Origin of the sequence: Citrobacter sp. EC_71 (assembly GCF_019584005.1) — a bacterium.
Lineage (GTDB): Bacteria > Pseudomonadota > Gammaproteobacteria > Enterobacterales > Enterobacteriaceae > Citrobacter > Citrobacter werkmanii.
This window is the reverse complement of the sequence record NZ_VDAY01000019.1, coordinates 1-57671: the sequence shown is the minus strand read 5'-3', so window position 1 is coordinate 57671 and position 57671 is coordinate 1. Positions and strand designations below refer to the sequence as shown.

Annotated in this window: 41 protein-coding genes, 1 other RNA gene and 6 pseudogenes (1 of these 48 running past the window's edge); 32 read left to right on the top strand and 16 right to left on the bottom strand. The window is 46.2% G+C overall.

The features are described from left to right. The 11 genes and pseudogenes from smpB to FHD02_RS18580 form a co-directional block, all read left to right on the top strand. Positions 1 to 124, top strand: the end of a protein-coding gene (gene smpB, locus FHD02_RS18630) for an SsrA-binding protein SmpB (RefSeq protein ID WP_043017973.1). The gene continues 359 nt to the left of window position 1, outside the view; only the last 124 of its 483 coding nucleotides appear in the window; the start codon falls outside the window, past its left edge; the stop codon is at positions 122 to 124. Between the two features lie 568 nt (positions 125 to 692). Further along, positions 693 to 12167 (top strand): BapA/Bap/LapF family large adhesin, encoded by an 11475-nt coding sequence (locus tag FHD02_RS18625; RefSeq protein WP_220394187.1) that lies wholly within the window; start codon positions 693 to 695, stop codon positions 12165 to 12167. Between the two features lie 70 nt (positions 12168 to 12237). Beyond that, positions 12238 to 13647: a TolC family outer membrane protein gene (locus FHD02_RS18620; RefSeq protein WP_220394186.1), complete on the top strand. Its 1410-nt coding sequence runs from the start codon at positions 12238 to 12240 to the stop codon at positions 13645 to 13647. Beyond that, positions 13644 to 15830: a type I secretion system permease/ATPase gene (locus tag FHD02_RS18615; protein WP_220394185.1), complete on the top strand. Its 2187-nt coding sequence runs from the start codon at positions 13644 to 13646 to the stop codon at positions 15828 to 15830. Before FHD02_RS18620 ends, FHD02_RS18615 begins: the two co-directional genes overlap by 4 nt. 7 nt (positions 15831 to 15837) lie before the next feature. Then, the gene (locus tag FHD02_RS18610; RefSeq protein WP_137349546.1) at positions 15838 to 17001 is read left to right on the top strand and encodes an HlyD family efflux transporter periplasmic adaptor subunit; all 1164 of its coding nucleotides are present in this window, start codon (positions 15838 to 15840) and stop codon (positions 16999 to 17001) included. A gap of 72 nt (positions 17002 to 17073) precedes the next feature. Continuing rightward, positions 17074 to 17437, top strand: a transfer-messenger RNA (tmRNA) gene (gene ssrA / locus FHD02_RS18605). Positions 17438 to 17603: 166 nt separating this feature from the next. Continuing rightward, positions 17604 to 18833, top strand: a complete 1230-nt coding sequence (locus tag FHD02_RS18600; protein ID WP_220394184.1) for an integrase domain-containing protein — start codon at positions 17604 to 17606, stop codon at positions 18831 to 18833. A gap of 282 nt (positions 18834 to 19115) precedes the next feature. After that, positions 19116 to 20673, top strand: a pseudogene (locus FHD02_RS18595) (recombinase family protein). Beyond that, complete coding sequence (locus FHD02_RS18590; RefSeq protein ID WP_220394183.1) at positions 20663 to 21559, top strand: ParB/RepB/Spo0J family partition protein; 897 nt, start codon at positions 20663 to 20665, stop codon at positions 21557 to 21559. The pseudogene FHD02_RS18595 and the gene FHD02_RS18590 overlap by 11 nt, the downstream one beginning before the upstream one ends. Then, positions 21556 to 22451: pseudogene (locus FHD02_RS18585) on the top strand (plasmid partitioning protein RepB C-terminal domain-containing protein). Before FHD02_RS18590 ends, FHD02_RS18585 begins: the two are co-directional and overlap by 4 nt. 1146 nt (positions 22452 to 23597) lie before the next feature. Next, positions 23598 to 24836 (top strand): ankyrin repeat domain-containing protein, encoded by a 1239-nt coding sequence (locus FHD02_RS18580; protein WP_220394182.1) that lies wholly within the window; start codon positions 23598 to 23600, stop codon positions 24834 to 24836. Positions 24837 to 25337: 501 nt separating this feature from the next. Here FHD02_RS18580 and manA read toward each other — a convergent pair. The 5 genes from manA to FHD02_RS18555 all read right to left on the bottom strand — a co-directional run bounded on the left by manA (position 25338) and on the right by FHD02_RS18555 (position 33002). Next, entirely contained in the window at positions 25338 to 26507 is a 1170-nt protein-coding gene (gene manA / locus FHD02_RS18575; protein ID WP_220394181.1) for a mannose-6-phosphate isomerase, class I, read from the bottom strand. Beyond that, the gene (locus FHD02_RS18570) at positions 26504 to 27922 is read right to left on the bottom strand and encodes a glycoside hydrolase family 1 protein (protein ID WP_032995203.1); all 1419 of its coding nucleotides are present in this window, start codon (positions 27920 to 27922) and stop codon (positions 26504 to 26506) included. The genes manA and FHD02_RS18570 overlap by 4 nt, the downstream gene beginning before the upstream one ends. Before the next feature lie 53 nt (positions 27923 to 27975). Beyond that, on the bottom strand, positions 27976 to 30171 hold the full coding sequence (locus tag FHD02_RS18565; protein WP_049052376.1) for a CBM35 domain-containing protein: 2196 nt from the start codon (positions 30169 to 30171) through the stop codon (positions 27976 to 27978). An 11-nt stretch (positions 30172 to 30182) separates the two neighbouring features. Next, positions 30183 to 31520, bottom strand: a complete 1338-nt coding sequence (locus tag FHD02_RS18560; protein ID WP_032995201.1) for a carbohydrate porin — start codon at positions 31518 to 31520, stop codon at positions 30183 to 30185. 210 nt (positions 31521 to 31730) lie between these two features. Beyond that, positions 31731 to 33002, bottom strand: a complete 1272-nt coding sequence (locus FHD02_RS18555) for a PTS sugar transporter subunit IIC (protein WP_032995199.1) — start codon at positions 33000 to 33002, stop codon at positions 31731 to 31733. Between the two features lie 169 nt (positions 33003 to 33171). Between FHD02_RS18555 and FHD02_RS18550 the strand changes: the two genes are divergently transcribed. The 12 genes from FHD02_RS18550 to FHD02_RS18495 all read left to right on the top strand — a co-directional run bounded on the left by FHD02_RS18550 (position 33172) and on the right by FHD02_RS18495 (position 42042). Then, a complete protein-coding gene (locus FHD02_RS18550) occupies positions 33172 to 33483 on the top strand; it encodes a PTS sugar transporter subunit IIB (RefSeq protein ID WP_032995197.1) in 312 nt (103 codons plus the stop codon). A gap of 14 nt (positions 33484 to 33497) precedes the next feature. Further along, positions 33498 to 34820, top strand: coding sequence for a PTS sugar transporter subunit IIC (locus FHD02_RS18545; RefSeq protein ID WP_032995196.1), 1323 nt, complete (start codon positions 33498 to 33500; stop codon positions 34818 to 34820). Between the two features lie 22 nt (positions 34821 to 34842). Further along, on the top strand, positions 34843 to 35157 hold the full coding sequence (locus FHD02_RS18540) for a PTS lactose/cellobiose transporter subunit IIA (RefSeq protein WP_008502519.1): 315 nt from the start codon (positions 34843 to 34845) through the stop codon (positions 35155 to 35157). A 46-nt stretch (positions 35158 to 35203) separates the two neighbouring features. After that, positions 35204 to 36109, top strand: coding sequence for an ROK family protein (locus FHD02_RS18535; RefSeq protein WP_220394180.1), 906 nt, complete (start codon positions 35204 to 35206; stop codon positions 36107 to 36109). A gap of 85 nt (positions 36110 to 36194) precedes the next feature. Continuing rightward, positions 36195 to 37154: a LacI family DNA-binding transcriptional regulator gene (locus tag FHD02_RS18530; protein WP_220394191.1), complete on the top strand. Its 960-nt coding sequence runs from the start codon at positions 36195 to 36197 to the stop codon at positions 37152 to 37154. A 712-nt stretch (positions 37155 to 37866) separates the two neighbouring features. Next, positions 37867 to 38307 (top strand): hypothetical protein, encoded by a 441-nt coding sequence (locus FHD02_RS18525; protein WP_220394179.1) that lies wholly within the window; start codon positions 37867 to 37869, stop codon positions 38305 to 38307. Positions 38308 to 38375: 68 nt separating this feature from the next. Beyond that, on the top strand, positions 38376 to 38648 hold the full coding sequence (locus FHD02_RS18520; RefSeq protein WP_220394178.1) for a hypothetical protein: 273 nt from the start codon (positions 38376 to 38378) through the stop codon (positions 38646 to 38648). A 553-nt stretch (positions 38649 to 39201) separates the two neighbouring features. Further along, positions 39202 to 39609, top strand: a complete 408-nt coding sequence (locus tag FHD02_RS18515; protein ID WP_220394177.1) for an ATP-binding protein — start codon at positions 39202 to 39204, stop codon at positions 39607 to 39609. Next, positions 39606 to 40799: a relaxase/mobilization nuclease domain-containing protein gene (locus FHD02_RS18510; protein ID WP_220394176.1), complete on the top strand. Its 1194-nt coding sequence runs from the start codon at positions 39606 to 39608 to the stop codon at positions 40797 to 40799. The genes FHD02_RS18515 and FHD02_RS18510 overlap by 4 nt, the downstream gene beginning before the upstream one ends. A gap of 187 nt (positions 40800 to 40986) precedes the next feature. Then, positions 40987 to 41259, top strand: a complete 273-nt coding sequence (locus FHD02_RS18505) for a hypothetical protein (protein ID WP_099216951.1) — start codon at positions 40987 to 40989, stop codon at positions 41257 to 41259. A gap of 49 nt (positions 41260 to 41308) precedes the next feature. Then, complete coding sequence (locus tag FHD02_RS18500) at positions 41309 to 41695, top strand: hypothetical protein (RefSeq protein ID WP_220394190.1); 387 nt, start codon at positions 41309 to 41311, stop codon at positions 41693 to 41695. 26 nt (positions 41696 to 41721) lie between these two features. Continuing rightward, positions 41722 to 42042 carry a hypothetical protein gene (locus tag FHD02_RS18495; protein WP_060633416.1) on the top strand — a complete coding sequence of 107 codons (321 nt, stop codon included), beginning with the start codon at positions 41722 to 41724 and terminating at the stop codon, positions 42040 to 42042. A 141-nt stretch (positions 42043 to 42183) separates the two neighbouring features. On the opposite strand, the gene FHD02_RS18490 is transcribed toward FHD02_RS18495, so the two are convergent. Next, entirely contained in the window at positions 42184 to 42609 is a 426-nt protein-coding gene (locus FHD02_RS18490; protein WP_220394175.1) for a hypothetical protein, read from the bottom strand. Positions 42610 to 43588: 979 nt separating this feature from the next. On the opposite strand from FHD02_RS18490, the gene FHD02_RS18485 reads away from it, so the two are divergent. Both FHD02_RS18485 and FHD02_RS18480 read left to right on the top strand, forming a co-directional pair. Then, positions 43589 to 44152 (top strand): helix-turn-helix domain-containing protein, encoded by a 564-nt coding sequence (locus FHD02_RS18485; RefSeq protein WP_079777213.1) that lies wholly within the window; start codon positions 43589 to 43591, stop codon positions 44150 to 44152. Between the two features lie 70 nt (positions 44153 to 44222). Next, positions 44223 to 44492: a hypothetical protein gene (locus FHD02_RS18480; RefSeq protein WP_220394174.1), complete on the top strand. Its 270-nt coding sequence runs from the start codon at positions 44223 to 44225 to the stop codon at positions 44490 to 44492. A 160-nt stretch (positions 44493 to 44652) separates the two neighbouring features. Here the strand turns inward: FHD02_RS18480 and FHD02_RS18475 are convergent, their stop codons facing one another. The 3 genes from FHD02_RS18475 to FHD02_RS18465 all read right to left on the bottom strand — a co-directional run bounded on the left by FHD02_RS18475 (position 44653) and on the right by FHD02_RS18465 (position 46373). Next, positions 44653 to 44985: a hypothetical protein gene (locus tag FHD02_RS18475; RefSeq protein ID WP_255597383.1), complete on the bottom strand. Its 333-nt coding sequence runs from the start codon at positions 44983 to 44985 to the stop codon at positions 44653 to 44655. Positions 44986 to 45189: 204 nt separating this feature from the next. After that, positions 45190 to 45396 carry an AlpA family transcriptional regulator gene (locus FHD02_RS18470; RefSeq protein ID WP_058648858.1) on the bottom strand — a complete coding sequence of 69 codons (207 nt, stop codon included), beginning with the start codon at positions 45394 to 45396 and terminating at the stop codon, positions 45190 to 45192. Positions 45397 to 45518: 122 nt separating this feature from the next. Further along, positions 45519 to 46373 carry a DUF6387 family protein gene (locus tag FHD02_RS18465; RefSeq protein WP_220394173.1) on the bottom strand — a complete coding sequence of 285 codons (855 nt, stop codon included), beginning with the start codon at positions 46371 to 46373 and terminating at the stop codon, positions 45519 to 45521. Positions 46374 to 46618: 245 nt separating this feature from the next. On the opposite strand from FHD02_RS18465, the pseudogene FHD02_RS18460 reads away from it, so the two are divergent. Then, positions 46619 to 46748, top strand: a pseudogene (locus FHD02_RS18460) (IS3 family transposase); the annotation flags it as partial. Positions 46749 to 46833: 85 nt separating this feature from the next. Here FHD02_RS18460 and FHD02_RS18455 read toward each other — a convergent pair. Then, positions 46834 to 46974: pseudogene (locus FHD02_RS18455) on the bottom strand (ATP-binding protein); the annotation flags it as partial. 141 nt (positions 46975 to 47115) lie between these two features. Between FHD02_RS18455 and FHD02_RS18450 the strand changes: the two are divergent. Continuing rightward, positions 47116 to 48108, top strand: coding sequence for an ankyrin repeat domain-containing protein (locus FHD02_RS18450; RefSeq protein WP_220394172.1), 993 nt, complete (start codon positions 47116 to 47118; stop codon positions 48106 to 48108). Between the two features lie 360 nt (positions 48109 to 48468). Here FHD02_RS18450 and FHD02_RS18445 read toward each other — a convergent pair whose 3' ends face one another. From FHD02_RS18445 to FHD02_RS18435, 3 genes are read right to left on the bottom strand one after another with little or no spacing between them, the layout of a single operon-like run. Next, a complete protein-coding gene (locus FHD02_RS18445) occupies positions 48469 to 48963 on the bottom strand; it encodes a hypothetical protein (protein WP_220394171.1) in 495 nt (164 codons plus the stop codon). 54 nt (positions 48964 to 49017) lie between these two features. Further along, complete coding sequence (locus FHD02_RS18440) at positions 49018 to 50241, bottom strand: ImmA/IrrE family metallo-endopeptidase (protein WP_220394170.1); 1224 nt, start codon at positions 50239 to 50241, stop codon at positions 49018 to 49020. Beyond that, positions 50238 to 50885 (bottom strand): hypothetical protein, encoded by a 648-nt coding sequence (locus FHD02_RS18435; protein ID WP_058344389.1) that lies wholly within the window; start codon positions 50883 to 50885, stop codon positions 50238 to 50240. The genes FHD02_RS18440 and FHD02_RS18435 overlap by 4 nt, the downstream gene beginning before the upstream one ends. A gap of 342 nt (positions 50886 to 51227) precedes the next feature. On the opposite strand from FHD02_RS18435, the pseudogene FHD02_RS24465 reads away from it, so the two are divergent. The 3 genes and pseudogenes from FHD02_RS24465 to FHD02_RS18425 all read left to right on the top strand — a co-directional run. Next, positions 51228 to 51457: pseudogene (locus FHD02_RS24465) on the top strand (LysE family translocator); the annotation flags it as partial. A 443-nt stretch (positions 51458 to 51900) separates the two neighbouring features. Further along, positions 51901 to 52295: pseudogene (locus FHD02_RS18430) on the top strand (tyrosine-type recombinase/integrase); the annotation flags it as partial. Between the two features lie 44 nt (positions 52296 to 52339). Further along, complete coding sequence (locus FHD02_RS18425) at positions 52340 to 53383, top strand: hypothetical protein (protein WP_220394169.1); 1044 nt, start codon at positions 52340 to 52342, stop codon at positions 53381 to 53383. A 497-nt stretch (positions 53384 to 53880) separates the two neighbouring features. Here FHD02_RS18425 and FHD02_RS18420 read toward each other — a convergent pair whose 3' ends face one another. After that, a complete protein-coding gene (locus FHD02_RS18420) occupies positions 53881 to 54675 on the bottom strand; it encodes a nucleotidyltransferase domain-containing protein (RefSeq protein WP_220394168.1) in 795 nt (264 codons plus the stop codon). A 396-nt stretch (positions 54676 to 55071) separates the two neighbouring features. On the opposite strand from FHD02_RS18420, the gene FHD02_RS18415 reads away from it, so the two are divergent. Beyond that, positions 55072 to 55620, top strand: coding sequence for an AAA family ATPase (locus FHD02_RS18415; protein ID WP_220394167.1), 549 nt, complete (start codon positions 55072 to 55074; stop codon positions 55618 to 55620). Between the two features lie 151 nt (positions 55621 to 55771). Next, complete coding sequence (locus FHD02_RS18410; RefSeq protein ID WP_137371511.1) at positions 55772 to 56230, top strand: NUDIX hydrolase; 459 nt, start codon at positions 55772 to 55774, stop codon at positions 56228 to 56230. A gap of 165 nt (positions 56231 to 56395) precedes the next feature. Here FHD02_RS18410 and FHD02_RS18405 read toward each other — a convergent pair whose 3' ends face one another. Continuing rightward, positions 56396 to 57433, bottom strand: coding sequence for a hypothetical protein (locus FHD02_RS18405; RefSeq protein WP_137361164.1), 1038 nt, complete (start codon positions 57431 to 57433; stop codon positions 56396 to 56398). A gap of 147 nt (positions 57434 to 57580) precedes the next feature. Next, positions 57581 to 57671, bottom strand: a 91-nt coding sequence (locus FHD02_RS24460) for a hypothetical protein (protein WP_039391442.1), incomplete at its 5' end; no start/stop codon positions are given.

The following is a 57671-nucleotide window of genomic DNA, read 5'->3' as shown; positions in this document are numbered from 1 at the left end:
CGCCTGGTGTAAAGTGAAAATCGGCGTCGCAAAAGGTAAGAAACAACACGACAAGCGCTCCGATGTGAAAGAACGTGAATGGCAGGTGGATAAAGCACGTATTATGAAAAATGCCGGGCGATAACCTTCTTTTCTCTGTGGCCAGTCTATCACCATGATGACTGGCCTTTATTTTTTAGTTATTGAAAGTCGTATTATACATTCATAGGAATTATAGATTCCATTGCTGAATCGTTCAGCTAAAAATACAACCTCCAATCTGCAGGCAAGGAGTAGTCTAATAGAATAAAACTTCAAGTACTTGCACCCTATATTTTCCACCCTGCGAAATAGCATTATTATTACTGTTGTTTATTATTAACAATAAATAATAAAAACAATAATTACAGCAACTTATAAATAAAACCCATTTGTCGAAACGTTTAACTCATTTCGATGAAAAATGTCATCATATATTTTTAATATCTGGACATTGCAGAAAAGTTTCTTTCTGACTATATCATCTAATACGAAAGAACTATTTTTGGTGCTCAGACTACGACTTTATTTGTTCAGAAACTGATATCTGTAAATCTCATCCATGAAATTACATGTGCAAGTTCATCATTATGATGAACGAGGCACCTGTCTGCTCATTTTCCCGGCACGCCGTTGCGGATTAATACTCCCGACCTGCCATCAGGAGTGAACATATGCGTCTACTCGCCGTTGTATCGAAGTTGACTGGTGTTTCTACCAATGTTGAAGCCTCTGAAATTACGCTCAACTCACCTTCTATTGTGAAACTGTCCGTTTCGCGTGAGGAGGTCAGCCAGTTGACTCGCGTTAATCAGGATCTGGTTGTCACACTCCGTTCAGGTGAAACCATCACCATTAAAAATTTTTACGTCGGAAAAGGTGATGCGCAAAACCAGCTGGTTCTGGAAGACAGCAATGGCGCGCTGTGGTGGGTTCAGGATACGGATGGCGCTTTCCATTTTCAGCACCTGGACGATCTCACGCCGCTGATGACGGCCGAAGGCAGTCATGACGGTGGCGCAGTCTGGCCCTGGGTTCTCGGCGGGGTCGTTGCCGCAGGTGGGATTGCAGCTATAGCCTCTTCTGGCGGCGGTGGAGGACATCACAATAACGACAACGGCTCAGGCAATGGTAATCCCGGTGGTAGTACGGATCCTGGCGTTGGAACAAATCCAGATGGTGGCACTAATCCAGGCGGTAATAATAGCGGAGATACCACTCCACCAACATCCCCAACTGCACTGGTGGTCTCCCCTGATGGCAAGTCGTTGACCGGGCAGGCAGAACCGGGCAGTACAGTCATCATTAAAGATGCGCAGGGCAACATTGTTGGTCAGGGTAAAGCAGACAGTGACGGCAAATTTGCGATCGATCTTAATCCCCCTAAACTCAGCGGAGAACACCTGACCGTTACCGCAACCGATACGGCAGGTAATACCAGCCCCGCCGCGAGCGTTAACGCGCCCGATATTCCTCTGCCTGCCACACCGGTAATTTCTGCTGCTATAGACGATCAGGCTCCGGAAACCGGGACTGTCGCTAACAAGCAATTTACCAATGACAATACCCCAACGCTACAGGGAACCGGCACCCCCGGCTCAACTATCCATATTTATGTTGATGGTAAAGAGACAGGTACCGCCGTGGTGGGATCGAATGGAAAATGGAGCTTTGCTATTGCCACACCGCTGGCAGATGGTGAACACAGCTTTACAGCCATTGCTACCAACCTTAAAGGCAGCAGCGGAGAATCTACCCAATTCACGCTCAACATTGATACTCACACCCCAGAAGCCCCTGTACTTGAAGCCCTAACGGATAAAACAGGGTACATTACTGGTCTACTCATCAATAACGCACACACTGATGAAGCAAAACCAACCCTATCCGGTAAAGGTGAAGCAGGAAATACCATTACCATCCGTGAAGGGAACATCATTCTGGGGACGACTGTCGTTGATGCCAGCGGCCAGTGGAGCTTCACCCCGACAACAGCGTTAAGCGACGGCGCACATACGTTCACGATCCAACAGACGGATAAAGCAGGAAACGTCAGCGAAATAACGACAACCCCAACGATTATTGTTGATACGACTCCCCCACCTGCTGCGGTGGTTGACTCAGTCTCCGTGGATGGCACCACCGTAACAGGTCATGCTGAAATCGGCAGTACCGTCTCCATCTATGATGCCGATAACAATCTCCTCGGTTCAGCTGTAGTAGGCCAGGATGGCTTATTCAGTATTACGCTGAATCCAGCGAAAACGCATGGTGAAACGCTGGAAACACGTATCCGGGACGAGGTAGGTAATGACGGACCGGCAGGCCAATTTACTGCATCAAACTCTCAATATCCTTCTCAACCGATCATCATCACCGTGTCTGATGACATTGGGAGCGTGACCGGTGCTCTGAAAAACGGCGATGCTACAGATGACAATCGCCCGACCATCAGCGGCACTGCTGAACCGGGAAGTGTTATCACAATTAATGACAATGGCGTGCCAATGCCAACAATCCCGCCGGTGATTGCTGACAACGATGGGAAGTGGAGCTTTACGCCCTCTCAACCACTTCCTGATGGTGATCATCTTTTTACCGCAACGGCAACAAATAACTTCGGCACCAGCGGACAGTCCATCAGCTTTGCGGTTGATATCGACACCCAACCTCCGGTGCTGGAAGATTTGGAAGTCATTAATCAGGGAACCACGCTGACAGGCTCCACCGAAGCAGGCAGCACGGTGGTGATTAAAGACAGTCAGGGAAATGTTTTGGGAAGCGGTAAGGCAGGTAATGATGGCTCATTCTCAATAGGCATTAATCCCGCAAAAACCAATGGTGAAACGCTGACCATTTCGGTCACTGATAGAGCCTCAAATACGGGTCCTGTAGAGAGCCTGAAAGTACCGGATATTTCGCCGCCAGCCTCCCCTTCCGGACTAACTGTCGCTGCCGACGGTGAATCCGTTAGTGGTCAGGCGGAACCCGGTTCTACGGTTATCATCAAAGACGTCGCGGGTAACGTACTGGGTACCGGGATCGCCAACGGCAGCGGGCAATTCATCGCCCCGCTAAATTCACCACAAACCAATGGCGAAGCGTTAACGGCAACAGCCAAAGACGCTGCACAAAATGAGAGTCTACCGTCTACCGTGCTTGCACCGGATACGACCGCACCACTCGCACCAGAAGATGTGAAGGTGAGCCCGGAAGGCACCAGTGTAACGGGGACGGCTGAACCAGGCAGTACAATAACCATTACCGCACCGGACGGCAGCACCATCGGTACGGGAAAAACAGGAAGCGATGGCAACTTTAGCGTACCGCTTTCACCTGCGCAGACGAATGGCGAAACCGTCAGCGTCACCGCCACTGACAGCGCTAAAAATGAAAGCCCGACGCAAACGGCGGTAGCGCCGGATATTACCGCCCCCGATAAGCCCATTATTTTGCAGGTATTTGATGATGTCGCAGACGATACCGGGCCACTCACCAGTGGACAAACAACCAACGACAACCGTCCGACGCTGAGCGGCACAGCAGAAGCTGGCTCAACGGTAGAGATATTTGATAACGGGGCATCTCTAGGTGTGGCCGTAATGCAGCCTGACGGTAGCTGGAGCTTCACCCCTCAGACCGACCTCGGTGAAGGGAAACACCAGCTTACGGCTGTCGCTACAGATACCAAAGGCAACGCCAGCCCGGCGACCGCGTTTGAACTGATTGTTGATACGCAGTCACCGCAAATGCCTGCCATTACCCATGTAACGGATGACAAACCGGGCATTGTCGGTTCCATCGCCAATAACGGTCTGACCAACGATAACACGCCAACCATCAACGGAACCGGCGAACCCGGCTCAATAGTTCATCTGATGCGTGACGGGCAACTGATTGCAGATATTACCGTCGATACTAGTGGGATATGGAGCTACACCCCGCCGCAAACGTTGCCCGATAATAAATATGAATTTACGGTGACAGCCAGCGACAACAATGGAAACACGACACCTCTCTCCGCAGGGTTCACCATTACCATTGACAGCACGGCACCTCTCGCCCCGGGATTTTCTGCGATCCTTGATCCTGATAAAAATCCTATCGATACCAGTCAACCGACCAACTCTTCTCAGCCACAGTTAACCGGTAGTGGCACCGCTGGCGACACCATCACCATTTATGACAATGGCAAGCCGATTGGTGAAACAAAGGTTAGCACGGATGGAAACTGGCAATTCACGCCGCCAGTGGTACTGGGTGACGGCACACATGTTCTGACGGCAACCGCCAGCGATCCGGCGGGCAATGAAGGCCCGAAATCCACCAGCTTCACGCTACAGGTCGATACAAATGCGCCAAATGCACCACAAATACTGTCAGCAACCATTGTTGTGGGTACCGAAAATGTCGTCCTGGCTAATGGCAGCACAACGAATCAGGAAACCCCGCTTCTGAGCGGTACCGGCGAGCCAGGCGCCACGATCACGCTCTATAATAATGGCACTGAGGTGGACACGGTAAAGGTCAATGCACAAGGGAAATGGACCTACCAGCCAACCGCCAATTTATCTGAAGGGTTAAACGTCATTACCGCGACGGCTACCGATGCGGCAGGCAACGTCAGCCCGGTATCCGGCGTCTACTCGATCACAATTGATACCATTCCACCTGCGAAACCTGACGTACCGCTAATCACCGATAACGTTCTACCCGTTGCCGGAAACGTTGCCAGTGGTGGCACAACCAATGACACCACGCCCACCTTCAGCGGGAAGGGAGAGCCGGGTAGCACTATCACTATCTACAATAACGGCAGCGAAATTGGTCAAACAACGGTAGGTGATAACGGGAGCTGGACCTTTACCCCGAGCCCATTAGACCCAGACACGACTTACGTCATCACCACAACTGAAACCGACATTGCGGGCAATACCAGCGATCCGTCGGATCCCATCACCCTAACCATTGACACAACGGTCCCAACCACTCCCACTATTGAATTTGCGACGGATGATGACGGCGTACCTGACTCAAACTTTAACAACAACGCCACCACCGATGACAATACGCCGGTTATTCATGGTACGGGTGAAGCTGGCAGCATTATTACTGTATTCAATGGCACTACCGTTCTGGGCGTGGCCACTGTCGACAGTTTTGGCAACTGGGAATTCCCCATTACCAGCGCCCTGCTCGATGGAACCTATACCCTAACCGCCAGCGCAAAAGACGCCGCCGGTAATCCCAGCGGGACATCGAACAGCTTTACCTTTACCGTTGATACCATTCCTCTGCAGGCACCGGTAGTGACGGAAATCCTTGATAACGTCAACCCGGTCACTGGCACTCTGAGCGATGGCTCCTTCACTAACGACCAGACGTTAACCATCAACGGCACCGGCGAGACAGGCAGCATAATAACAATTTATGACAATGGCACAGCTATAGGGACCGCAAACGTCATTGATGGAAAATGGACCTTCACCACGCCTGCACTTTCAGAAGATCCAGATCCTCACGCGCTGACCTTCACTGCAGATGACGGAGCCGGAAACACGACGCTTCAAACGCCGGCCATTAATATCACCGTAGATATTACACCGCCGCCAGCCCCGACGATCCAGACTGTCTCACCGGATGGCACCCGGGTTGCTGGTCTGGCAGATCCTTTCGCCACGGTTGAAATTCGCGATGCTTCCGGCACGCTAATCGGTACCGCAACCGCAAATAATACCGGCGAATTCGCCGTAACCTTAAGCCCGGCGCAGACCAACGGCGGTGAACTCACGGCGAAAGCAATTGATCGCGCGGGTAACGAAAGCCCCAACGCGACCTTTCCCGCCTCTGACAGCGGCCTGCCTGATGTGCCGTTCATTATCGCGATTGACGACGATGTCGGTAGCGTACAGGGAAATATTCTCACTGCTGGCGGTAGAACAGACGACACCACCCCCACGCTTCGTGGCACAACGGAAGTGGGGTCGACGGTCGAAGTCTTTATTAACGGCACAAGCGCTGGCCAGGCCATCGTTGATACCAGCGGCAATTGGACATTTGCGGTTCCCACCCTGCCGGGCGAAGGGAACTACAATTTTACCGTTCAGGCCACCAACGGTAACGGCAAGGGCGGTCTGTCCGCCCCCGTTGCAGTAACGGTAGATTTAACCGCACCGCTCCAGCCGGTGATTGTTAACGCGACGGATGACGTTCCCGGCTACACCGGCTCACTGGCTAACGCCGCGCTAACAAACGATGCGCGCCCCACGCTCAACGGTACCGGCGAAGCAGGTGCCACTATAACCATCTTTGATAATGGCAATGCGATCGGCACTACCACCGTAGCTCAAAACGGTAGCTGGAGCTTCACGCCGGGAAGTAATCTCAGTAACAGCCAGCATGTGTTCACCGCCCGCGCAACGGATAGTGCGGGTAATACCGGGGCTATTTCGGGCGATTTCACCCTGACCATTGACACACAAGCGCCCACCGTCCCGACAATTACATCGGTGATTGACGATAACAACCTACCGAACGTTTCCGTTTTACCAGGCCAGGCAACCGACGATCGCCAGCCCGTGCTGAACGGTACGGGCGAAACCGGTGCGACAATTAATATCTTTGATAACGGCGTACTCCTTGGTACGACCGTAGTAGGTACAGGAGGAACCTGGTCCTGGACGGTTGACAGCGCGCTAACGGAAGGCAGCCACACCCTGACCGTCAGCGCCACCGACCCGGCAGGTAACACCAGCGCAGCCTCCTCTGGGTGGAATATCGTCGTGGATGTGACGCCCCCCGCCGTACCAACGCTCACTTCCGTGGTAGACGATCAGCCCGGTTTAACCGGCAATCTGGTCAGCGGTCAACTCACCAACGACGCGACTCCGACGCTCAACGGTCGCGGAGAAATCGGAGCTACAATTAATATCTGGCTGGATGGCGGAACAACACCGATTGGCACAGCCATTGTTGATGGAACCGGGTCGTGGAGCTTCACGCCTGGAACGCCACTCACTAATGGTAACCATACCTTTACCCTCAGCGCGACTGACCCAGCCGGCAACACCAGCGCCCTGTCCGGTGGATTTACGCTGAATGTTGACGCCACTCCACCTGTAGCGCCAGTCATTACCAACATCGCGGATAATACGGCCCCCGTGATAGGCGTCGTACCGAATGGTGGAAGCACCAACGAGACAAGGCCGACAATTACCGGAACCGGTGAAGCAGGCTCGACAATCTCTATTTATAACGGCGCTTCTCTCGTGGGCACAGCCCTTGTCCAGGCCAACGGCAACTGGAGCTTTACACCAACAAATGCGCTTACTGCAGGCACATGGAATCTTACCGCGAAGGCAACTGATACCGCGGGTAATACCGGGCCGGCATCGGATGTTCGCTCATTCACTATTGATACCACCGCCCCCGTTGCACCTGTCATAACCACCGTCTTTGACGATCAAGGGCCACTCACCGGCAATCTCAGCAATGGACAAATTACTGATGATGCCCGCCCGACATTCAGCGGTACCAGCGAACCCAACGCCATAATCCGTATCTTTGACAACGGCTCTTTGTTAACGGAGATAACCGCTAACAGCAGCGGTAACTGGAGCTATACGCCTACGCAACCAACAGCGCCTGCAATGGCCACGGGAAACCATGTCATCACCGTAACGGCCATCGATGCGGCGGGTAATGTGAGTCCTGCATCGGACAGCTTCACATTCGTGGTGGATACCACCGCGCCATTACTACCGGTTATTACCCTGGTGACCGATGATATGCCCCCTGGCACCGGGGCGATTACTAACGGACAAAGTACCAACGATCCAACGCCGACGTTTAGCGGAACAGCGGAGGCCGGAGCCACAATCACCCTGTATGAGAATAATACCGTCCTGGGAACCACCACCGTGTTAGCCAACGGTACCTGGAGCGTCACCACCTCCACGTTGGGAAGCGGTACACATACCATTACCGCTGTCGCTACAGATGCAGCAGGCAACGCCAGCCAACCAACAGGCGGTTTTACGCTGACTGTCGACACATCGGCCCCCGCTACGCCAACCCTGACTACCGTCGTGGATGACGTTGCTGGCGGTGTATTCGGCAACCTGAATAACGGTCAGATCAGTAATGACAGCCGGCCAACACTGAACGGGACTGCTGAGGTGGGAAGTACGGTAAGTGTTTATGACGGCAACACCTTGTTGGGAACAACCACGGCTGGAGCAGGTGGCGTCTGGAGCTTCACGCCGGGAACCCCGCTCAGCGAAGGCTCGCACACGCTAACCGTCACCGCCACCGATGCGGCGGGTAATAACAGCCCGGCGACCAACAGTTTTGTGATAGTCGTTGATACCACCGCGCCAGGCGTGCCAGTTATTGTCAGCATTATTGATGATGTGCATAACATCACTGGTGCAGTGGGTAATGGTCAGTCCACCAATGATACCCTCCCCACGCTCAACGGCACGGCGGAAGCCAACAGCACGGTCAATATCTTTGACAACGGCGCGCTGGTGGCCTCCGTAACGGCGAACGCCAGCGGAAACTGGACCTGGACTCCCACCTCAGCGTTGGGCCAGGGCACGCATGCTTATACGGTGAATGCCACTGATACGGCGGGTAACGTGAGCCCCACCTCCCCTGGCTCGTCGATTGTAGTGGATACCCTTGCGCCCGGCGCGCCGACAGGCCTTACTATCAATGCAACCGGCAACCGTGTCAGCGGTACAGCTGAAGCAGGGAGCACCGTGACCATTACATCCAGTACAGGAACCGTACTGGGAATCGCCACTGCGGATGGTGCTGGCAGCTTTGTGGTGGCGCTTTCCCCGGCACAAACCAGCGGCCAGGCGCTGCTGGCATTTGCTCAGGATAAAGCGGGTAATACCGGTGTTTCTGCCGGGTTCACTGCCCCGGATACCCGCGTACCCGATGCCCCAACCATCGTCAGTGTTGTAGATGATTTCGGCATTTATACCGGGATTATCGCTAATGGTCAGGTAACCAACGATGCCTTACCTACGCTAAACGGAACGGCACAGGCCAATGCCGTCATCAATATTTACAACAACGGGGCGCTGCTTGGCTCCACAACGGCAAACGCCAGCGGCGTCTGGTCCTTCACGCCTGACAGCAATTTGACCGAGGGCTCGCACGCCTTTACCGCGACCGCAACCAACGCGAACGGCACAGGAGCCGCATCAGGTCCCGCCACAGTGGTGGTCGATACACTGGCTCCCAATACGCCAACCGGCATACTGAGTGCGGATGGCGGTTCGCTAACAGGCCTGGCAGAAGCAAACAGCACGGTGACGGTGACAATCCCTGGCGCGGGTACCTACACCACGACGGCAGGAAGCAACGGTGCCTGGTCATTGACCTTGCCGACCAAACAAATTGAAGGGCAGAAGCTGGGCATAACCGCAACCGATGCGGCGGGCAATACGTCGGGGTCGCTCTCCATTACCGCCCCAATCCTCCCACTCTCGGCTAACGATAACGTCACCAGCCTCGCTCTGACGACCACCGCAACCACCAGCTCACAAAGCTACTCTGACTACGGTCTGCTGTTGGTAGGTGCTTTGGGGAATGTCGCCTCCGTTCTGGGTAATGACACCGCACAGGTACAGTTCACCATTGCCGCCGGTGGCTCCGGCAATGTCACGATCGATGCGGCAGCGACAGGCATTGTTCTGTCATTGCTCAGTACCCAGGAGATTGTGGTGCAGCGCTTTGATGCCACTCTCGGCACCTGGAGCACCTTCATCAACACTGCAAATGGCGACTTCGCAAACCTACTGACGTTAACTGGTAGCGGCGTCACCCTGAATCTGACCGGCCTGGCCGGCGGGCAGTATCGCGTGCTGACGTATAACACCAGCCTGCTGGCGACAGGTTCATATACCAGCCTGGACGTAGACGTACATCAGACCAGCGCAGGCGTTGTCAGCGGGCCGACCGTCAATACTGGCAACGTGATGGCAGACGACGTTACGCCAACCGGGACAACACTAACATCAGTCACTGATGCCAGCGGGAAAACCACCGTCGTTGGCGCGGGTGGAGTCGATATCACAGGTCAGTACGGCACCCTGCACATCAACCAGGACGGCAGCTATACCTACACATTAACTAACACCAGCGCCGCGGTTTACGGTCAAAAAGAGAGCTTCACCTATACCATCACACAGGGTAGCAACAGCAGCTCGGCACATCTGGTGATCAACCTGGGGCCAGCCCCGGCGGCCACCACCGTTATTGCGGCCGACAACAATGCTGCCATGGTCTTTGATACCAGCGTCAGCTATGTCAACAATGGGCCATCAGTACAAAGCGGTCTGACGGTATTAAGCGTCGGAGTTGGTACCGTACTTAACGCCAACCTGCTTGATGACATGAGCAATCCGATTATCTTTGATGTAGAGGATGGCTCAACCCGTACGATGACCATTCAAGGGACCGTTGGCGGCGTAACGCTGGCCTCAACGTTCGATCTTTATATCTACCGCTTCAATGATGCGATCCAGCAGTTTGAACAATACCGGGTGCAAAAAGGCTGGATCAACACCCTGCTGCTGAATGGCAATTCACAGCCGTTGACGGTAACGCTGCCAGGCGGTGAATACCTGTTTGTACTGAATACCGCCAGCGGGATCAGCGTCCTCACCGGTTACACGCTCAATATCTCGCAGGATCATACCTATGCCGTAGATAGCACTACCGCCAATACCACCGGCAATGTGTTAACTAACGATATTGTGCCGCCAGATGCGGTGATCACTGAAGTCAACGGCGTGGCTGTCCCGGCATCGGGAAGCACCACCATAAACGGCCTCTACGGTACGTTATCCATTGATGCAAAAGGAAATTACACCTATACCCTGAAAAACGGCGTTGGTGCGGACAGCATCAAATCCCCGGACAGCTTCGTCTATACCGTTCGCGCGCAGAATGGTGATACGGATACCGCCTCACTGAACATCACGCCAACCCCGCAGGCGTTGAATGCCGTCGATGACGTCAGCAGCATCATGGCGGTAAATACCGTTCAGGACTCGGCTGCATATGGCAGCGGCGCGCTGGGAACAGCGACAATTCCGACCCTGGGGAGCAAGGCAACCGCGACAGGTTCGTTTGACATCGCGACAAATGACGTCCTGAAAAACGCCACGCTTAACTTCGATATCAACACGCTAATCACCGTCGGTACGCTCGGTGTGAGCTGGACGATAACCGGCCCTGGCGGATACACACTTTCAGGTACGGTACCTGCCAGCGCCATCAGTCTGTTAGGCAGTTCAATCGCGGTCTCGCTGGGGAATGCCGAACTGACCGCAGGTCATTACAGCGTCAGCTTCACAGGAACGATGGGAGGGCTGGCCGTGGGCGACGTCAGCATTACGCCGAATGTCACCGGCACCACCTGGCACCTTAATACCTTTGACGTCAACACCACCACGGTAAATGGCAATATTTTTGATGGTAGTGATGCGGCAGGCGCCCACGATCAGCTGTCAACCGTCCATACCCTGCTTACCGTCAATGGCTATAACGGCAGTACCGCCACGCTCAATCCGACCAGCAGTACCAGTAGCGCCACCGTTCAGGGCCATTATGGTTCACTGACCATGAATCTGGATGGCTCCTACACCTACACGCTGAAGCCGGGTACGACCGTGGCATCGATGACCACCAAAGAGACCTTCACCTATACGCTTAATGACCAAAACGGACATACGGACACCGCCACGCTGACCATCAATATGAATCCGCAGCTGGCAAGCTCCTCACAACATGATGTGATCACCGGGTCGGTCTACGGCGATACGCTTATCTATCATCTACTTAATGCCAACAACGCAACCGGAGGGAACAACAGCGACAACTGGACCAATTTCTCTATGGCCCAGGGCGACAAGATCGATATCCACGAACTGCTGAGCGGATGGAACCATCAGGCCTCAACGCTTGGGAACTACGTGCAGGTCACCACCAACGGATCCAACACCGTGCTCGCCATCGACCGCGATGGTACGGGTGGAACTTATCAATCCACCAACCTCATCACCCTGGAGAACGTCAACACCACGCTGAATGAACTGCTACAGAACAACCATCTCATCACGGGTGGTTAATACATAAAGCTCCGGGCGCCACGACGCCCGGAGCAACTGCCGTAACGGTTGTATTTGAAAGGGATGAGATATGGGAAAAGTCATGCCCGTGGCATTACTGCTGGCATTAACGCTGTGTTCCATGCAGGTGAATGCCGAGGATGAACCGCAAATTATTACGCCGGAAGGGTTGGCAAACAGCCAGATGCTTCCAAACCTTGACGGCTCCGTTGCCGATCTGCCGCTAAGCTCCGCCGCCCCCGGTACTCTGACGCTGAACGATGCCGTGAGTCGTGCCGTGAGCTGGCACCCATCCATTCGTGAATCTATCGGCAAATTACTCACACAGAATGAGCAGATAGACGTGGCGAAATCGAAATATTACCCGCAGGTAACTGCCGGAATGAACAACGGCTACAGCAATACTTACACCGACCACGGCTTTAGCCCGGCCCTGGTTATTTCGGTGTCACAAATGCTGTATGACTTCGGCAAAGTGGCCAGCCAGGTCCGCGCTGAAACCGCAGGTTCCGCGCAGCAGCAGGCTAATGTGTTACTCAGTATTGATACCATCGCGCACGCAACCGCCAACGCGATAGTCCAGGTGCAGACGTGGCAGCAAATGGTGGATGCCGCCGAGGAGCAACTCGCCGCCCTCAACGGCATTGGCCGATTGACCCGGCAACGCAATGATGAAGGCGCAACCTCGCTATCGGACGTGGTGCAAACCGATGCGCGTATAGAGTCTGCGCGTTCGCAACTGGCGCAGTACCAGGCCAATCTCGACAGCAGCAAGGCAACGCTGATGAGTTTTCTCGGCTGGAACTCGCTCAACGGCATCAGCAATGAATTCCCCGGCAAACTGGACAGCAGCTGCGATGTGGTCAAACCGGAAGATAAACTGGTTCCCGCGGTACTGGCGGCCTGGGCACAAGCGAATGTGGCACAGGCAAATCTCGATTACGCCAACGCGCAGATGACGCCCACCATATCTTTGGAACCGTCGGTTCAGCACTATCTCAACGACAAATACCCCAGCCATGAGGTGCTCGACAAAACCCAGTACTCCGCATGGGTAAAAGTTGAAATGCCGCTGTATCAGGGGGGTGGACTTACCGCCAGACGCAACGCCGCCAGTCATGCGGTTGAGTCAGCCCAGTATTCTATTCAACGAACCCGGCTTGAGGTACGGCAGAAATTACTGGAATCCCGCAGCCAGGCGATGAGTCTCGCCACCGCCCTGCAAATTCTGCGACGCCAGCAGCGACTGAGTGAACAAACGCGCGAGCTGTATCAACAGCAGTATCTGGATCTTGGCTCTCGCCCGTTGCTCGATGTGCTTAACGCCGAGCAGGAGGTGTATCAGGCGCGCTTTGCTGAACTCCAGACCCAAAACCAGCTGCGCCAGTTACAGCTTAACTGCCTCTACAATACCGGATCGCTACGCCAGGCGTTCGCCTTAAATAACCGCAGCATTCAATCGGTGGAGATACAGCTATGAGCGACGTCGATTCACATGCTGAAGAGGCCATTGGCGAACAGGCTCTGAGCCAGTGGGCGCAGGCGATGACGTATATTGCCAGCCACTATCGCGTTGCCTGCTCCCCCGGCGCAATCCAGGCCAACGCCCCGTGGTTTGCAGGGAAAAACCGCACCCTCGCGCTGACACAACTGGCGCGCCAGGCGGGCCTGTCATTTCACGCGCTGGACACCACAAAGCAGGCATTCAGCCAGTGGCGTTTACCGGTAGTAGCGGAACTGCGCGACGGCCAAATCATGGTGATAGAGCATTTCAACGGTGACGATGCACTGGATGTTTTTATCATCGCCGAAGAGGGGCAACGTAACCGGGTGACGGTCGCAGAGCTTGTGCCAGAGATCGTAAGCATTACCGCGCTGCGTCCGCTTTCGGCGCTAAAAGACAGTCGGGTAGACCGCTATATTTCTCGCTTTAAACCCGACTGGATGCGCGAACTGGTTTTACAGGATATCCGCCCTTACCTGCCAGTGATGGTTGCCGCTTTTCTGATTAACGTTCTGTCGCTCTCCGGGATTATCTTTTCGATGCAGGTCTACGATCGGGTGATTCCGGCGCAGTCATATCCGACGCTGTATGTTCTCTCAACCGGCGTTCTGGTGGCGGTCCTGTTTGGCTTTCTGCTGCGCGAAGCACGTACCCACATAATGGATCTGCTGGGTAAACGCGCCGATATGCGCATTTCCGATCGGGTATTCAGCCATGCCCTGCGGCTGCGTAATAGCGCCGTACCTCGCTCGACGGGGAGCTTTATTTCTCAACTCCGCGAGCTGGAGCAGGTTCGCGAGATGATCACCTCCTCGACCATGTCGACTATTGTCGATCTGCCTTTTTTCTTTCTGTTTATCGTGGTGCTGGCCTGCATTGCCCCGCCGCTGGCATGGATAGCGCCCGTCGCCGCCCTGCTGATGATCCTGCCAGGTTTACTGTTACAGAAGAAGCTGGCGGTGCTCGCCAACCAGGCCGCACATGAATCCACCCTGCGTAATGCGGTACTGGTTGAAAGCGTTCAGGGGCTGGAGGACATCAAGCTGATGCAGGCGGAAAACCGCTTTTTACAGCAGTGGAACAGCTACATCCGCATTACCGGAGAGTCCGGGCTGCGCACGCGCAAGCTGACTCAGGGGCTGATTGGCTGGGGCATGTCGGTACAGAGTCTGGTCTACGCCGCCATTATTATGTTCGGCGCGCCGATGGTCATTGAAGGCACGATGACCACCGGGGCCGTGGTGGCCGCCTCCATGCTCGGTTCCAGAATGATTGCCCCAATGGCTAACCTGTGCGGCGTGCTGGCCCGCTGGCAGCAGGTCAAAGCAGCGAAGATGGGGTTGGACAGCATCATGCAGCTCCCCACCGAAACGCAATACGATGAAGATCGGGTACATCAGGAGATTCTTCACGGCCATTATCTCTTTGAAAACGCGCACTTTCGCTACCACAGCGACGATCAGCGCGTGCCGCTGCGTATCTCCCGTCTGGAGATCATGCCCGGGGAACGAATAGCGATCCTCGGTCGTAACGGCGCGGGGAAATCAACGCTGCTGCAGGCCATGGCGGGCGGCGTGGAGATTATTCAGGGCGAGGTCCGACTCGATAACCTGAGCCTGGCGCAAATCGATATGGCCGATTTACGCCGCAACATCGGTTTTCTCAGCCAGAATGCGCGCCTGTTTTTCGGCACTCTGCGTGAGAACCTGACTCTCGGCGCGCCGCATGCCAGCGACGCGCAGATATTCGAAGCGCTGGAGGTCAGCGGCGCAGCGGCTTTTGTTAAACAACTCGCCAAAGGGCTGGCGCATCCAATTATGGAGGGCGGCAACGGTCTGTCCGGTGGACAGCGGCAGTCGATTTTGCTGGCAAGAATGCTGCTGCGCTCGCCCAATATCGTACTACTCGACGAACCCAGTGCTTCACTGGATGAACATACCGAGCGGGAGTTTATTCAGCGGCTGAACCTGTGGCTGGGCAACCGCACATTGATTGTCGCCACCCATCGCGTGCCGGTTCTGGAGCTGGTCGAGCGCGTGGTGGTGTTGAAAGAAGGTCAACTGGTGATGGATGCCCCGAAAGCGCAGGCGTTGAATGCGAGTCGGGCACCTGTACCTACTCACGGTCGGGAGTGGAAAAATGAAAACCAATCCGCATGACGCCGCCATGGACGATCTCGATATCCGCCGCGAACACCGTTTTTCCGGGGCCAGCCGCATTATTCTGCTCAGCACGCTGTTATTTGCTGTGCTGGGTATCTGGGCGTATTTCGGTAAACTGGATGAAGTCTCGACCGGCAGCGGGAAAGTGATCCCCAGCTCACGTGAGCAGGTATTGCAGTCGCTGGATGGCGGGATCCTCGCCGAGCTGACGGTACGCGAGGGCGATAAGGTGCAGGCCAATCAAATCGTGGCACGCCTCGATCCTACCCGGTCTGAGTCCAACGTTGGGGAAAGCGCCGCCCGCTATCGCGCCTCGCTGGCTTCCAGCGCGCGGCTTAATGCTGAAGTTAACGATCTGCCGCTGACCTTTCCCGATTCACTGCGCGCCTGGCCTGATCTCATCGCCTCCGAAACGCGTCTGTATAAAAGCCGCCGCGCGCAGCTTGCTGATTCTATGGCGGAACTGCAGGACGCGCTGGTCTCAGTTAACAAAGAGCTGGCCATTACCCAGCGCCTGGAGAAAAGCGGCGCCGCCAGCCATGTAGAAGTGCTGCGCCTGCAACGACAAAAAAGCGACCTGGGATTAAAAATTACCGACCTGCGTTCCCAATACTTCGTGCAGGCGCGTGAAGCGCTGTCTAAAGCCAACGCCGAAGTGGATATGCTGGCGGCCATTTTGAAAGGACGTGAGGATTCCGTCACCCGGTTGACCGTGCGCGCGCCCATGCGCGGTATTGTGAAAAATATCCAGGTCACCACCATTGGCGGGGTTATCCCACCCAATGGCGAAATGATGGAAATCGTGCCAATAGACGATCATCTACTCATTGAAACCCGTCTGTCGCCACGTGATATCGCATTTATTCACCCAGGCCAGCGAGCGCTGGTCAAGATAACCGCTTATGACTACGCCATTTATGGCGGTCTGGAAGGCGTAGTCGAAACCATCTCTCCGGACACCATCCAGGATAAAGCGAAACCGGAAATCTTCTACTACCGCGTGTTTATCCGTACCCATCAGGACTACCTGGAGAACAAACTGGGACGCCATTTCTCCATCGTACCGGGCATGATTGCCACAGTGGATATAAAAACAGGTGAAAAAACCATCGCCGACTATTTAATCAAACCATTTAATCGGGCTAAAGAAGCGCTGCGCGAGCGGTAAATCCTTGAGGATAAGGGGTTGCGGGGGCTGGTCACGCGTGTCACAAGTCTGTTATACTTGCTCTAACACATTGGGGCTGATTCTGGATTCGACGGGATTCGCGAAACCCAAGGTGCATGCCGAGGGGCGGTTGGCCTCGTAAAAAGCCGCAAAAAAATAGTCGCAAACGACGAAAACTACGCTTTAGCAGCTTAATAACCTGCTCTGAGCCCTCTCTCCCTAGCTTCCGCTCTTAAGACGGGGATCAAAGAGAGGTCAAACCCAAAAGAGATCGCGTGGATGCCCTGCCTGGGGTTGAAGCGTTAAAACTAATCAGGCTAGTCTGGTAGTGGCGTGTCCGTCCGCAGGTGCCAGGCGAATGTAAAGACGAACTAAGCATGTAGTACCGAGGATGTAGGAATTTCGGACGCGGGTTCAACTCCCGCCAGCTCCACCAATTTTTGATATATTGAAGTTCAGTGAAGTCTATCAAGCCCGCATGGAACCAGCCTTGCGGGCTTTTTTACGTTTATAGTAGTCTACCGAGAATTGCTAGAATCTACTCGTTATGGCACCCTTTTTGGGACCCAACACAAAGGGTCCAAAACATGAGGGTCCCAAACATGGCAAAAATCGCTAAGAAGCTCACTGACACTGAAATCAAAAGCACCAAACCAGCCGAGAAAGAGGTTAACCTTTTTGACGGCGATGGTTTGCTCCTGCGAATCGCCCCCCTGGCGAAGGGAGGAAAGAAAAATTGGTATTTCAGATATGCAGTGCCTGTGACCAAAAAGCGAACTAAGGTGAGCTTAGGAACCTATCCTCACCTTACACTTGCGAAGGCACGAGCTTTACGTGATGAGTACTTGTCGTTGCTTGCAAATGGTATAGACCCACAAGTTCATAACACCCACAAAGCCAATGCCCTTAAGGATGCCACGGAACATACATTTCAAGCAGTAGCCAAGAAGTGGCTTGATGAGAAAGTCAAAACGTCAGGCATCTCCCAGGATCATGCTAACGACATCTGGCGAAGCCTAGAGAGAAATATCTTTCCAACGTTGGGTGATACCCCCATTAAGGAGATTCGTCCTAAAATGCTTAAACAGCATTTAGAACCCATAGAAAAACGAGGTGTCCTTGAAACACTTCGCCGCATCATATCCCGCCTGAATGAAATTTTCCGCTATGCAGCAACAGAAGAACTCATAGAATTCAATCCGGCTGACAACCTGGGGCAACGGTTCAGCAAGCCAAAAAAACAGAATATGCCAGCATTACCCCCTTCCGAACTCCCCCGCTTCCTGGTTGCTTTAAACAATGCTTCTGTCCGTTTAGAAACAAGGCTACTGATTGAGTGGCAACTTCTCACATGGGTTCGCCCTGGTGAAGCTGTTCGCACAAGATGGTCAGATATTGATATAGAAACCGGCATGTGGAACATCCCGGCGGAGTTTATGAAAATGAAGAAACCTCACAAAGTTCCACTGAGCAAAGAAGCTTTGCGAGTCTTGGATTCAATGAAAGCCATCAGCGGGCATCGAGAGTGGGTATTTCCCAGTATCAAAGCGCCACTCAATCACATGCATGAACAAACAGCTAATGCGGCTATAATCCGTATGGGCTTCGGAGGTGAGCTTGTAGCTCATGGTATGCGATCAATCGCCAGAACGGCTGCTGAGGAGTGTGGCAAGTTTAGAACTGATGTCTTAGAAGCCGCCCTTGCCCACTCGAAAAAAGATGAAATAATTGCAGCCTACAATCGTGCAGAGTATCTCACAGAACGTGTGGTTCTCATGCAATGGTGGAGTGACTATGTTTCGTCTCAAAAAGACAAAGTTATTGCCGCATAACTCTTCCATGATGGGTTAACTATCTTGATTTATTTGAAGAATTAATGATCACACCATTAACCTATGTGGACTAAGCATAGCCATTTACGAATGGGTACCTTGAGGCCAAATAACGAAAGCTGTCGGTCATATCAGCTAAATAATTCACATCTTTTCTCGATTATCATACACCTCGAAGATCTACCAAATTCGCACTAATCAATGATAAAACAGTTGAATTCGGTTAAAATTTGATCAATTTTATCTTCTACATTGTATTGAATCATCCATGAGGTTTCGTGCATGGCTAGCGAAAATGACAAAAATCATAGAGTTAGGGTCGCACAGTACTTGAGGATGTCTACCGACCATCAGCAATATTCTTTACATAATCAGTCCGAATATATCAAAGATTATGCTGAAAAGAACAATATGGAAATCGCTTATACCTACGATGATGCAGGTAAGAGCGGAGTCAGTATCGTAGGCAGGCATTCTTTGCAGCAGTTACTTAGCGATGTAGAACAAAAGAAAATAGATATACAGGCTGTATTATTTTATGATGTGAGCCGTTTTGGTCGTTTTCAAAATAGTGATGAAGCGGCATATTATTCCATTTCTATTTGAGAGAAATGGCGTAGATCTTATATATTGTTCCGAACCTATACCCACTAAAGATTTCCCTTTAGAGTCCTCTGTTATACTGAATATAAAAAGATCTAGTGCTGCATATCACAGCAGGAATTTATCTGAAAAGGTATTTATAGGGCAAGTAAATTTAATAAAGCTTGGTTATCATCAAGGCGGTATGGCTGGTTATGGGCTGAGACGTCTTTTAGTAGACGAAAATGGCATAGCTAAAGAAATATTGAGTTTCCGCAAAAGAAAGAGTATTCAAACAGATAGAGTAATATTAATTCCGGGACCAAAAAATGAAATAAAAATTGTAAATAGGATCTATGATCTCTTTATAGATAATAACGTCCCAGAATTCATTATTGCTGAGAGATTAAATGAACAGAACATACCTGCAGAAAATGGAACATTATGGACTCGTGCAAAAATACATCAAATTTTGACAAATGAAAAATATATTGGTAACAACATATATAACAAAACCTCATCTAAACTAAAAAGTCGGCTTGTAAAAAACCCCAAACATGAATGGGTTAGATGTGACAAGGCATATAAACCTATTATTTCAATGAAAAAATACAATAAAGCTCAAGAAATAATTCAGCTCCGCTCCATTCATTTGACTAATGAAGATCTATTAGAAAAACTAAAACAAAAATTAGAATCTAATGGAAAACTATCAGGCTTTATCATTGATGAAGATGATACAGGCCCTTCATCTTCTGTTTATAGAACCCGATTTGGTGGTCTTTTAAGAGCATATACTTTAATTGGTTATAAGCCAGAACATGATTACAGCTATCTCAAAATAAATGAAGCACTAAGATCATTTTACTCAGAGATAATTGAGGATTTTAAGGGTGAAATTTTAAAAAGTAACTGTCATATAGACGAGTATAAATATACCCCAATGCTTTACATCAATGATGAGTTTTTAATTTCCGTCCTTGTTACTAAATGCATACATATGAAATCAGGTAAACTTAGATGGAAAGTCCGGTTTGATAACTCACAGAAAGCAGACATAACAATTGTTATACGAATGAATTCACAAAATATTTCACCTCTTGATTTTTATATCATACCAAAAATTGAAAACGAATATAGTAAAATGTGCATGACGGAAACAAACAACATTCGATTAGATCTCTATAGATTTGATAATCTTGATAAACTTCTACAAATTATTACTCGCATGAAAGTGAGGGAACTATATGCTGCCTGAAAAAAATGAATTCCCAATAACTCAAATTGAGATTGCAAAAATAAAATTTCTTAACCCACGAACAAGAAATAAGGTAGTGCATGAAGAAATAAAGGAAAGCATAAAAAAAAGAGGATTAAGCAAGCCTATAAGCGTAAGAGCTATTGATGAAGACGATTTCAAATATGCTTTAATTTGTGGTCAAGGGAGAATAGAGGCTCTCGTTGCATTAGGTGAAACTATTATTCCAGCAATTATAAGAGATGTATCAGAAGAAGATGCTTACGTTATGAGTTTAGTTGAAAACATTGCAAGGAGAAGACCACGTTCTAATGAGTTATTACAGGTGATTAACGACATGAAAATCAGAGGACTTTCAGACTCCGAAATAAGTGAGATTACTGGATATTCATCGAACTGGGTGAGCAGTATTAATATGCTACTTGATAAGGGAGAGCATAAACTTCTCTCAGCAGTCGAACGGGGTAATTTGCCTCTGTATCTCGCAGTGCAATTTGCAAGATGTGAAACTGAGGAAGCACAAGATATTCTTACCGAAGCATATGATAAAAAATTAATAAAAAGTCGGGACATTATAAAGATAAAACACATTCTAAATCAAAGAACAGTTGGGAATAAAGGTGCAAAAGCAGCCGGCTTTTATTATCACAAACCATCAAAAAGGATGACTGCAGAGGAGTTGATTGAGCTTTATGAAAATAGTATCGCTGAACATAAATCTGTTTATAACAACTCAAAATTCATAAAAACCAACCTACTAATAGTAAATGAGATTTTTAACATCATAATGATGAATAAAAGCTTTCAACATATACTTGAACAAGAGAATCTTTCAGAACTACCATCTCAGATATTAACCCCAGTAAACAAAGAGGTATCAAAATGATTCAGATACGTTTTGGCGATAATTTTATTTACCTGGAAACTAATAAGTTAATTCCATCTAAGGAATTATTAGAAAACGTAAAGCGAAGCCATAAATATCATCAAATAGTTACCTCTATCGAAAGCTTAGATATTATTGAACCAATAATAGTGTTCTATGACAAAGATAAAGATGTCACTAAGATACTTGATGGCCATTTAAGGGTTGAGGCTTTAAAAGACTTAGGTATAGAAAAAGCTCCATGTATACTTTCGAGCATAGATGATGCTTTCACTCCTAACAAACAAGTGAATCATATAAATGTAGTTGAAGAACATAGAATGATAATTAAGTCTCTGGCAAAAGTATCAATTGAAAAACTTAGCGCTGCTTTGGGCATGTCTGTTGATGCCATAAAAGATAAAGCTAATGTGATGAACGGCATAGATCCAAGTGTAATTGCGAAACTTTCTGATAAACCTATACCTAAGGCTACATTTGACGTTTTGAGGAAAATGAAGCCAATTCGCCAAATTGAAGCAGTCGGTACAATGATTAATTTTGATAATTATAGTAAAAAATTTGCAATGAGCATCTTGGATGCAACACCGGCATCGATGATAGTAAATAAAGGGAAAACACTCCCTATAAAAAGGACATAAAAAAAACCATACTTCGTCTGGAACAAGAAATGGCAACAACTTCGGAAGAAACGAAAAAGCTTCAAACCGAGTATGGTTCAGATATGTTGAAATTCGTTATAATCCAGTCATATATTAATAAATTACTTGGCAACTCTAAAGTTCTTCATTGGTTCTTAGAAAACGAGGTTGATTATCTTGATGAGTTAAAAAGAATTTCTAGAATAAATTCTTTGGATGATAAGACTCTTACTGAAAACAGCAAGTCATAGTCATGGTTTTATATAGCCTAAATAAACCAAGAAGTATACTTACACAACGACCTTAACGCCGAAGAAACTGTCAGATACGCCAGCAACCAAAGCATTACGTTTAGGTGTCAGTCATTGATACGAAGGGATAACTGCGTATCAGCGGCCGGACATTGAGTCGAATGAAGGCTGGTAGAGAGGGATAGTTCTGTGTCACCGGGAGATTAGTCAGAAACATCAGCGGTAGAACAGATGAACCAGCAATTGGTAGTGCACAGAAAACTCTCCAGTATTTAATTATTCAACTTAACACTAAAAAAATCACATAGTTAATATCATAATTTTTCTTTAGTCTGCGTATGCGAGAGATATTGTGGCTTTAACCGGGTATTAGGAGTCGTCTCAGATAAAAGATGTTCTTCGATTCGAATGGACTTGGTAATAGCAATAAGTAATCGTTAATACTGAAGGACGAAAGGCTACTTCAAAACAAAGTAACCTTTCCAATCTCCCCATATATGGGACAAGTGGTACATTAACTGCACATAGTGCAGGATACATATGACATAAAAATTTTTATTTATGGCATACATTATAAATAACTTGTATTTTATGAATGTCAATAGGTTTTTGTTTAATACTTTTAAAATAATTAATTGATTGTTTTTATTATAGCTTCGCTTGTACAAGCGAAGATCCTATTGTTCTTGAATGAATAATGCCAATTATAAGAGAAGCAAGGGCTAACCCTACGAAGCCGCTGCGCTTGCTTCTCCGGATTGCCCTTGCTTTTCTTCCCTTCGGTCAGAAAAGAAAATCATGCCGGAGCTACCTATCTGCAATGCTGCTCATACTACTGATACGTTTATACTGTGCACGTTCTTCTGCATGCTGTGTAAACTCACCATATAAGTTTCCCCGACATTATTGCGAACTTCAAACTAATATCTGAGACGCATGCCAAATCACAATCGATTAGAATATCAACCTGTGGTCGATTTAAACATTTTTTTATTTCTATTATTATATTCTAAAACTCGATAATTAACTCTTATATTCATAGAGAATGGCATTGCATTAGTCATATTAAAAAAATTAAAAATAAATTTGAAAAACAAAAATCCATCGATTATTGTTATTTTACATTATAAAAAAAGGAGAAATAACATGAACCAAAAATCACAAAATAATAATACCCTTAACCTTTTCAAAATAAAATCCCCTGCAGAGCTCAAAAAACTATTAAAGACAGGGATAGATATAAATACGCTCAATTCCTCGAACCAGAATGCTTTGTTCGGCTGCAGATACCCGGAACTTATGAAAGCAATGATTAGCTCCGGAATAAATATCAACCAGACTGACATACTGAATAAAAACGCACTTTTCTATACGCCCTCTCCTGAAACCCTGAGCGTGCTGGCTGAACATGAGATTGATATCAATCATACGGATAGCTTGGGCAGAAATGCGCTTTTCTACACCAGTGACGCTGAATCAGTTCAATTACTGGTAAAAAATGGTATCAGCATAAACCACTCTGAACTTGAAGATAAAAATGCGCTTTTCTTTGCAATCAACGAAAGCTCAGCCAGAGAACTCATCGACAGTGGTATTGATATTAACCACACTGACAGCTATGGAAGAAATGCCCTTTTCTACGTCTGTGAGGCTGACGTTAAGCGTCTGCTGATTAAGAAAGGTATCAATGTTAACCAAAGGGATATATATGGTCATAATTCCATTAACATTATCGGCATAGATGCTGACTTACTGGATGTTTATTTCGCTGCGGGCCTTGATCCTGACATACAGGATCGAAATGGGAACAGCTTAATTTTTCACCCTTATAAAAAACCAATCACGGACATTTTAATCAAAAATGGCTGTGATATAAACCAAGTTAATAACAATGGGGAAACCGTCTTTGAATACATACAGACCATGATATTCAGCAACTCTCAACTTGATCAGTGTCTCAGCGTGCTTACGCCTTTCATTAACCTGATTAAATCCAGACCATTAACTTTTAATCGTCTTACTTTTGGCTGCCTTGAGTTTATTAAAATATTGCAAAGTCAGAATATTGATTACAAAATTAATGAGCGGTGCGTAGTAAAATACCCTAACAAAGACATTAAAAAAATCATTACTGAAGCACAGAAAATCATTGATATCCGCCATGTCACTCTGTGTTCATGGTATGACACCCCGCTTGTCAGTTTAAAAAACAAGGAAATTATTAAATGGTTTATAAGAAACAATGTTAAGGTAAACATTAATGATATTGAAGAACAGGACATACGTACTGAAATCCTTGCCTATCTTGCACTGAGGGAAAATAAAGAACTCAAAACCGTTATTAATCCGAATATAAAACATGCTGCCAGTAAAAAAAGACTGTGATAATTACTTTCTCATAAACAGGTTTGATCCACTCGCGCTACTTACACAACGATATTATCTGCCTGGCAATCAGTAGGAGCGCTGTACAATGTGATAAAGCTGTCAGCGTCCCACTACACGACTACCTCATAATAAAGGTTGTGTGAAAGACAAGCCTTGAGCGCTGACAGAAATAAACAATACCGTAGTTGATGGCGTTAAATAAAAACGTCCGCCCGGAATAAATGAACTTTAGTTATGATTTAACAAGCCACTTGAGTCATGAGGAGCATGTCACTGCTCGCCAAGTGCTTCAACTGAGGCACGAGGATGAACATCTTATAAGGTGGAACCCCAAATTATTCTTAGTTGAAATAGAAAACTGGCTCAACTCATTTTCTTGGTAATCTTTGGTTATCGCGTGATATGGAAATACCAAGCAAGCCCGCCTGGTGTGCATACACCAGGCGGGCTTTATATATATTACCTCAGATTAAGGTGTGCCAATCAAGTTGCACATGGTCAGCACTGTACCAAGCAAGAAAATTCGTTTTGAATAATAGAATAGGAAGCAGTAAGTGCCGGTATAAATACCGACTGACCTGCGAAAAGCGTTATTTCATCACCGTTCGTATCACGTAGCGTTGTGATGCCGCTGAGTACAAGCAGAATTTGTGCGCTGTCGACGTCAACACGTTTTTGCTGGCAGTTTCCAATAACTGAAAAACAAAAATCCTCTACCGGTACAGAATAATGCTGTTCAGTTCCGGTATCATCTGGCAATAGTCTAAGTTCCTGTTCTTGTGTTTCCCTAAAAACAGTACATTTCACCAGTTCAGGAAGATTGATTTTCTTAGGCGTTAACCCTGCTCGTAGTACATTATCGGAGCAGGCCATCACTTCGACAGCAGTTCCATGCACATATGCGTGTAACGTTCCGGCACGTAAAAACATGGCTTCGCCTGGCGCAAGCGTAATGCAGTGCAGGAACAGCGGAGCCAGAATGCCGATATCGCCAGGGTAGTCGCGCATGAGACGAGTTATAAAACTCTGCAAATAGGTAAACCCGCCACTGTCGAGGCACGCCTGTAGCTGTGTCAGGACGTTCTCTTTTTCACGCTGAGTAAGTTGCATCAGGCTTACAAAGAAGTGTTTAAATCCTTCACCTGTCAGGTTTCCACGAAATTCAGCCAATGCGGGCATCAGTTCGGGCGCATTAAGACGAAGAAAATGATTCACGATTTCCTGAAAGGGACGAAAACCATTCATTGCCATAAAAGGTGTGATGGCATAAACCAGCTCAGGTTTGTGATTCGCATCGTTATAATCCTCTCCGACCCGGTTCCCTTGCTGTGCGTACCCTTCTTCTGCCTGACGTTTATCCGGATGAACCTGAATGGAAAGCGCGGTTTCAGCAGCCAGTATTTTTAGTAAATACGGTAGTTGGCCAAATCTATCCATCGCTCGCGCTCCCAAAACAGACTCAGGAGATTGCGCGATCGCGTCCAACAACGAAACAGAATCTGACCCGGTTTCTATTTCCGAACACCCTGCCGGATGCGCGCCCATCCACATCTCAGCCTGCGGTTGTTCATCAGGATTAGGTACCCCAAACAGCGTGTTTAGAGCCGTCCGACTACCCCAGGCATAATTTTTAATGCCGTTTCTCAGACGATAAAAAGAAGGTTTCATTTAACGCCCCTTCCAAATGTACCGGGGGTAAATCCGTTGCTTGCAGCCAGTTCAGCAAACCAGATGGCATTGCGTTTTATTTGCCGTTCTCCGGTTTCCAAATCCAGGCGCCAGAACCCGTATCGACGTTTAAAGCTATTTATCCATGACCAGTTATCGATAAACGTCCACTGATGTACACCAAAACAGTTTGCACCGTCGATAATGGCGTGATGGAGTTGTTCAAGGTGTTCTTCCATCAACTCGATGCGGAACATATCATCAATAACACCATCGGCCTGAACCGGGCCTTCCGACTGCACATCCATGGCGATGCCTATTTCAGCCAGATACCACTTAATATTTCCGTAATTATCGCGAATATTGCTGGCAATATCATAAATCGCCTGTGGAAAGATTTCGTTATTATCGCGATAAGGATTGAAGCGACCCTCAGGGTCAATATAGTTCTCGAAATAATATTCTGGCGTAAAGTAATCGAGCTCATACGGACATTCCCGTGCTTTAACTCGTCGCGGAACGTAATAATTAACGCCGAGGAAATCAACCTGCGAATCGGTAATCAAGTCTACATCTGCTTTTTTTATTTCAGGCAGACAATCGTGCATAGCCAGAATTTCACACAACTCCTTTGGGAACTCATGCTTAACCAGCGGATCAAGGAAACTGCGATTAAAAAGCAGATCAGCGTACCACGCAGCTTTTTTATCCTCCTCGCTGTCATTTCGGGTATACGAGGGTGTCAGGTTCAGGACGACGCCAATTTCCCCCGGCAGTTCCTGTTCACGATACACCTGCACCGCTTTCGCGTGGGCCAGCATAATATTGAACGCAACCTGTGCCGCAAGCTTACCGTCTTTTTTGCACGGGTAATGGAAGTCATAGAGATAACCGCCTTCAACCGGCACAATCGGCTCATTAAAGGTTATCCAGTATTTCACCTTATGGCCAAACAGTTCAAACGCTGTTCGAGCAAAGCGGGAAAAGAGTTCTGCTACGTATGACGACTCAAAACCCCCGTACTGTTTTTGTAACGCCTCCGGCATATCGAAATGGTAAAGATTAATCATCGGCTCGATACCGTTGGCGATCATCTCATCGAAGTAATCATGATAAAACTGGACGGCCTCTGCGTTCGGCGCACCCGTTTCAAAATCATCAATCAGCCGCGACCACTGAATTGAGGTACGAAACGAGTTGAACCCTGTTTGCTTCATCCGTTTCACGTCATCTTTGAATTTACTGTAGGTCTCGCAAACGCTCTGTGGACCAATTTGCTGATAGAACCGCTCCGGCTGCTCAGCAAACCAGCTGTCCCAGATGGAACGGTGTGCCTTACACGCAGATCCTTCGGTTTGCGGTCCAGATGCCGCAGCCCCCCAGAAAAAACCTTCGGGAAATTGATACCGGGTCATAACGCCTCCTTTGAGAAAAAAAGGGCTGCACCCAAGGGGCGCAGCCAAAACAACTACTCTGCAGTCACTTCAATGGATTTAATAAACATATAGCCCCAGTCACCGGACAACTTCCCGAACGTGATGGTGTTTTCCCCAGCGTTGAGAACGACCGGCACAATCATATCCTGTCCTTTCTCATCGGTTTGCGGGAATTCAATGCCAATCGGCGTGCCTTTATTCACCATGAATGAGTTTTTCTTACCGCCCCATTTGGCGTTGAACTTCACATGCAGGGCAAATTTCCCGGCCCATGGTGCATTCACTTGCCAGCTCACACTGTCGCCTTCATTAGCGAATGGGCCAAGGAAACCGTCATCACCGATAGCAAGCTGATTTTCATTGCTTTTCACTACATTCAGTTTTCCCTGTTTTACATCCATCGTCCCACCGCCAAAGTTGCAGTAATCCGCAGGGATTTTGCCCGCCGCTTCTTTAACAGAAACGTTCAGCGTTTTACTACTTTTCAGCAATCCATCGTCTGCGGTAAAGGTCAGTACATAGTCTCCAGGTGCCGAGAACCAGGCACGGGTATCGTCTTTTTCCGCGTCGCAGAAATGAACGTTCTTATCTCCCCCGTTACTCCAGCCAGTTTTCACCTGCCGGTCCGGCAGATTGTCATCCGTCCAGGCTCCGTGAAGCTGTACACCTTTATCCACTGTGGTGGTCAGCGCCTCACTCAGCGTGATTTGCGGCGCGAGATTTTTCTGCGTGTGCTTAATGCTAATGACGTTTGACGGGGAAGAGGCTCCACTTTCGTTCTTCGCGATCACGCGGTAGTAATAGGTTTTGCCGAGTTGCAGACTGCGGTAGTCGTCACGGAAGAGATCCATTTTGGCCGGATCCCATTCATTCACCCCGTCAGAGACATCGTGGCCAACAATGGTCCATGGCCCTTTTGCACTGGTTGCCCGCTCAATATCGTAAGTACGGCCTACCGGCGCACCCATCCAGTTGATGGCAAACGGAGAATCAGATGCCCGCAGCTTCGGGGCTTCCGGCACAGGCAGTGCAGGCGCTTTTTCAAGGCCCGCCATTTGCGCAGACGCATTACGGACCAGATCCACTACTTCCATTTCCTGATTTGCTTTCCCCTCGACAGGGAAGCCCGGCAGGTGATAGCTGTAATGACCGGTATACTCTTTGTGCCAGTAGAATCCGCCGTCATGGCGATGGCCGCGGAAGCCCCAGATAAAGCCGCCTGCCGCCTGCGCACCGTTCACCTCGGTATGCACGATAGACTGCATAATGCTATTAAGATCTTTATGGTCCAGCAGGCCAAACTCACCGACCAGATACACTTTTTTACCGCCAATCGCTTCCAGATCTTTACGCACCTGTTCAGGATGGTTGTTGTCAGCATTGGTGTAGTAGTGGTTGCTGATGATATCGACGTTCGGATCGCTCAGAGAGAAGTCGTTAATCTTCTTGTACGTCCCGTCAACAATAAGCTGATGCGGTGCCCATTTGCGGATCCACGCCGCCGTTTCTGTCAGAAATTCCGCGTTGGTATCTTCTAGTTCGTTGCCAGTTTCCCAAGCCATTATGGCTTTTTCATCATAGTAATGACGCCCAGTTACGGAGTTTGTGCGTGTAATAACCTGGCGAATCACATCCTGGTAAGCTTTGTAGGTCTTACTGTCGGTACGATAAAAATCTTCCGGCTTTTCACCATAAAACGCGGCGAGTTGTTCGCGGCCCCCCCACCACCACCAGTGGTCAATGAATGGCAGGATCAAGCGCAGCCCCTGCTTGTCTGCTTCGGCAATCATGTTGTCGTAGACTTTCATCGCCGTTTCATTCAGCCGTGGCATACCGTCTGGCGTGGCGGGTGCAAGAATATGAGTTTCACGGGCGCAGTCAGAATCATTCTCCTGCTGAACGGAAAGTACATATACGCGCTGGGCTTTCGCACCAGTTTTCACCATCGCCTTGATCCAGTTCTCCTGTTCTTCAGCGGTTGGCCATTTGAAATATTGCCCCCAACCGCGAGGATCTGCTTTACAAGTTCCGCGCGCGTCATCTTCAATTCGGTGCAATTCTGGCGCGTGGATCCCTGCAAAGCGGAAAACCTGATCGCCATCTTTTAGCTGAGCGCCGTCGCGGGTAATAAAATGTTCAAAATGGGATTGCTCCGCCGCCATTGCTCCAGCGCTGCCCAGCGCCGACAGCAGAGAAATCAGAAGCATTTTTTTCATCGGGATATGCATTGTTCTTCTCCTTAGAACCAGACTTCAGCCTGTACGCCAAAATTGAGCGTGTCGGTTTCACCACTACGGGAATAGCCACCCGCACTGATTGTGCCGGTACCCCAGTCGTAGCTACCATCGAGTGCATCAGAAACGCCTTTATCCCATTTCGCATAGGTCGCGAAGAAACGCAGTTGAGGGCGGCTCCAGAAACCCGAATCAAACGTCAGCGTTGGCGCTACGGTAATTTTCGTCAAACCGCCTTTTCCTTTACCGTTCGCTCCCATGTAGTTTTTATCATCGAGATATTCGTAACCCAGCTCATACTGCATGGCGAAGTTTTTGGTGATCTGATGGTAAGGGCGGATCCCGGCAACCCACATTGAGCGTCCCCAGCCGTCGTCATCGCTGGTCCACCAGCGGTAGTTTTTGTCTTTCTGGTAGAACGCGAAAGTCGACACTTCCAGATCGCCCATGCTGGCTAAGTTATCCAGCACGATACGCCAGGACTGCGTATCCTCCAGATTCGCCCATCCCCAGCCGTTTTTACCCAGTGAATCAGCGGCTGCCAGCCCTTTGCCATATTGCAGGGCAATACGCGAATAACCGCCGGTCAGGCCGTAAAAACCGTCGAAGTTATAAACCGCCGTGGCGCCGTAACCTTTCTGCGCCGCCGTAGGATGGTTTTCATTGCGGTTCATGCGATGGCCAATCAACTCCAGATCCAGCCCGGTTCCACCGATTTTCTTGAACCACAGGTTAAGGGAATAGTCATCCGGATACCCCTGATCGCCGCGATCAACCGGATAGGCTTTGGTTTCATCAGTTGGAGAGAAGGCATATATCCCGGCATCGAATTGCGCGAAGCCGAGATCCATCTTGTCGAAACCGCCGCCAGTCCCGTTGTACTGAATGTACTCCCAGTCAAACTGGTGGCTTGAGGTGTTGGAGCTGCTGTAGCGTTTACCGGCCCAGAACGTCATACCAGGGGCAAAATCGAGGTTGCTCAGTTCGGCAAAACCTTCGCGGAACTGCGTTTCTTTGCCGTCATCGTCAGTACAGTTCCAGTCGGCCGTACACTTGGTCTGATGCGTCAGGTTGGCCTGAATCCGCGCCACCGCCCCCGAATCCGACTTCAGCGTTACCGTCGGGATCAGTTCAATTTTCGTGTCTTCCTCGTTACCCAGTCGCCACTTGCCATCAGGCATCAGCCCTACGGAATTCACGCGGTTGCCGTCGGTATTTGCCAGGATCCCGGAACGCATGTAACCGTGCAGGGCAAAGTCATATTTCTCATCTGCGCTGGCATAGTCACTGATTACCGCAAGGGCGATTAAGGACAGAGGTATTGATTTAATTAACTTTTTCATAGGTTCCCTTAGATTTTTTTATTTTCACTGCTTTACGTCGCAGAGGAAATGTAAGGATCCCTGACGGAAATGTACATCCATAAATGGAAAGCGCTTTCCATTTTTACCGGATCAAATCACACTTCTGAGTTCAGATAGAATAAATTCGTGAAAGGAGTCACAAAAAAAGCAGCTTATCCATATTTCACAGATAAGCCGCTCGAAGGAGGGTTATTTTTCCAGGGCCATAAGCTGGCGTTCGTGAACTTTAAAGAAGGGGCGGTAGAGCATCCAGGCGTTGAAAATGGCAAACAGACACATGCACATATTTTTCCAGCTACCATTTGCCGACCACGCGGCCCCCAGCGGAGAAGGCATCGACCATGGGAGCATAGCCACCGCCCGATCAAGTACACCAAGTTGCGTGAGATACCAAGCAATACAGGCATTTATCAAGGGAACAAAGATAAATGGCAGCAAAAATACTGGGTTCATAATGATGGGAAAGCCGAACAATATCGGCTCGTTGATATTAAAAAGCGACGGCAACAGCCCTATTTTCCCAACACTTTTAAGCTGCCGCGACCGGCTGCGCATCGCCATAAATACCAGAGGCAGCGTGGAACCAATACCGCCAATCAGGAGATAAAAATCCCAGAAGCCTTGTAGATAAATATGTGGCAGTACAGCTTCGCCCATGGCAAGTGCCCGCTGGTTTTCAAACAGATAGGTTAACCAGAACGGGTTCATAATACCGGTGACAATCAATGCGCCGTGGATGCCAACGAACCACAAAAGGTTACAGATAAACAATGAGATAAGTACCGCGGTCAGAGTATCCGAGGCAACAATCAATGGCTGGAGGGCTTCGCTTATCAGCTGCGGGAGGATCCGCCCTGTAGCCTGTAGCATTAGCGCGTTCATCACGCTGATGGATAACATGATCACCAGTAGCGGAATTAATATCTGGAAGCCGTTTCGCGTCATCACAGGGACTTCTTCCGGCAGGCGGACACACCAGCCTCTATTATAGAAAAAACGAATAATTTCAATTGAGTAAGCACTTGAAATCAGTGCGGTAAACAGCCCCATTCCTCCCAGAAAAATGTTGGTTGCCCCATTATCGCGAAAACCAATAAACAGCAAAAACGAGAGGCATCCGGTCAACCCGCAGAGCCGTTCCGGGAGTTGGTACTGTTTGGCGAGACTGGCGCTGGCACCAAAGGCCACAATCAGAGCCACCAGTCCGAGCGTCAGTTCGAAAGTTGGCAACAACATTGGACGCAGTTGCAGGTAGAGTTGTCCAAAGAACGACGAACTGGAAATGGCTACTGGCGGAAACAGGAGCGGCACCATCAGACTACCGACAATTACAAAAGGCATCGCCAGGGAAAAACCGTCGCGCATCGCGGTAATATGCTGATTTCGCGTAATTATATTCGCGATGGGTGTTAAACGTTGCTCTATTAAATCCACAACAACATTCATCAAATGAATGTTCATAATTCAACCTTAGTCATTCATGAATAGCCGCGATGATCGCGCACATCACGACAAAGTGAAAGTCTCTCTCTGGTGATCATGGTCACAATTAGCTAATCCATTTATGGAAAGCGCTTTCCGTTTTGTTCCGTGATGATTATATTCCAGCCATCAGTTAACAGGAGTCGTTATGAAAAAAATCATGTTGTGTTGCTCTGCCGGGATGTCCACCAGTCTGCTGGTAAAAAAAATGGTTGAGGAAGCTCAAAAGCGTGGAATAGAAGCGGAAATCAAGGCCTTTGGCGTGGCCGAATTTGCCGAACAGGTTGGCCACTACCAGGTGGTGTTACTTGGCCCACAGGTCAAGTACATGCAGAGTGATCTGCAAAAACAAGCCGACAAATATGGGATCCGAGTCGAGCCGATCAACATGATGGACTACGGCATGCAAAAAGGCGGCGCCGTGCTCGATTTCGCACTCACCCTGATAGATAACAAATAATTAAGGGAAATCCCATGAGCTCTCTGTACTCAAAACTCATCAGCGTCATTGAACAAAAAATCACACCGATGGCAGGTGCTGTCGGTCAACAAAAGTATGTGACCTCAATCCGTGATGGTTTCATTACTGCTCTGCCCTTTATGATCGTGGGTTCGTTCATGCTGGTGTTTATTTTCCCACCGTTTTCGCCTGATACCACCTGGGGGTTTGCCCAAGCGTGGCTGAAATTCTCGCTGGATCACCGCGATGCGCTGATGCTGCCGTTTAACTTCAGCATGGGCATCATGACGCTCTTTATTTCGGTTGGGATCGCCGCAAGTCTGGCAAAACACCATGAGCTGGATCCGCTGACCGCCGGAATGCTGTCACTGATGGCCTTTTTGCTGGTCGCCGCACCGCTGAAAGACGGGCAGATCTCCACGGCCTATTTTTCCGGCCAGGGGATCTTCACTGCCATTCTGGTCGCCATCTATTCCACCGAACTGTATGCCTTCCTGAAACGGAAAAACATTACAATTCGCCTCCCGCCAGAAGTACCGACAGGCGTGGCACGCTCGTTTGAAATTCTGGTACCGGTTCTGGCCGTCGTCGTTACCCTGCACCCACTCAATCTTTTTATCGAATCACAACTGGGTATGATTATCCCGGAAGCGATTATGTCGCTGGTGAAACCACTGGTTGCCGCCTCTGATACCCTGCCTGCAGTGCTGCTCTCTGTGTTGGTGTGCCAAGTTCTCTGGTTCGCCGGGATCCACGGTGCACTAATCGTCACCGGCATAATGAACCCCTTCTGGATGGCAAACCTGTCAGTTAACCAGGCAGCAATGGCGGCGGGCTCAGCGATCCCTCACATCTACGTTCAGGGGTTCTGGGATCATTATCTGTTGATCGGCGGCGTCGGCTCCACACTGCCGCTCGCCTTCCTTTTACTGCGCAGCAAAGCCATCCATTTACGCACCATTGGCCGCATGGGCGTGGTACCGGGACTCTTTAACATTAATGAACCCATTTTATTCGGCGCGCCGATCATCATGAACCCGCTGTTTTTCCTGCCATTCGTATTAGTGCCGATGGTTAATGCCACGCTTGCCTGGTTTGCGCTGGATCTCGATTTAGTCAGCCGCGTGGTCTCAATGACGCCGTGGACTACACCAGCTCCTATCGGCGCGTCATGGGCCGCCAACTGGAGTTTCAGTCCGGTCATTTTGTGTCTGATGTGCATGGTGACATCCGCTGCGATGTACCTTCCGTTCCTGAAAGCCTACGAAAAACAGCTTCTGGAGCAAGAGAATGAAAACGCGGTTGAACACGCGCAAGATGCGGCGCAGTCCGCCTGACAGATGTAATCAGAGGTAATACATGGAATTAGAAGAACAAGTTATGGGCATCATCATCAATGCGGGCCAGTCGCGCAGCCTGTGTTATGAGGCGCTAGGTTGCGCCAAACGTGGTGACTTTGAAGCCGCAGATGAACGAATGAAAGAGGCGACGCACTATGCTCGCGAGGCGCATCTGGTGCAAACGCAGCTCATTGAAGCCGATGAAGGCGAAGGAAAAACCAAAATGACGCTGGTAATGGTTCACGCCCAGGATCACCTGATGACGTCCATTCTGGCCAAAGAGTTGGTGACTGAACTCATCGACATCTACCGCACCCGCCCGCAACAGGCATAACGATAACCAGGAGAGGCTTTGGCCTCTCTTTTTGACAGAGGGTTGTATGCACCATCTCGGACTGGATATTGGCGGCACAAAAATGGAAGCTGTGCTGCTCTCGCCGCAAGGGGATTGTCTCTGGCGTCAACGGCGCCCTACACAGAAGGAGAGCTATAATACATTTATGCTGCATCTTGTTGGCATGATTGAGGAAGCACGCTCAATCAGCCCAGTGCCATTCAGCGTAGGGATCGGGTTGCCGGGTGCCATCGACCCGCAAAGCGGGCTAATCAAAAACTGTAATTGTCTGGTGCTCAACGGCCACGATCTTAAAACCGATGTAGCTGCTCATATCCAGCAACCAGTGTGGATTGCCAATGACGCCGATTGTTTCACCCTCTCAGAAGCAGTGGACGGTGCGGGTGCAAAGGCGGATACCGTTTTTGGTGTGATTATAGGAACCGGCTGCGGCGGTGGGGTTGCCGTACACAAGCGCTTATTACAAGGCCCGAATGCCATTGCCGGTGAATGGGGGCACAACCCACTTCCAGGCTATACACCAGCGTATGACGGGCCTGAGCAGCCTTGTTATTGCGGTAATATTAACTGTATTGAAACCTTCATTTCCGGCACCGGGTTTGCCCGTCGTTTCCCGGCTGAATTGACATCACAGGAGATTATCGAAGCCGCCGAACAGGGAAACCCGCAAGCTCGTGCACACTGGCAGCATTTCATTGACGCGTTCGCCCGGAGCCTCGCGTCAGTCATCAATATTCTGGATCCTCAAGTAATTGTGCTAGGAGGCGGACTATCAAACATCAGCAGAATTTATCAGGAACTTCCGGACGCATTAGTGCCGTATATCTTTTCCAATTCCTGCCACACGCGCGTTGTTCCAGCCCGATTTGGCGATGCCAGTGGCGTACGCGGCGCGGCCTGGCTTCCTGGTCTTAATGCGTGGGAAACATGACGTTGACGACAGGCGAAGTGGCGATGTGGCGATTCTTCGGGAGGGTTATGTTAAGATGATGAAAACTCACCACGCAGAAAACACTATGCCAACGATGGATGATGTATCACGATTAGCCAATGTTTCCAGAGCAACGGTTTCCCGCGTGCTAACAGGCACGCGAGGCGTACGCGAAGAAAGCCGTGAAGCGGTTTTACGGGCGGTAGAAGAGCTGAATTACCGTCCAAGCTTTGCCGCGCAAAACCTGGCGAGTCAGTCATCAAGCTATATCGGTGTGGTACTTTCCTCACGTGATGAGAACAGTGGTGCTCGTTTACTTCCCGCACTGGCACGCGCCTTGAAATTGCTCAACAAAACGCTGATCGTCCAGTATGTAGATAACGCCATCGAACATGCTTCTTCGGTGGATGAACTACAGCGACAATGCGCTGCCGTTGTGGTGTTTGGCCCTATTACACCGGGAAGTGCCGATAACGTTATCTCATTTGATCGGCCAGTCGTAGACGCGAAAAGTCAGGGTTACGATTTCGCTTTTGCTGCTGAGAGCGCCTGCCGCTATATGATCGGTAAAGGCCACCGCAATATCGCGCTGGTTATTGATAATGATACGGACGACACCAGCAAGCGGATGATCGAAGGTTATCGAAACGTACTGCAAAATTACTCATTTCCGTTTAATCGCCAACTGGTGTTAACAGCCAATGAGGACGTTGAACGCGCACTGCTGACGTTGATAAACAGTCTGAGTAAGTTCTCCGCAATCGTAGTAAAACGCGATGCATACGCAGCAGAAGCAATGCGATTGTTCCGTGAATTCAATATATCCGTGCCGCAGGAAGTGTCACTGCTCAGCCTTGAAGACTCTCCGCTGGCCACACAGTTATACCCACAACTGACATGCATTTCCTGGCCGATGGAGCCCCTGCTGAACCAATGTGTACAGCGCATTAAGAGTCTGGTTGAAGGCCGTCCACTTCGCGAAACGGAACTACCACCGATCATTGGCAAACTCACCCCACGCCAGTCGGTGATGGAAGTGAGTTAACCATATTCTACATGGGAGTAATGTCATGAATGCAGTCCGACCGTTAAGTATCCTTACGCTGTTCTTCATTGTTTCCAACCCCGTTGTGGCGCAAGAGGCGAGCCTGCCTTTGAAAGAACAAGTCCATACAGATGAAGGTACGATTTGTGTTTATGAACTTGCGGAGCATCGCGAAAAGATTGTGCTTCCTACTGGGCAAGACTGTCCGCGAACTATACAAAATACCCATTGATTGCGGATAACAGTTTGTTCACTATGAATCGCCAAGGGTTTAACAGACATCTCAGAGCCATTTTAGCTCGCTTAAAGAACAGATGATTAATCCTGTGAGATATATGCGCTCTACAAATATAAATGAAGTTTTAAGCAGTCTATAAAATGGGAAAGGGGCGCAAGGCTCTTTCCCATTAAAATTACAATCTAAAACCTGATAGTTACCGGTTATTTTTTCATAAAACAAATCATCTTCGATAGCGCCCCTAATAAATAACTCTTTAAATGCCCCCTCCTCAACAATCGCAAAAAACAAAGAACTCATTTAAATACAAATAGCACTTTTTGCTAAACTTTCTTTTTCTTATACAAAACATCAAATTAAGTTAATTAAATAAAAAGAAAACGCTTGCGTGTTTTTATAATAATAAAAATAAAATTGATTTATATTTATTTAATAATATATATTCATTTCACCAAAAAATAAAGGAGAATAAAAATGAAAAAACAAAATTACCCAACACTGACAAACTACCTTGCCAAAACCAGAAAGAATGCAGATCTCTATAGATTATATAACCCACAATTTTCTGTATTCGGAAAACCAGTAAGTGAAGAGCAGGATTTTTACTTTTGCTACTTCTCCAGACATATGATTACTCATAGGAATATCTTAACTCTCTTTTCTATCCATACTTTTCTCTCTTACAACAGGAGCAAGAAAGAGACAATTAAATCATTTGTGCATTTTCTCAGAAACGCAAACCATGACACCTTCAACAATGCTTTCCAGTTTCGCGGGTGCAATATCATTTATCAAAATAAGAAAAGAGAAGTTAAAGAGATCTCATGGTTTTCACTCTCACGGATCTATGACGATATCGTAAAAATCAAAGAGTATGGTGCTAACAATGAAACTTATAACAAACTTGCAGGCTAAAAAGGAGATAACCATGACCAAACAAATGATAAACATATCAATCCAAAGTGAGACAAAAAAAGGAAATTATGAATTACATAAACTCAGGGATAAATATTGATACTTTTGATTACTGTGGTAGAAATGCCATTTTTTATTGCAACCAAGTAGACGCTGTAAAAGCAATGATTGCAGCAGGCATTGAATTAAACAGCATAGATAACAATGGTAAGTCGGTACTCGATTTGTCTGCGACCAATGGGGTACGGCCATATGATGTCATCGCCAATGCTCTTATGCGGTATGTTGATAAAATAGACGGCAACACTGTTTTAATCATACATGTATCATATCACTTTTAAGCCTGATTAATTTACTTCACCAGAGAGAGTTTAATGTCTTGATCGCTGAGCACTGTATACTCAGTTTATATGTAAAAGGCATGAAACCATTCTTTACTGAACTTAAGAAACTTGTCTGTATCAGGCATACTCAGTTTTATAATTTTTTTGTAATGAACACATTGGTATCTACACCGGCATTGAGAGAGTAAAATGGTTTATTCGAAATGGTATCCGAATGGACGACGAAATACTCAGACAGCGTTCCGACTCCGATAAGATTTTTTCTTATATCGCAGGAAGAGAGAAAAAAGACCTGCTAAAAGAAATGAAGCCAGAGATCCCCCGCGCACCTGTGCGAAAATGACTCTAAAACTCTGGAGTAAACAACCCTTTTCTTAGTCTGAAAGGTTTCAGTGAATGACCATTAATCTGATATGTCCTCGTGGGTATACTATTTGTCAAATGGTATACCTATTTCAACCCTGCTAATTAAATTATTTACCCTGTAACAACTTGACTTATTCACCTCATCGGTTATCTGTAGTAATAAACATGTAATAAAAGGATAACTATGAACAGTGACATGAGTAATGATGATGATATTACCAGAGTATCAAAACGCGGTAAATTCCATACTGACAAACTTCCTGAGAAGGAAATACGACATCACTGCATCAGTGTCAGATTAAATGAAGAAGAGTTAATTATTCTCGACAGTAAAAGAGGTCAGTATAAAAAAGGAGAATGGCTCAGGATGGCTTCCCTGAATAAGCTCCCGCCGGTTCTGCCAGAAATCAATCGTGAAGCATGGATTAAACTCGGCAGCCTTTCACAGGATTTAAACCGCCTGCTGAATCACCTCGACAGCAAAAGCCCTGACAGCGAACTGACCCGTACAGAACTCTTTGCCCTGCGCAGACAAATCAAAACTCTTCGGGATCACCTTATTCCCTCAACATTTCTGGAGCCAGACCGATGAAAGGCATGCAGAAAATAAAAAGGGGTAAACAGTTTGCAGGCGTGGTGCTTTACAGCCTCAAATCCGGCCCACACCACAACGTTATGCCTTATGTCATCGGTGGTAATATGACCGGAAGTTCGGTGGCTGAGCTTATCAGTGAGTTTGAAAGTTCTAAACAATTGCGTCCCGATGTCACCAAGCCCGTCTGGCATAATTCACTTCGCCTGCCAAAGGGAGAAACACTGTCAGCCAGACAGTGGGCGGCATTCGCTGACGATTATATGACCCGGATGGGGTTCACTGAAACTCACCTTCGCTGTTATATCCTTCACGACGATGCCGACGGGCAGCATATCCATATCATTGCAAGTCGCATTAACATGGTCGGTGGAAAGCTGTACCTGGGGAAAAATGAAAATCTTATCAGCACCCGCATTATCAGCGAGCTGGAGCGAATACACGGACTCACTGAAACAACACCTGCAACCAGTAGTCGCCCTCAGGCTAAAAGAAAACCCTCACGCAATGAGCTGATGATGGCAGAACGAACAGCAACTCCCTGCCCTAAGTCTCAGTTGCAGACCCTGATTGATAATGTCTTAACGCATCGTCCCGATTTACTGACTTTTATCGACATGCTGGAACGGAAAGGTGTGACCTGTAAACCCAATATCGCGTCGACCGGAAAAATGAATGGATTTTCATTTCAGTACCAGGGCATTGCCTTTAAAGCATCTCAGCTTGGAAAAAAGTATGGCTGGTCTTCTCTGCAAACGCAGATTGATTTTACACCAGAGCGACTGGCGTTACTGAAAAAAGAGCAACAGCAGTCTGCGCCAGTGCCAGTGCCATCATGCGAGCCTGAAGCACAGGTTGCAAACCGGGAAACGGTTCTGGAGAAAATCCTTCAACTTGAAGAAAAAATTCGCCTGGAAAGACATCAGGAAACAGTGAGAGTCATTCAACTCAGGAGCAAACTGCACAATACAGCTCGTCAGATACCCCGCCAGCGTCGGCTGTATTCGTGGCTTGCATTGCTTGGCCATATTGTGGCACTTCTCAGGCGCAGGGGTATATCACTGTTACATGCCACTGCACATCCTTTCCACCAAATCCTGCACCTGCATCTTCTGACACCCTGTCATTCCATGACAACAAATCCCATTAAAGAACAATTAGTTAATAATAAATCCCATCCTGCACTATAAGTGCATAGTCCATACTTTAGTGATAGTCAACAGAATATTGATCGTTTATATGGATCGATAATTTGGTTATGATAGCCACAACCTATCAACAGAGATCCATCGATCGGTACAAGCAATTTTACTAAAGCGGAGCATTCATCGAAAATGTTCAAAAATACATCACCTTAAATCAGGCCACGGAGTCATGATGGAAAATAAAACGATTAGCTGCCCCTTCTGCTTTACACAAAGCCCGCACGGCGTGCGGATTTGCAAAGGCTGCCATGCAAAAGTCGCCTACGGTGAGAGTCCGGTTAGTGTGGCATTCCTGTTTCAATTCGTAGCATTAGCTCTCGCCTGGTTAGTATTTTCATTGACTGGCAGCACTCCTGTCTCAGTCATTACGTTTTTTGCCAGCGCCATTATTCTTATCTGCATTATTAAAAAGAAATATGCAGACAGAGTTGTTTTTATACGGTGATATTAATTTCATACCACCGCAAACATAAAAAATTAATATGAGAGAACTTATAAACAGATTCATGATTTCTGTGTTTTTCATTTCTTCTTTACTTATTTCTGGCTGTTCAACATCAGGCAACCAGCATCTAAAAAAAGAAACATCACAAAGTCTGCAGTCGAAAATCATCAAAAATAAAACAACGAAATCAGAAATCATTACCGCATTCGGTCAGCCCGAAACCAAAACTACACTTGATAGTGGCAATGAAGAATGGACTTACTCGATGGACAACGATCAGTTTGATGCCACCACATTCATTCCCGTAATTGGACTGCTGACAGGGGGTTCACAGACGCAGGCCAAAACGCTGGAAATCGAATTTAAAGGTGAAACGGTCAGCAAGTGGACGTTCTCTGAAAACAGCAGCAAGATGAAAACCGGTCTTATTCAATAACGTACTCTACAGTCTGGGATTATTTTATGAAAACATATGCATTTACCACACTTATCGCGTCCATTTTTTTGCTGAGCGGCTGTACCGGTGAACCGTCTGAGCAGGATATTTACACTGCGATGAATAAGGTCGTGGAGCAGACGAATGCAATCGTTAAATCCATAGCGAGAAACGATATCACGCCTGACATGCTGCGGACGTTAAAATCAGTCAAAAAACACGACTGCGAAAAACTATCGGATAAAAGTTATAAATGCAATGTAACAGCTGTTGTCGATAACGAAAAACGCACAGCGGCTGTCACGCTGGTCAAAACGGATGATGGCTGGCAGGTCGTTGATAAGTAAGACCACAGTAAAACAGTCCCGCCAAGCAGGACACCAAGTCGGTGGCTCCTGCCTTTATAATGCCCGGTAATGTCTTGCGGGAAACGACTGCTTTTATGTCACTCTGCCATACTCTACCTTGTCCAGCGCATTACCTCTGCCTCACAGCCTTTTCCTGACCACGGTTCCTGGTGGTGTATAAGCCAGAGAACGTGCAATGCGTTTCTTTTCATACTGTGCCAGTAAATCAGCATAAATGTGCTCTGCTTCATCCAGATTGTCTGAAATATAATTCACGAGCGAATTCAGGCAATGCAGCAATGTGTCACTGTTTGCGAGTTGCCTGAGCAAAGGGGTCTTCAGGGTAGAAACGACACCCATAAACATCTGCATGATATTATCAACGTGATAACACGAATTGCGATATTGCGCCCGTGAATAAAAATACTTCAGATGGTATCCAGCGAAAAGCGCATAAAGTTTTCTGTAAAAATTATTGTTATTAACACTGTCGCGATAGTGTGTTATATATTTATCAACAACAAATATAAACTTTTCTTCTTGAGATGAAACACAAATATTACTCATAACCCTCTCCTTTTTTGTTTTTATAATTAAGTACTATCAGCTTTAAAATTTAAATCAATAAAAAATTGAAAATTATTTATTTTAAAATGACAACTATTTATTCTGTTAATACTGGAAACAGCTTTCGCTGCTGCAATGTTGAGTCCGGTCGATTGCATTACCGCTTCTTTCAAAAACCGGGTTGTTTCCAGATTTCAGATACCCCCCCTCAGGAATTTTTTTGAGAGAGTGCTACGCACTGGCTCACGCCCCCGACGACAGATATATGTTGATTATTTTTACCCGTCAGATGAAAACCCAACGTTTAATCCCTCTTGCAGCGCCGCTGAGTGCCCACAGCACTCACTCGCTGAAGCGGAAATGATTTTTCCGAAAGGGTCCCGGCGTGAGCCGTATTAAGTTAACGGGTAAATCATGTAGTCGGGTCCGCTCTTCCGCTAAACTCAGCTTTTTGACATTTTGCGCGAAGATTATTCATACTGACGGCTATCTGCCATGCTACGCGAAGCGTATTTCTACTGACAGTTAAACACTATAGAATGTTCTGAAGCCCAGTGGCGCAACACACAGGTGCGCAGGCTTCACTTAAGGAATAATACTACGAAGGAAAATCAGCAATGGCAGTGTTTATCAAACTGTGTACAAAGGAATTTTGTGTCAGTCTAAAGTAAAAATTTCGGTTTCTTGTTTCTTTATCACTCTTTTATCTTGCAAATCCACAACGAAAATTAATCAATTATATCAAAAAGTTAAGATGGCATCTGGTTATATCTTTCACAACCAAAAAATATTAATAATATAACAGGTGATGGTGAAATTTAGCACCCTTCGTAATAACTCTGACAACCATCAATATTCCACCCCAAAAAAAAACACAGAGTAATAAATATAATTTTTTTTGAATTTTTATTACTAACAATATTGACAAACAAATTTAATATGCCATATCTGTTATCACAATAATAAAAAAGGAGCCATTATGTCAAACACAAGTGTTATGTTAACTAAAGAACAAAAAGCAATTATTGCAGAAGCATTAAATGTTATGCCCGAAGATCTGGAAGAAATAAAAGTTAAAGCAAGTGCCTGTAAAAAGACATCCTTTCGTGACGATTTTTCGATGGTCTTTAAAGATAATACAGCCACACTCGCCAGAATGGTTCTGACACCGACGGCATTCAGAATTGTTATTTATCTCTTCTCAGTCATTGATTATGGGAATATTATCCCTGATTTTTCACAGTCACGTACTGCCAGAGAGTTAGGACTGAATAAATCTAATGTTTCACGTGCATTCAGAGAATTATTTGAGAGGAAAATACTGATCCGTAACGCTGAAGATGGTCAGGTTTACCTGAATTCTAATTTATGTGTAAAAGGCATTCCTCATCGTTTCAATGAAGATCTGATGGATAAATTCAGTAAATCCAGACTTGAGACTGAAGATTTTGCCACTTCATTCAACTTTTATCGCGCAGGGCGCAAAACAAAGCCTGTAAAAAAATCCAGAAACAGATATCCAACTGACGGTATTCCCTTTTAAAAGACATAACAGCGCTGGTGATTTTATGCCCCACGCCAGCGAAAAATTTAACAAAATAAAGGATATCTTTATGAAGAAAAGACTCCCTGCTTACCTTTACCAGTATAAATTATCAGATGAACAACGCAATCTGAACAATACTGCTCACAATGCATTTTGGCTTCTCACATTAATCGCATCATACACACCAGATAAAAGCACTGTTTACCTGATTTTTCACCGTGCAACATCCATCGCACAACAGGAAGAGATACATATCACACCAGCCCGATTTTATCAGGCCATCGATAAACTGATTAATACAAATATTATTATGCGTACTGAATTTAAATACCAGTAGCGTTTAAACCCTGAATTTTTCAGTTTTCATAAATAAAACAATTAGGAAAACATTAAAACTATCTTTCTCAAAGATACTTTCTATAGCAAAACCCGCATATCCATTATAAATTACTATCAAAAGTATATCCATTCATTTTTACATCCCATTACCAGTAGAGTTAAAATAAAAAGGTATAGACATATACTGTCTGTACCCATGATAATTCGTTGCAAATTTCACGAATTATTACATCTATTATTTTTTTCTGATAATTTTTTTCATTAATAATGTGCTCAATACATTTCTGCACTTCGTCATTAATGGAAACCTCAGCACCACCTACTTCAAGTATAGCATACAGCATAAAGATAAGGACACGATGAAACTCTATCTCTCCGACTGGATCCACATAATTACGATAACTTTCAATAGCCTCATAAAAACTATCCGGTGAGGTTACAAACGCAGATACAAAATCTTTATCTTCCGACACTCTGATTGAATTATTCATTTAAACTCTCCTGTACTTATTAATCTTGAATGTCATGGTAAAAAAGTCACCATGATTCTTACTACTAACTATTGCTAATACTGTCTAATACTAAAATTTGACCTGCTAATACTTATTAAGTATCAGGGGGGACTCTGCCCATTGCTGAATAGCACCATTTATTTTTAAACCCTGAATTTAACATTTTCATTATTAACTCCGTAATCAGGCTGCATTTTTACGTGAACGTTCAATTGCAGAAGCGATCCATTCATCAACTTCGCTTTCGACAAATGCAATTGCACGCGTGCCAATTTTTATCGGTTTTGGAAATAAGCCTTCACTAATCAAGCGATAAATCCATGCTTTGCCATAGCCGGTTCTGTTCATAACTTCTGGCAAGCGAATTAGGCGGGTATTTTGATTGTTCATTTTATTTTCCCTTTGTCGTTGTGATGGGATCACTATACGAACAGTTGGGAAAGGAAAGGAGCGAGCTTCCTAACTGCAGGGTTACGATCTGCCCTGCAGTAGTAGACTTCGGGAATTCGGGATCAGTTAGAATCAGAGAGTTTCATCACATCTGAAACTCTCATATTTTTAAGGTGGGGATTTCGGTTCATGAAAAAATTGAACTGCCTAATGAAGTCTATCGTTGCAGCTTTCATCGCAAGCGGTCGATCCGAGTCTTTAATGTGATATCCTAAACGGGTAGTTGTTTCTTCATCTTCATCAGTATAAAGAAGCCGGGAGAGGCGATCATCTGAGATTCTTAATCCTTTCCTTTTTGCCCAAAGTAAAATGTCCAGCATCGCAACCAACCTGTAATTTATGATTTTTTTAATGGTTCCATAGCCGAAACGAACGATACCGGTTTCATTAACTTCCACTCCTTTTACCGATCTCCATTGTGGCAGGGCCGCTTTTATCGATTCGGCTATTTCATCGTCAGTACCACTACCAAGATCGATTTCAAGCAACACCGTTTTCTCACATAAGGGGGACAAGAGTTGGGACACATAAGCTTCGTGATGAGGCGCATTAACACAATATTCATCGTTTCCTTCCTCCCAAGTGAAAAGATTCACACTAAGCGCCATCACACTAAGTTCAGCAAGCCTGGTGATATCCGTGATAAAAATGTGTGGAGGACTGTAGAGAGTATCGTTTACTGTTGGATAATCGAGTTGCTTCCCTTTGAAAAGATGGGGGTTCCCACTGAAAATTTCAGTCATGTACACCCATAGCCCTTTCTTTTCTTCGTCAGTAGGCCCTGGCTTGTACAGAAGTGCTCTTGCCCAAAGTTCGTGATACAAGGCATTTAAACTGATGTATTCGAGCTTGCGATAGTTATCTATGTCAAGCCAAGCTTTGATTTCTTTAGTATGCTCTGGTGACCAGTTATTCAAAATTCAAACCTCCCGCCTTCTTAAAGATTTAAGTCATACGAATTCAGTTCAGTTAGTTTGAAAAAACTACAGTATTCACTAATCGATGAAAAGCAGTTCCTGCCTGCAAGTTCACCTGTCAGAAGGAAGTTGAACGGAAAAATTTGTTATCTTTTAATGCACCTCGCCAGAGTGCACGCCCGGTTCTGAGGGAAGAGGCCGGGAAATAGTCCGACTACACTCTGCCTCTTACTCTGCTCTGGGCGCGAAAACACTGGGCGTATCTGCCGTTGTTCTCGACCTGTTCGTCAGAAAACCGGTGGGGGAGCAATGTCATTCTCACCTGACAGCAAACTCACCATCAAAGCACTGGAAATGGCCAGAAAGCGCCGGGGATCAACAACAGGAAACCTACTGCCTCCACCAACGACCTAATATTGATCCTGCTTGTTAACTCAGCAATAACACCGGATTTCCGTTTTTATTTCAGTCGATAGCTTTCTCCTTTTATTTGTACGACGTGTCAGTGATGTAAGGTCCGGTCCAACATTGCTGATGTAAGAACAGCATCTCCTGTGAAGGTTTGGTCCCATTGTCCGAATGGCAGGTTGCAGGCGTAAATTTACTGCATGTGTTTCTGATGTATCCAAGAGTGGTTTGTTAAAATTTTACTCCCTTAAATCAGAAACGCCTGTCCCCGCTGTTGCATTTCACAGAATTTCTGATATCTAATAAATTAAAACATTTTTTCATGGGGGTGTTTATGGACTTATTAAAGTACTTATCAGAAAAGGGATTAACCGAAAGGGCTCTCGACTTCGTCACATCACAATTATTCTTCAATGCAGAGTCGCCTGATAACCTAAAGTACGCTTTAAAAGCGGGTTATGATATTAATACTGTTGATAGTAGCGGCAACAATGCTATTTTTGGCTGCAGGACACTGGAAGCACTGGATTTTCTACTTAGCAATGAAGTCAATATACACCATATCAACAAGGAGGGACAAAATACGCTCTTTCATCAAAAAAATCCAGAAATTCTGAAGAAACTGATTGAACTGGGTTTAGACACCTCGCATACAGATACTAAGGGCTGTACCTGCATTTTTTCACATTACAGGGACCCTGAAGGACTACAAGTATTACTTAATGCAGGTTGTGATATAAATCACGTCGATAACAAAGAAATAAATATTCTCTTCCTGCCCCTCTCCCCGGAAGTTTTATCCATAGCAATAGATTCCGGATGTAATGTCAATCATATTAATCATGCAGGAAAAGGTTTTATTGAAGAGGAATATGACGATGAGTTGCACAATATTATTCTCCGCCATATTAATAAATTTGAAAGAAGAACGTTGCATGTAGATTTTTGCAATACCAACTCAGTATTATTTTTATATAAACTCTCTGAATTTGGATTCAAAATAGAGCTCAATAAAGACCGTTTCGTAATTAACAGTTACATTAGCGATTACAAAGATATTTTAAGCACTCTTGATTGTATCAGTGACATTCAAAATGTTAATTTCTATAATTATGACGATATTCCTCTTTACAAAGATATAGATAAGCGAATTGTAAAGTGGATGATAAGAAATAATTTCCTCATTGATCTTACAAAAATTTCTGATGATAAAAATCATGAACATATATTAAAATACAAAACCAGTTACGAGCAAAAAGAAATATCCAAGAATTTAAAACATGCTGCAAATAAAATTGCAAAAGTCAAAAACGGTGGAAGGCTGTGATATTTATTCGCAGAGTGTTGTCTGAACCACCGAATTGAAGGCGTTGAGGGTATCCAGATCCGTTGTTAAGTCTTTATACGTGTGGTCATACCTTTACCATTGATGGTGAAATATACAATTACCCTCCGAACATAAAGGGATGGGCATCATGACAAAACCCGGTGAAACAGATGATGATCTACTCACTCCAGACGAGGTATGCGAGCTCCTACGGATAACCCAAAAGACACTTTGTGAACGGTGCAATATGCACCGGTAACGCCAATTGCTGGCACCGTTCCGGTTTTCTGCGAAGGGGATGCGCTATGAACGGCGCAATCTGAAAGCGTTTATCGATAAATACCGCCGTTAGTATTAAATTTATTCTGGGGATGAGATTTTCCATCCCATAACTTCGAGTTCTCTACAAATGAATTGGTATGCAGGTAGTATCTCTTCCAGATTCGCATGTTTTTGTATGAAGATTGAAAAAGCCAGAACCGCACTCATTTTTTCTTTATAGAAAAAGTATTGTCTTAGTGGATGTTTATCTTCGCCATATGCTGGAAATTCGATCCCACTATACTCATCCCCCATATTTTTATAGAATTGGTCCAAGGTAAGATCATAGATCTTTGAATCAACCTCTACCCAAAAATGATGATATAGTCTATTACGAGTAGAGCCATGTACTACTTTTATGATATCGCGGGTAAAAAAGTGGCTAAGAAGCATCCCCAGAAATACAGATGCACCTTGGCAACAATTCTCAGGAAACATGCCGAAGAATGGCACACCCGACTCATCAAAATAATCGAAATTTTCTTCAAAGACACTCCGCAGGTCTTTGGCAAGCTTTGTAACTAATCCGTCCATGATTGTTTCTACTATAAAGAAGCCATGCATTTAACATGCATGGCTACGTGAACCTTAAGAATTAGAGCGCTTAGGTGGTCTCGTAAATTGTACCAAAGCTCCTTTATGTTCGTTAGCCTGCTCCTCACGCCGCTCGGCCAGCATAGATTTTAATTTTGCCAGATGCACAACAGCAGCCTTCTTGCCGGTCAGATAGCCCTCTGGTAAACCAACCATCATTTCGACATCGATAGCAGACAATCCCGCAAAGGCAGCAAGCCGTTCAACTGAAATAATTCCAGAAGACGCCAACAATTCAATAGTACGTTTCAACAAACGTGGTTTTTCAGGCTCACGATAATCATCTCCCGGCTCTGATTTCACTCCCCAACGTGCTGAACGGCGTTTATAAAGATTTTGTTTCTCTTCTTCAGTAATAATATTCAGCACATGCAAACGCATGATGCTTGCCGCGACAGAAATACCGTAGCGTTGTTTAATTAAAAGCAAGCTATCTAATGTGACCGGGGTTCTAATTTCTTCGGCAAACGTCTCGGCAGGAAGCAGCAGCGCCCCCGCAAATTTATGAGCCTGGCTTTCCTTCAGCTTATAACGTTCAGCTTCGAGTTCGTTGCCAACGTAGCGGTGAAGGATTAGATGTCCAATTTCGTGAGCAAGGTCAAATCTGCTGCGAAAAGCATTACCTTTATCCGAAGAAAGGAGAACAAAAGGAACACCTAGAGTCTCACTCCAGGCGGAAAGCCCTTCAATCTGCGCGACACCTGTTTCCTCTCTGACAACAATAATACCGTTACTCTCTGCGGCTAAAGTAAGATCCGGTATTTCCTTTGTACCAAGATTCCAAAGGGCACGGCACTCAGTAGCGGCATCTTCGATATCTGCATCACTAATTTCATCGATGTTTGTAAAACTACGGTGCGGTAATTTTAGCTCCGGCAGATCTACAAACTCAGTCAGCTTAGTAACGAACTCATTAGCCCAATGGATTCGAGTTTCTAACATTGCTCGTGCTGCTACATGAGCTGATGCATTACTTCTGAACAGGGGCTTTGACATACCCGGCAACAGAGGGCGCGTAAACCATTCAGGAGTAACATTTACGACTGTAGCCAAGCGTTCTAAGGCCTCGGATTCTGGAGCCTGCTGGCCAGAACGCCATTTACTGATGGTAGCTGGCGATACGCCAACCATCGTAGCTAATTGAGTTTGGGATAGCCGCCGGGCGGCTAGTACTTGCACTAACCTATCCGGTTGAAATTCAGCGATGCCTCGGCTCATACATCATCTTCCTCGGTTCCATCTTTTTTGATAATGCCCTTTTTGAGTGCAGAGAATGCATTATCTTCTTGGAATGGAACTACATCATATCGGGTTAAAAAAAGTTCAAGTGGCTCATGGAAAACCCAGCTCTTCCCGTCAGAACTTGGAACGACAAGCTCTATAGACATCGGGGCTTCGGGTTGATTCTGCAATGAACCGGAAAAACGGCATACTACGAACAGTGTAGCTTTCGGTACATCAGAACCATCGGAGAATAAATCCGGTTGCACCACTTTTTCCACAGAAACGTTTTCGGCAATGAGCTCTTGCTTACGTTTGCTGCGAAATAGTCTCTTCCACTGGTTATCATTGTAGCTTTCACGAACAATCGTGAAAATACCGCTATGGCCTTCTACAATACGGTTACCACGCAGCTTGCCGGGATTACAACCGTTGGCCTCAAACACCTCATAAATAGTTTCATTCAGGTTTAAATGACGATCATAACCAAGCGCGGTCGCTCTGTGGTCTAGCTTCTTCTTTTGCGCATAATCGTAAGAACGCTTTGATGCCGCGTAAATCGCGTCAGAAAGGGCCATGAAGAGTTGTTTTTGAACATGCTGAACAATGAGATCTGCCACTTTTGATTTTTTCACGACCATTTCCTATCACTGTCACTGATAGGCATGATTTTACACCAATATTTTTTCGCGTGTCCACAAAAAAACATCAAAAAATTTCCTTTACGCGGAAAATGACATTGATAATGGTATTTATTTTATCGACCCGAAAGTACCGAAGTTGTACTTTTGCTCTGAAATAAAGCGGTATAATAAGAGAATTGAGTCTATCCCGATGGGGAGAAAAGTGCTCACGCCTAGCAGCTTGCCTCACCTATTTTCTCAAGGCGGTGACGTGTAAGGCGAACATGCATGAGTGCTCTAGAAAACCTGTTGGAATACTATCCTCTGTCTCTTGCGGCTTAACTGCTCAACTGCGATGAGTTTGCTTTTCTTCCTCAGTTTGTCGATCCCCCCCGGATCCTGTCTGGCTGCAATTTCTTGTCTTGGGCAGTATCCAGAAGCTGGCTGGAATTGTTTCCCTGAGGTCAGTCGTGAAGGCATCAGGAACATTTGAAAACTGGCTAGGTAAACACCCAGGCGTTGTCATGATAAGCCTCGGTATCCGCAAGTTGTTTAGTGGGTCTGGTGTCGTATCGATATCTGCCAGTTAAGTTTTGCCGAAACGGTAAACCCAGTGTCCGCACCTAGCTCATAGCAGACATGACTATTCTGGCATGTTATTTTGAATTCACTTGGCGTGCTGGAACCATGTAACGTGCTGTGGTTATACTTTAAGGTTCCTTTTTGGAACCCACTACGAAATTAAATTAAACTAAAAAAATTAAATATCAATAGATTATAATTAAAAGCACAGAGACGCCAGCCCACCAAACACCGGTGAAAAGCCCTCAGCGCAAGCTGAGGGCTTTTTTGTATCGGACAAAATTAAAGTCCAGCAAACTAATGTAGTATAGAAGTTAATCAGAAACAGTTATAATTCAAGGAGTTTAGAGGAGATTGTCATAGCAAAACAACTCCACGCAATGCCTAAAAATCAAGCTAATGCCACATCATTGTGCCAAAAGATGTGGGCGGTAGCGTGCAAAACGACACGCGCTGGAGTGAAGCCGAAAACCTGCAGGGCCACCAGTTATCGAAATATCGGATCACCTATACCAAGACCAAAGGCAAGAAAAACTGTACCGATATCTCAGGATCTGTATAACGATCTCCACAAAAACAGAGGGAAGTTATTCACACCATGCAGAAAAGATTTTTGAGCATGCAGTTAAGCGGGCCGGTATTGTTCGGCCGGAGGGCCAATGCACTCACGTGCTGCGCCATACATTCGCCAGCCATTTTATGATGAACGGTGGAAACATCCTCGTTTTAGGGAACATCCTTGGTCACTCAGATATCAAGATGACCATGGTATACGCACATTTTTCTCCGGAACATCTTGAAGATGCTGTAACAAAAAATCCACAAAATAGTATAAATCACATATGAAAACATATCCCGACTATATATATATTTATATTTATGCAGCAATAATGGCATTAGTTTTAATAGTTTCTATTTTGAGGGGATGGTACAAGTTAGACAAAAAAAACCTATATCGTCAAAAATTATTTTGGTTATCTATATTTCTTCCAATTTTCTCATTCTTCTACTTTGGTTACTTTTCTTGGATTGGAAAAACGCCTATCCTTAACGCTCACGGATATTATAGGTTCTATGAAATTAGCAAATTCCCTTTATTGCTACTTGCAAGTTCAGTTCCACTCGCATCGATAGTAAATAATATTCATCGTACAATTCAAACCGAAGCACAAATACAAGCCGCCGAAAGTAAAAATGCTATTGACAGACATTTTTCTCATGAAAAAAACTTCATTGAAAAAATAAACCACTTAGCTACCTTTACAATTTTAAATCTATCCAACAACGATGGAAGTATCGTTTCATCCGCTGTGATTGATAATGAAAAAATAGCAACCACTGCTCAAGTAAAAATCACAAACCCATACTTACTTTACAAAAAAATATACCCCAACTCATCTACACACAACTTATCCGACTTTGAACCAAGCAGCAAGTTTCTAGAAGAAATAGAGACATTGCTTAGAGATATAGATAATGCCTTAAAACCTAGAAAGTTGAATCCAGAAAGAAAACCACTAGAGTACCTTCGAATTATAAACTCTGTTTCTAACAAAACAGCTATGATTTTCGAGAAGCTTTGTATTGATAGTATCATGAGAGCAAGATTTAAAATATCAATCAGAGATAATAGTATTATTACCTTTGCTCACGAAGAAAATGCATTTCTTGAATTTGTGGAAGCAAGCATTTACCTAACAAGAAAAATAAAATCTATAATTTATGGCTCCGAATTAGAATCGTATGAAAACATAATTAACTATATATACGAGACAGACTTTAGATTTCATTTTGATGAATATATTCAACTGGATTACCCGATTTATTCTCCACATTGGGATAAATATACAAGTCCTGACGTTACAAAAAAATCCAATGGTGAAAAAATGGCGACGAAGAAGTTAAACGACGTAAAAATATCTAAAACAGTCTAAAACCATCTTACTGATATTATTGATAATTCTTTTCTTTTTCTGGTTAAATAATAGTATGTAGGAATTTCGGACGCGGATTAAACTCCCGACAGCACCAAATTTCTCCATTGGTGATTACCAGAGTCATCCAATGAAGTCCTAAGAGCCCGCACGGCGCAAGCCCTGCGGGCTTTTTTGTGTCTGTTATTGCCCGAAGGCATCCAGCTAAATTCAGAGAAAATTGGTACACGTTTATGTACACGCTATATTGTGGTCCATTAAACGTGTACTAACTATGGAAGGAATCCACATATGGCGCGCATTACACGCCCCCTAACTAACAACGAGTTCATTAAAGCTAAGCCCCAAGAAAAAGAAACCATGGTCAGTTTTGAACGATATACTGACCTTTACTTGCGAAAAACGTCTTAGATTACAAACTCAAGGCACTAATACAGAGCAGAAGTTTTTCGGCTGCATTGCTGGCGGCATCCCAGATGTTAGCGATAAGAAGGGACTTAGTCAGAGTACTCTTTCAGCATGGCAAGAACCGCCCAACGTGCCGCATCGTCTGCGATATTGTCAGGCAAAGCATCAGCTCGCAGATTGATATAAGCATCAGCGGCCATTTTGATGGCCATGCTGACGGAGTCACAATCGTGCGTGGACAGCGTAGAAGTCAGCAGGCCATCAGGATCAATGCTGAGGAATTCGATGCGGCGAACCCCACGTTGCGGTAGATTTGCTCGACGGTACAGCATAGGTCCCAGCACTTGCTCCCGGAAGAATGCCAGCATGCCTATCGCTTCAAAGAGTTCTCCCCTTCCCAGTTTCACCACCGCGTAATGAAGCCAGATCCAGGCTCGGGACTCAAACCACTCCGGCGTCATGTTGGGCCACTGAGCACTAAATTTTGCCAGTTGTCGCTCCAGAGCAGTGCTATCACGGGTAAATAACACTGCTGGCTCCTCAACGCGTTTAGTGAGCATTTCCAGGGTGACAAATTTCAGATCGACATGAAGGAGTTCGGGGCCATACAGGCAGATAAGCAGACGAGGCTCTCCCACATGTTCCCCGGTGAAAGCATGGAGCAGGTGACCCAGTGTTCCGGCGAACACAATACGCTGAGCCATGATTTCGTCATAGTAGAGAGGGTCTACAACAACGACAAAATCCAGATCGGAGTATTTATCAAATCCGCCATGGATAATCGAGCCGCCAGCGAGAAGGGAATGAATTCGCGAATCAGACTGGAATTTAAGCTTGAGTTGCTCTGCAAAACTTCTGTGTAAATCGGGTAATGTACTTAGCATACTTTTTCCTGTTCACAAAAAATACAAAGCATTTCAGAATATCGAGTAATTTATATTCAGGCCAGATATTTTTGCAGGAATAGTCATGTCCTTCGAAGACGCTCACCTAGCCGCATGCCCACTATTGGTAGAGAGCGAAGTGCAGCGTTTAGTTGGGGGAACGTTTGATCATCTGCATTGGCAACGTCCTCAGATTCCATCAAATGGTGAAATCCTGCCCACCTATCAGTCGTATTGCTAGCACAGTTTTAGAACGTCCTGTCAGAACGAGTAGCGGATATGCAAGCCAGGATAAAATGTAGTTAGTCAAACCATCAACAAGTAATCTGCCAACACGGGAAAATACGCCATAAGAATTGCTACTTCATCGCGTCTATAAATGTTCAGGAGGGTTCAATGTCTTCATCTTTTCAACATCGTTTCATTCTTACAGGTGGCCCAGGGTCAGGCAAAAGCACGATAATTGATACCATTATAAAAAGAGGTTTTTGGTGTTCTAAAGAAGCCGGACGAGGTGTTATACAAGACCAGGTTAACATCGGCGGTGATGCATTGCCATGGGCCAATCAAACTGCGTTCGCAGAACTCATGCTATCCTGGGAAATGCGTTCATGGCACGAAGCAGAAGGGCAAACAAGACCTTGCTTCTTCGACCGTGGTGTTCCTGATGTTGTAGGTTATTTACGTCTTTCAGAGCTTACCATACCGAAGCATCTGGAAAACGCCATCGAGAGATTTCGCTATAACCGAACAGTATTTATTGCACCCCCCTGGCGTGACATATATGTACAGGATACCGAGCGCAAGCAATCTTTCGATGTCGCCGTCGCGACATATCACGCAATGGTGCAAACATACCGTATGTATGATTATCAGTTGATTGAATTGCCATGCGTTTCTGTTGAGGAGCGTGTGGATTTTATCCTTTCCAGGATAGTACACTGATAAAACAGCAACTACGCGTAATGGTGAATCACCCTGCCTGAATCGGCCATCGTGGCAAGAAAATACATTCTCTATGCGCGCTTGCAGACTGCAATGTATGTTTATATGAAAATCCGCAATGAGGGTTTAAATTTTATTTAAGAGGGAATAAATGCGTACTCGTCCATCCTCTCGATTGATAGTTCTTTCACCTGAAAATCACGTTCTGCTCTTTAGGTTCTGCCATAAAGATGATGCTCTGGATGGAAAAACTTACTGGGCAACGCCAGGGGGAGGACTTGAGCACAACGAGTCTTTTGAGCAGGCGGCGTTACGTGAATTATTTGAAGAAACGGGCCTGACAAGAAAAACGGCGGGACCACAAATAGCCTCCAGAACCTTTCCTATGATGTTGCCAAGTGGTGAGAACGTTCTCGCTGAAGAACATTTCTTTATTATTACTGCAGAAAAACCAGATATTGACCGATCAGGTTGGAGTAACAACGAAAAAGAAGTCATTCGCGAGCACTACTGGTGGAGCTTAGAAGAGCTCAAACAAACTAAAGAAATCATCTTCCCACTCGATTTGATAATTAACATACTTGAACTTAACTCTCTGAAACGGCTTTAGATGTCCACTTCTGGCACGAAGTGGACAAGTTACCTGAGCTGAAGGTCCGCTATGAGCGATCTGCGGACGTTTTAGACCTCATAACCTAACGCCTGTAATCTATCCCGCAGTATGCATCCTTTAAAGTGTGGGATTTCGTGTGCATAGCTACGTAACTGGTGAATGCTATTGGGCATTCGGGGATATTGCTGTCTTTAGGTCGATAGCAAGCATCTCTGCTCGCTGATTCAAAGCATCTAACATGAAATCTTTTTTATCTTTTACGGTAACTAGTGAATAGTACGGCTCACTATTCGTACAGGTTAAGCGTGATATTGTAAAGTCATCATGATGAGGTATTAATGCACGATAGTTTCCTTCAGAGATAAACATAAATCGAGCTTTAGGATGTTCGTTGAGCCACATATATTTATTCTTACAAAAGAAAGTGTCTCGTGTGTCATATTCCATGGCAAATCCGTAACCGAATTTGATGATGGAGAATGTCTGAACACTAAATGCAATATATGAAATGTAACCAATAAAAAATAATGGAGCAAAAACAGACATTGAATAGTTAATATCACAACAGGGTGTTGCCTTTACCTTTTTCACCTGTGGAATAATAAGGGTTAAATAAGGGGTGCACATAAAATAAATAGCATAGTAGAAAATAAATATAAAAAGCAAGGCCGTGACGGCTGTCATGAGTTTGTTAAATGTGGTGTCAAAAGGAATATCAAATGAGTTAGAGACTAGCGAGCGAGCAAGATAATATGAAATTAAAGTCACTATTACCCATGAATATTTAATCCCTAGTTTTACTTTTGCAATTATGTTTTTTTCTTTATTATCAAAAGATTTTAGGTGGGATAAAATTGTATATGCAATTAGTAAGGTGGTCATGATAATTAATGCATTTGGAATGATGAGACTGATATGATCAATAATCTTAAAGGAAATACATGTCAATAAGAACAATAACGACGAAAACAATGCTGCACTTTGCGTTTTCCTATGACTTTTTCGAAGGCGAGTAGCCAGCTGATTGGTCGATTTTTTGTTCCAATAATAATGTATAACTAGCCCGCTTAGGATAATCATCCCCAGCCAAATAACAATTGGGTATACAAGGCCTCTCTGAGGCATGATGACGAGTATTGCCATATAGAAGAATAAAAAATGGGTGATGCCAAGGTTTAATGATTTCCATATTTTTTTCATTGATGTTCTTTTTTATAATTAGTGATTCCATTAACAATATTATGTTTTTATAACAGATACCAACAACAATATGAAGATAATTTTGTGATCGCATAAACGAGAATAGATAATTGCACCGAATCTTCTAAATAGCTGCGCCTAATACCGCTACACTTTTGCCTGGCCATGTTTTCCTCCGGGGAATGGGCTGGCGGTTTCCATAAAATGGCGGACCTTTTTCAGTAACTGCCACATTGAG

What these genes read in the sequence shown, in the direction of transcription:
- FHD02_RS18625 (WP_220394187.1), top strand. Translation starts at nt 693, where the DNA reads ATGCGTCTACTCGCCGTTGTATCGAAGTTGACTGGTGTTTCTACCAAT.
- FHD02_RS18620 (WP_220394186.1), top strand. Translation starts at nt 12,238, where the DNA reads ATGGGAAAAGTCATGCCCGTGGCATTACTGCTGGCATTAACGCTGTGT.
- FHD02_RS18615 (WP_220394185.1), top strand. Translation starts at nt 13,644, where the DNA reads ATGAGCGACGTCGATTCACATGCTGAAGAGGCCATTGGCGAACAGGCT.
- FHD02_RS18610 (WP_137349546.1), top strand. Translation starts at nt 15,838, where the DNA reads ATGGACGATCTCGATATCCGCCGCGAACACCGTTTTTCCGGGGCCAGC.
- FHD02_RS18600 (WP_220394184.1), top strand. Translation starts at nt 17,604, where the DNA reads ATGGCAAAAATCGCTAAGAAGCTCACTGACACTGAAATCAAAAGCACC.
- FHD02_RS18590 (WP_220394183.1), top strand. Translation starts at nt 20,663, where the DNA reads ATGCTGCCTGAAAAAAATGAATTCCCAATAACTCAAATTGAGATTGCA.
- FHD02_RS18580 (WP_220394182.1), top strand. Translation starts at nt 23,598, where the DNA reads ATGAACCAAAAATCACAAAATAATAATACCCTTAACCTTTTCAAAATA.
- manA (WP_220394181.1), bottom strand. Translation starts at nt 26,507, where the DNA reads ATGAAACCTTCTTTTTATCGTCTGAGAAACGGCATTAAAAATTATGCC.
- FHD02_RS18570 (WP_032995203.1), bottom strand. Translation starts at nt 27,922, where the DNA reads ATGACCCGGTATCAATTTCCCGAAGGTTTTTTCTGGGGGGCTGCGGCA.
- FHD02_RS18565 (WP_049052376.1), bottom strand. Translation starts at nt 30,171, where the DNA reads ATGCATATCCCGATGAAAAAAATGCTTCTGATTTCTCTGCTGTCGGCG.
- FHD02_RS18560 (WP_032995201.1), bottom strand. Translation starts at nt 31,520, where the DNA reads ATGAAAAAGTTAATTAAATCAATACCTCTGTCCTTAATCGCCCTTGCG.
- FHD02_RS18555 (WP_032995199.1), bottom strand. Translation starts at nt 33,002, where the DNA reads ATGAACATTCATTTGATGAATGTTGTTGTGGATTTAATAGAGCAACGT.
- FHD02_RS18550 (WP_032995197.1), top strand. Translation starts at nt 33,172, where the DNA reads ATGAAAAAAATCATGTTGTGTTGCTCTGCCGGGATGTCCACCAGTCTG.
- FHD02_RS18545 (WP_032995196.1), top strand. Translation starts at nt 33,498, where the DNA reads ATGAGCTCTCTGTACTCAAAACTCATCAGCGTCATTGAACAAAAAATC.
- FHD02_RS18540 (WP_008502519.1), top strand. Translation starts at nt 34,843, where the DNA reads ATGGAATTAGAAGAACAAGTTATGGGCATCATCATCAATGCGGGCCAG.
- FHD02_RS18535 (WP_220394180.1), top strand. Translation starts at nt 35,204, where the DNA reads ATGCACCATCTCGGACTGGATATTGGCGGCACAAAAATGGAAGCTGTG.
- FHD02_RS18530 (WP_220394191.1), top strand. Translation starts at nt 36,195, where the DNA reads ATGCCAACGATGGATGATGTATCACGATTAGCCAATGTTTCCAGAGCA.
- FHD02_RS18525 (WP_220394179.1), top strand. Translation starts at nt 37,867, where the DNA reads ATGAAAAAACAAAATTACCCAACACTGACAAACTACCTTGCCAAAACC.
- FHD02_RS18520 (WP_220394178.1), top strand. Translation starts at nt 38,376, where the DNA reads ATGAATTACATAAACTCAGGGATAAATATTGATACTTTTGATTACTGT.
- FHD02_RS18515 (WP_220394177.1), top strand. Translation starts at nt 39,202, where the DNA reads ATGAACAGTGACATGAGTAATGATGATGATATTACCAGAGTATCAAAA.
- FHD02_RS18510 (WP_220394176.1), top strand. Translation starts at nt 39,606, where the DNA reads ATGAAAGGCATGCAGAAAATAAAAAGGGGTAAACAGTTTGCAGGCGTG.
- FHD02_RS18505 (WP_099216951.1), top strand. Translation starts at nt 40,987, where the DNA reads ATGGAAAATAAAACGATTAGCTGCCCCTTCTGCTTTACACAAAGCCCG.
- FHD02_RS18495 (WP_060633416.1), top strand. Translation starts at nt 41,722, where the DNA reads ATGAAAACATATGCATTTACCACACTTATCGCGTCCATTTTTTTGCTG.
- FHD02_RS18490 (WP_220394175.1), bottom strand. Translation starts at nt 42,609, where the DNA reads ATGAGTAATATTTGTGTTTCATCTCAAGAAGAAAAGTTTATATTTGTT.
- FHD02_RS18485 (WP_079777213.1), top strand. Translation starts at nt 43,589, where the DNA reads ATGTCAAACACAAGTGTTATGTTAACTAAAGAACAAAAAGCAATTATT.
- FHD02_RS18480 (WP_220394174.1), top strand. Translation starts at nt 44,223, where the DNA reads ATGAAGAAAAGACTCCCTGCTTACCTTTACCAGTATAAATTATCAGAT.
- FHD02_RS18475 (WP_255597383.1), bottom strand. Translation starts at nt 44,985, where the DNA reads ATGAATAATTCAATCAGAGTGTCGGAAGATAAAGATTTTGTATCTGCG.
- FHD02_RS18470 (WP_058648858.1), bottom strand. Translation starts at nt 45,396, where the DNA reads ATGAACAATCAAAATACCCGCCTAATTCGCTTGCCAGAAGTTATGAAC.
- FHD02_RS18450 (WP_220394172.1), top strand. Translation starts at nt 47,116, where the DNA reads ATGGACTTATTAAAGTACTTATCAGAAAAGGGATTAACCGAAAGGGCT.
- FHD02_RS18445 (WP_220394171.1), bottom strand. Translation starts at nt 48,963, where the DNA reads ATGGACGGATTAGTTACAAAGCTTGCCAAAGACCTGCGGAGTGTCTTT.
- FHD02_RS18440 (WP_220394170.1), bottom strand. Translation starts at nt 50,241, where the DNA reads ATGAGCCGAGGCATCGCTGAATTTCAACCGGATAGGTTAGTGCAAGTA.
- FHD02_RS18435 (WP_058344389.1), bottom strand. Translation starts at nt 50,885, where the DNA reads ATGGTCGTGAAAAAATCAAAAGTGGCAGATCTCATTGTTCAGCATGTT.
- FHD02_RS18425 (WP_220394169.1), top strand. Translation starts at nt 52,340, where the DNA reads ATGGCATTAGTTTTAATAGTTTCTATTTTGAGGGGATGGTACAAGTTA.
- FHD02_RS18420 (WP_220394168.1), bottom strand. Translation starts at nt 54,675, where the DNA reads ATGCTAAGTACATTACCCGATTTACACAGAAGTTTTGCAGAGCAACTC.
- FHD02_RS18415 (WP_220394167.1), top strand. Translation starts at nt 55,072, where the DNA reads ATGTCTTCATCTTTTCAACATCGTTTCATTCTTACAGGTGGCCCAGGG.
- FHD02_RS18410 (WP_137371511.1), top strand. Translation starts at nt 55,772, where the DNA reads ATGCGTACTCGTCCATCCTCTCGATTGATAGTTCTTTCACCTGAAAAT.
- FHD02_RS18405 (WP_137361164.1), bottom strand. Translation starts at nt 57,433, where the DNA reads ATGAAAAAAATATGGAAATCATTAAACCTTGGCATCACCCATTTTTTA.